General features: G+C 39.5%; 49 protein-coding genes (1 of these 49 running past the window's edge). 21 read left to right on the top strand and 28 right to left on the bottom strand.

Translation table 11 applies throughout. From position 1 onward, the window contains the following. On the top strand, nucleotides 1-232 hold the end of the coding sequence (locus F4694_RS14675) for a M15 family metallopeptidase (RefSeq protein ID WP_179599193.1). It extends 347 nt beyond the left edge of the window; only the last 232 of its 579 coding nucleotides appear in the window; its start codon lies beyond the left edge, outside the window; the stop codon is at nucleotides 230-232. A 70-nt stretch (nucleotides 233-302) separates the two neighbouring features. Here the strand turns inward: F4694_RS14675 and F4694_RS14670 are convergent, their stop codons facing one another. The 3 genes from F4694_RS14670 to gltB form a co-directional block, all read right to left on the bottom strand. Continuing rightward, nucleotides 303-1,550, bottom strand: coding sequence for an endo-1,4-beta-xylanase (locus tag F4694_RS14670; RefSeq protein ID WP_179599191.1), 1,248 nt, complete (start codon nucleotides 1,548-1,550; stop codon nucleotides 303-305). A 354-nt stretch (nucleotides 1,551-1,904) separates the two neighbouring features. Continuing rightward, the gene (gene gltD / locus F4694_RS14665; protein WP_179599189.1) at nucleotides 1,905-3,371 is read right to left on the bottom strand and encodes a glutamate synthase small subunit; all 1,467 of its coding nucleotides are present in this window, start codon (nucleotides 3,369-3,371) and stop codon (nucleotides 1,905-1,907) included. 17 nt (nucleotides 3,372-3,388) lie between these two features. After that, entirely contained in the window at nucleotides 3,389-7,936 is a 4,548-nt protein-coding gene (gltB, locus tag F4694_RS14660; RefSeq protein ID WP_179599187.1) for a glutamate synthase large subunit, read from the bottom strand. Between the two features lie 133 nt (nucleotides 7,937-8,069). Between gltB and F4694_RS14655 the strand changes: the two genes are divergently transcribed. The 4 genes from F4694_RS14655 to F4694_RS14640 all read left to right on the top strand — a co-directional run bounded on the left by F4694_RS14655 (nucleotide 8,070) and on the right by F4694_RS14640 (nucleotide 10,352). After that, entirely contained in the window at nucleotides 8,070-8,972 is a 903-nt protein-coding gene (locus tag F4694_RS14655) for a LysR family transcriptional regulator (RefSeq protein ID WP_179599185.1), read from the top strand. A gap of 142 nt (nucleotides 8,973-9,114) precedes the next feature. Then, entirely contained in the window at nucleotides 9,115-9,615 is a 501-nt protein-coding gene (locus tag F4694_RS14650) for a peroxiredoxin (protein WP_179599183.1), read from the top strand. A gap of 35 nt (nucleotides 9,616-9,650) precedes the next feature. After that, a complete protein-coding gene (locus F4694_RS14645; RefSeq protein ID WP_179599181.1) occupies nucleotides 9,651-10,085 on the top strand; it encodes a glycine/sarcosine/betaine reductase selenoprotein B family protein in 435 nt (144 codons plus the stop codon). Nucleotides 10,086-10,112: 27 nt separating this feature from the next. After that, nucleotides 10,113-10,352 carry a hypothetical protein gene (locus F4694_RS14640; protein WP_179599179.1) on the top strand — a complete coding sequence of 80 codons (240 nt, stop codon included), beginning with the start codon at nucleotides 10,113-10,115 and terminating at the stop codon, nucleotides 10,350-10,352. A 112-nt stretch (nucleotides 10,353-10,464) separates the two neighbouring features. On the opposite strand, the gene F4694_RS14635 is transcribed toward F4694_RS14640, so the two are convergent. The 7 genes from F4694_RS14635 to F4694_RS14605 all read right to left on the bottom strand — a co-directional run bounded on the left by F4694_RS14635 (nucleotide 10,465) and on the right by F4694_RS14605 (nucleotide 18,687). Next, on the bottom strand, nucleotides 10,465-11,997 hold the full coding sequence (locus tag F4694_RS14635; RefSeq protein WP_179599719.1) for an acyl-CoA carboxylase subunit beta: 1,533 nt from the start codon (nucleotides 11,995-11,997) through the stop codon (nucleotides 10,465-10,467). A gap of 38 nt (nucleotides 11,998-12,035) precedes the next feature. Beyond that, the gene (locus tag F4694_RS14630; protein WP_179599177.1) at nucleotides 12,036-12,818 is read right to left on the bottom strand and encodes an enoyl-CoA hydratase; all 783 of its coding nucleotides are present in this window, start codon (nucleotides 12,816-12,818) and stop codon (nucleotides 12,036-12,038) included. 14 nt (nucleotides 12,819-12,832) lie between these two features. Further along, nucleotides 12,833-13,759 (bottom strand): hydroxymethylglutaryl-CoA lyase, encoded by a 927-nt coding sequence (locus F4694_RS14625; RefSeq protein ID WP_179599175.1) that lies wholly within the window; start codon nucleotides 13,757-13,759, stop codon nucleotides 12,833-12,835. 30 nt (nucleotides 13,760-13,789) lie between these two features. Continuing rightward, complete coding sequence (locus F4694_RS14620) at nucleotides 13,790-14,002, bottom strand: acetyl-CoA carboxylase biotin carboxyl carrier protein subunit (RefSeq protein ID WP_179599173.1); 213 nt, start codon at nucleotides 14,000-14,002, stop codon at nucleotides 13,790-13,792. 11 nt (nucleotides 14,003-14,013) lie between these two features. Then, a complete protein-coding gene (locus tag F4694_RS14615; RefSeq protein WP_179599171.1) occupies nucleotides 14,014-15,375 on the bottom strand; it encodes an acetyl-CoA carboxylase biotin carboxylase subunit in 1,362 nt (453 codons plus the stop codon). Nucleotides 15,376-15,544: 169 nt separating this feature from the next. Then, on the bottom strand, nucleotides 15,545-17,515 hold the full coding sequence (locus F4694_RS14610) for an acetate--CoA ligase (protein ID WP_179599156.1): 1,971 nt from the start codon (nucleotides 17,513-17,515) through the stop codon (nucleotides 15,545-15,547). Between the two features lie 32 nt (nucleotides 17,516-17,547). Beyond that, the gene (locus tag F4694_RS14605) at nucleotides 17,548-18,687 is read right to left on the bottom strand and encodes an acyl-CoA dehydrogenase (protein WP_179599154.1); all 1,140 of its coding nucleotides are present in this window, start codon (nucleotides 18,685-18,687) and stop codon (nucleotides 17,548-17,550) included. 259 nt (nucleotides 18,688-18,946) lie between these two features. On the opposite strand from F4694_RS14605, the gene F4694_RS14600 reads away from it, so the two are divergent. Further along, a complete protein-coding gene (locus F4694_RS14600) occupies nucleotides 18,947-20,776 on the top strand; it encodes a helix-turn-helix domain-containing protein (RefSeq protein WP_179599152.1) in 1,830 nt (609 codons plus the stop codon). 223 nt (nucleotides 20,777-20,999) lie between these two features. Continuing rightward, a complete protein-coding gene (locus tag F4694_RS14595; protein WP_179599150.1) occupies nucleotides 21,000-22,307 on the top strand; it encodes a M14 family zinc carboxypeptidase in 1,308 nt (435 codons plus the stop codon). Nucleotides 22,308-22,370: 63 nt separating this feature from the next. On the opposite strand, the gene F4694_RS14590 is transcribed toward F4694_RS14595, so the two are convergent. Further along, nucleotides 22,371-22,712, bottom strand: coding sequence for a hypothetical protein (locus tag F4694_RS14590; protein ID WP_179599148.1), 342 nt, complete (start codon nucleotides 22,710-22,712; stop codon nucleotides 22,371-22,373). A gap of 184 nt (nucleotides 22,713-22,896) precedes the next feature. On the opposite strand from F4694_RS14590, the gene F4694_RS14585 reads away from it, so the two are divergent. Beyond that, nucleotides 22,897-23,097, top strand: coding sequence for a heavy-metal-associated domain-containing protein (locus tag F4694_RS14585; RefSeq protein ID WP_218895688.1), 201 nt, complete (start codon nucleotides 22,897-22,899; stop codon nucleotides 23,095-23,097). Between the two features lie 76 nt (nucleotides 23,098-23,173). Here the strand turns inward: F4694_RS14585 and F4694_RS14580 are convergent, their stop codons facing one another. From F4694_RS14580 to F4694_RS14560, 4 genes are all read right to left on the bottom strand, one after another. Continuing rightward, nucleotides 23,174-24,616: a glycoside hydrolase family 1 protein gene (locus tag F4694_RS14580; protein ID WP_179599144.1), complete on the bottom strand. Its 1,443-nt coding sequence runs from the start codon at nucleotides 24,614-24,616 to the stop codon at nucleotides 23,174-23,176. 488 nt (nucleotides 24,617-25,104) lie between these two features. Beyond that, nucleotides 25,105-26,079 carry a DMT family transporter gene (locus F4694_RS14575; protein ID WP_179599142.1) on the bottom strand — a complete coding sequence of 325 codons (975 nt, stop codon included), beginning with the start codon at nucleotides 26,077-26,079 and terminating at the stop codon, nucleotides 25,105-25,107. 467 nt (nucleotides 26,080-26,546) lie between these two features. Next, the gene (gene katG / locus F4694_RS14565; protein WP_179599138.1) at nucleotides 26,547-28,757 is read right to left on the bottom strand and encodes a catalase/peroxidase HPI; all 2,211 of its coding nucleotides are present in this window, start codon (nucleotides 28,755-28,757) and stop codon (nucleotides 26,547-26,549) included. 247 nt (nucleotides 28,758-29,004) lie between these two features. Further along, nucleotides 29,005-29,187 carry a Fur-regulated basic protein FbpA gene (locus F4694_RS14560; RefSeq protein WP_179599136.1) on the bottom strand — a complete coding sequence of 61 codons (183 nt, stop codon included), beginning with the start codon at nucleotides 29,185-29,187 and terminating at the stop codon, nucleotides 29,005-29,007. Between the two features lie 524 nt (nucleotides 29,188-29,711). Between F4694_RS14560 and F4694_RS14555 the strand changes: the two genes are divergently transcribed. Both F4694_RS14555 and F4694_RS14550 read left to right on the top strand, forming a co-directional pair. Next, the gene (locus tag F4694_RS14555) at nucleotides 29,712-30,899 is read left to right on the top strand and encodes an acetyl-CoA C-acetyltransferase (RefSeq protein ID WP_179599134.1); all 1,188 of its coding nucleotides are present in this window, start codon (nucleotides 29,712-29,714) and stop codon (nucleotides 30,897-30,899) included. A gap of 216 nt (nucleotides 30,900-31,115) precedes the next feature. Continuing rightward, on the top strand, nucleotides 31,116-31,772 hold the full coding sequence (locus tag F4694_RS14550; protein WP_179599132.1) for a tetratricopeptide repeat protein: 657 nt from the start codon (nucleotides 31,116-31,118) through the stop codon (nucleotides 31,770-31,772). Nucleotides 31,773-31,865: 93 nt separating this feature from the next. Here the strand turns inward: F4694_RS14550 and F4694_RS14545 are convergent, their stop codons facing one another. Then, complete coding sequence (locus F4694_RS14545; protein WP_179599130.1) at nucleotides 31,866-32,054, bottom strand: hypothetical protein; 189 nt, start codon at nucleotides 32,052-32,054, stop codon at nucleotides 31,866-31,868. Nucleotides 32,055-32,557: 503 nt separating this feature from the next. Here F4694_RS14545 and F4694_RS14540 point away from each other — a divergent pair. Beyond that, nucleotides 32,558-33,427: an SDR family oxidoreductase gene (locus tag F4694_RS14540; protein ID WP_179599128.1), complete on the top strand. Its 870-nt coding sequence runs from the start codon at nucleotides 32,558-32,560 to the stop codon at nucleotides 33,425-33,427. A 113-nt stretch (nucleotides 33,428-33,540) separates the two neighbouring features. Here the strand turns inward: F4694_RS14540 and F4694_RS14535 are convergent, their stop codons facing one another. Beyond that, entirely contained in the window at nucleotides 33,541-35,283 is a 1,743-nt protein-coding gene (locus F4694_RS14535; protein WP_179599126.1) for an SGNH/GDSL hydrolase family protein, read from the bottom strand. A gap of 548 nt (nucleotides 35,284-35,831) precedes the next feature. Between F4694_RS14535 and F4694_RS14530 the strand changes: the two genes are divergently transcribed. The 3 genes from F4694_RS14530 to F4694_RS14520 all read left to right on the top strand — a co-directional run bounded on the left by F4694_RS14530 (nucleotide 35,832) and on the right by F4694_RS14520 (nucleotide 39,615). Then, a complete protein-coding gene (locus F4694_RS14530) occupies nucleotides 35,832-36,683 on the top strand; it encodes an alpha/beta hydrolase (RefSeq protein WP_218895668.1) in 852 nt (283 codons plus the stop codon). Between the two features lie 401 nt (nucleotides 36,684-37,084). Next, nucleotides 37,085-38,362, top strand: a complete 1,278-nt coding sequence (locus F4694_RS14525; protein ID WP_179599121.1) for an endo-1,4-beta-xylanase — start codon at nucleotides 37,085-37,087, stop codon at nucleotides 38,360-38,362. Nucleotides 38,363-38,451: 89 nt separating this feature from the next. Continuing rightward, nucleotides 38,452-39,615, top strand: coding sequence for a serine hydrolase domain-containing protein (locus F4694_RS14520; RefSeq protein ID WP_179599119.1), 1,164 nt, complete (start codon nucleotides 38,452-38,454; stop codon nucleotides 39,613-39,615). A gap of 171 nt (nucleotides 39,616-39,786) precedes the next feature. On the opposite strand, the gene F4694_RS14515 is transcribed toward F4694_RS14520, so the two are convergent. After that, the gene (locus tag F4694_RS14515; RefSeq protein WP_218895667.1) at nucleotides 39,787-39,963 is read right to left on the bottom strand and encodes a hypothetical protein; all 177 of its coding nucleotides are present in this window, start codon (nucleotides 39,961-39,963) and stop codon (nucleotides 39,787-39,789) included. A gap of 656 nt (nucleotides 39,964-40,619) precedes the next feature. Here F4694_RS14515 and F4694_RS14510 point away from each other — a divergent pair. Further along, nucleotides 40,620-41,537 (top strand): bile acid:sodium symporter family protein, encoded by a 918-nt coding sequence (locus F4694_RS14510; protein ID WP_308806348.1) that lies wholly within the window; start codon nucleotides 40,620-40,622, stop codon nucleotides 41,535-41,537. A 301-nt stretch (nucleotides 41,538-41,838) separates the two neighbouring features. Here the strand turns inward: F4694_RS14510 and F4694_RS14505 are convergent, their stop codons facing one another. Then, a complete protein-coding gene (locus F4694_RS14505) occupies nucleotides 41,839-44,094 on the bottom strand; it encodes a rhamnogalacturonan lyase (RefSeq protein ID WP_257029248.1) in 2,256 nt (751 codons plus the stop codon). Beyond that, the gene (locus F4694_RS14500; protein ID WP_179599113.1) at nucleotides 44,069-45,160 is read right to left on the bottom strand and encodes a glycoside hydrolase family 88/105 protein; all 1,092 of its coding nucleotides are present in this window, start codon (nucleotides 45,158-45,160) and stop codon (nucleotides 44,069-44,071) included. Before F4694_RS14500 ends, F4694_RS14505 begins: the two co-directional genes overlap by 26 nt. Nucleotides 45,161-45,317: 157 nt before the next feature. On the opposite strand from F4694_RS14500, the gene F4694_RS14495 reads away from it, so the two are divergent. Further along, on the top strand, nucleotides 45,318-46,166 hold the full coding sequence (locus tag F4694_RS14495) for an AraC family transcriptional regulator (protein ID WP_179599111.1): 849 nt from the start codon (nucleotides 45,318-45,320) through the stop codon (nucleotides 46,164-46,166). 76 nt (nucleotides 46,167-46,242) lie between these two features. Beyond that, nucleotides 46,243-47,151: an oligogalacturonate lyase family protein gene (locus F4694_RS14490; protein WP_179599109.1), complete on the top strand. Its 909-nt coding sequence runs from the start codon at nucleotides 46,243-46,245 to the stop codon at nucleotides 47,149-47,151. 243 nt (nucleotides 47,152-47,394) lie between these two features. Here the strand turns inward: F4694_RS14490 and F4694_RS14485 are convergent, their stop codons facing one another. Together F4694_RS14485 and F4694_RS14480 are read right to left on the bottom strand one after the other, a co-directional pair. After that, a complete protein-coding gene (locus F4694_RS14485) occupies nucleotides 47,395-47,598 on the bottom strand; it encodes a cold-shock protein (protein ID WP_160723167.1) in 204 nt (67 codons plus the stop codon). A 228-nt stretch (nucleotides 47,599-47,826) separates the two neighbouring features. Beyond that, complete coding sequence (locus F4694_RS14480) at nucleotides 47,827-49,272, bottom strand: DEAD/DEAH box helicase (RefSeq protein WP_179599107.1); 1,446 nt, start codon at nucleotides 49,270-49,272, stop codon at nucleotides 47,827-47,829. Between the two features lie 615 nt (nucleotides 49,273-49,887). Here F4694_RS14480 and F4694_RS14475 point away from each other — a divergent pair. Beyond that, nucleotides 49,888-51,236, top strand: a protein-coding gene (locus tag F4694_RS14475) for an IS1182 family transposase (protein WP_179599105.1) whose coding sequence is annotated in 2 segments (ribosomal slippage) — nucleotides 49,888-50,452 and nucleotides 50,452-51,236 — 1,350 coding nt in all. Because the reading frame shifts where the segments join, the coding sequence is not laid out codon by codon here. Between the two features lie 138 nt (nucleotides 51,237-51,374). Here the strand turns inward: F4694_RS14475 and F4694_RS14470 are convergent. The 6 genes from F4694_RS14470 to F4694_RS14445 form a co-directional block, all read right to left on the bottom strand. Beyond that, nucleotides 51,375-51,575 carry a cold-shock protein gene (locus F4694_RS14470; RefSeq protein ID WP_179599103.1) on the bottom strand — a complete coding sequence of 67 codons (201 nt, stop codon included), beginning with the start codon at nucleotides 51,573-51,575 and terminating at the stop codon, nucleotides 51,375-51,377. Between the two features lie 687 nt (nucleotides 51,576-52,262). Then, nucleotides 52,263-52,826 carry a hypothetical protein gene (locus F4694_RS14465; protein WP_218895666.1) on the bottom strand — a complete coding sequence of 188 codons (564 nt, stop codon included), beginning with the start codon at nucleotides 52,824-52,826 and terminating at the stop codon, nucleotides 52,263-52,265. 99 nt (nucleotides 52,827-52,925) lie between these two features. Continuing rightward, a complete protein-coding gene (locus F4694_RS14460) occupies nucleotides 52,926-53,549 on the bottom strand; it encodes a hypothetical protein (protein ID WP_179599099.1) in 624 nt (207 codons plus the stop codon). Between the two features lie 387 nt (nucleotides 53,550-53,936). Further along, nucleotides 53,937-54,512: a hypothetical protein gene (locus F4694_RS14455; RefSeq protein ID WP_179599097.1), complete on the bottom strand. Its 576-nt coding sequence runs from the start codon at nucleotides 54,510-54,512 to the stop codon at nucleotides 53,937-53,939. A 251-nt stretch (nucleotides 54,513-54,763) separates the two neighbouring features. Then, nucleotides 54,764-55,816, bottom strand: a complete 1,053-nt coding sequence (locus F4694_RS14450) for a flavin-containing monooxygenase (RefSeq protein ID WP_179599095.1) — start codon at nucleotides 55,814-55,816, stop codon at nucleotides 54,764-54,766. A 147-nt stretch (nucleotides 55,817-55,963) separates the two neighbouring features. Then, nucleotides 55,964-56,410: an ArsI/CadI family heavy metal resistance metalloenzyme gene (locus F4694_RS14445; protein WP_308806353.1), complete on the bottom strand. Its 447-nt coding sequence runs from the start codon at nucleotides 56,408-56,410 to the stop codon at nucleotides 55,964-55,966. Nucleotides 56,411-56,692: 282 nt separating this feature from the next. On the opposite strand from F4694_RS14445, the gene F4694_RS14440 reads away from it, so the two are divergent. From F4694_RS14440 to F4694_RS14430, 3 genes are all read left to right on the top strand, one after another. Then, the gene (locus F4694_RS14440; protein WP_179599091.1) at nucleotides 56,693-57,019 is read left to right on the top strand and encodes an ArsR/SmtB family transcription factor; all 327 of its coding nucleotides are present in this window, start codon (nucleotides 56,693-56,695) and stop codon (nucleotides 57,017-57,019) included. Nucleotides 57,020-57,091: 72 nt separating this feature from the next. After that, entirely contained in the window at nucleotides 57,092-57,280 is a 189-nt protein-coding gene (locus F4694_RS14435) for a hypothetical protein (RefSeq protein ID WP_179599089.1), read from the top strand. A gap of 28 nt (nucleotides 57,281-57,308) precedes the next feature. Next, nucleotides 57,309-57,536 carry a hypothetical protein gene (locus F4694_RS14430; protein WP_179599087.1) on the top strand — a complete coding sequence of 76 codons (228 nt, stop codon included), beginning with the start codon at nucleotides 57,309-57,311 and terminating at the stop codon, nucleotides 57,534-57,536. The last annotated feature ends 135 nt before the right edge of the window (nucleotides 57,537-57,671 follow it).

Genomic DNA, 57,671 nt, shown 5'->3' with positions numbered 1-57,671 from the left:
AACTCCTTCAGGAGATGTTGTTTGGGATCGTCAATATGATCGGAATCAAAATGGAAAGTCCGATTGGTCCGAGGTGGTGAAAATAGCTAAGTCACTAGGATTCGAGTGGGGCGGAGATTGGAAAGATTTTAAAGATTATCCACATTTCCAAATGGATTTTGGACTGACAATTGCCGATTTGCAGAATGGGCAAAGACCCGACGAATCATCTAACGTGGCGGAAAGCAAGTGAAGACAAAGCACTACTGGGACGGCTTTCCCTGCCTTTTTGGCAGGGAGAACCGTCCCCGTGTGTTTTGATGTTATTTGTGGTCGATAATCGCCCAATAGGCTGGTTTTACATTGTATTCTGGATCAAATACAAATGGTGCATCTTTACCTGATCTAGCTTCCATTTTAGCATATGGTGCGTTTGCCAATGTTACAACGTTTCCATCTGCATCATAGTAAACATCTGCACGGTCATTTAACCATGTATGGTTATCGGCAATTCCCCAGAATGTCACATTGCTGATTTTATCGCCCAATTTCTCATATAATTTAAATAGACGATCATAACGGTCTGCTTGATCTATAAATTTCTGTGCTGGAATAGAATCATAGGTAGGATACGCCCTTACTGGCCAGCCATACATACTGACATCGAGCTCAGTAATTTGGTTGTCTAACCCTAGTTCAGCAAACATGTTAATTGTGTCTTCAATTTCTTTTTCAGACGGCCAGCCGATTTGAATGTGAGACTGATGCCCAACACCATCAATTGGAACGCCTTGCTCTTTTAAACTTTTTACTAGGTTGTATAAGTACGTTCTTTTTGGTGTTACTTCTGTATTGTAATCATTGATATAAAGCTTAGCGTCTGGAGCAGCGTATTGTCTTGCTGTCTTAAAAGCGACTTTAATATAGTCCGTTCCGGTAATTAGGAACCATGGAGATTGACGTAAACCTTCAGGATGTCCACCCCATTCGTCGATTACTTCATTGACAACGTCCCAAGATTTAATATCATCTTTATAACGAGAAACGACTGTTTTAACATGTGTTTCTAAACGGCTTAATAAAAGCTTTTTGTTAGCCTCAAGATTAGACGGATCTGCAACCACTTGCTTTCCATTCTGCCAAACAACCATTGAATTTCCATTTGCATCTTTGAAGAACCAATCTGGTACTTGGCTATGCCAGACAAGCGTATGGCCGCGCATGTCCATTCCATTTTCTTTCGCAAACTTAACAAGTTTATCTGCCGGTTCCCAGTTAAACTGCCCTTCTACTGGCTGTAAACTGCTAGGCTTCATGACATTTTCTGCTACAATGCTATTAAAATGGCGCTTTAACATTTGTGAGTCTTTTGCATCTAATAATTGATTTGGCTCAACCGCTGCACCTATGGTGAAAGAATCTTTATATCGTTGGTCCAATTGTGGTGCTGTTAACCCGCTAATACCTGGTTTATTTGAAATATTTGTTTCGGCACTAACTGTCGATCCTATAGGTAATAATAAGGCTAGAGCTAATCCAGAAACGATAGGTTTACGTAAAACTTTTAGCATGTTTTATTCTCCTTTTTAATAAATTTTAATAATAGTTTCTTGTTTAAGAACTTTCTATCTTTTCTGAATTCATTCTATCTTGAATAACTTTGTTTAAACACCCGACAAAGTAAAGGCTTTACTTTTATTACTAAAGGTGATACTTTCAATAAAATTGATGTTAGATGAGAGGTAAATAAAGGATACAACACAAAACAGGCATCATTTAATGAAAATGATGCCTGCAACTTTTCTCCCTTATCATTGACCATTCGAAAGAACATTGAGGGTATAGTGGTTAATGCATGCAATGTTATTGACCGCAATTTAGAAATCGCTATTCATTGCAAAATTAGACGGAAAGACCCATTTCGACTATGCCATCAAGTATTTTTCTACTTCCTGTGCAACTTCCCTGCCTTCGTTAATCGCCCAGACGATGAGGCTTTGGCCTCTTCTAGCATCCCCAGCAGCGAATACTCCTTCAACGTTGGTTTTGAACTCCCCATATCTGGCAGCAACCTTTTGGTTGACTTCCTTTACACCAAATTGGCGTAACAATGGCTGTTCAGTACCTTCAAAGCCAATTGCAATAAACACAAATTGAGCTGGCCAGACTTTTTCAGTGCCTGGGATTTCTTTAAAATAATACCGACCTTCTTCATCCTTTAGTTTCTCCATTTGGATGGTGTGAAGTTCTTTAAGATTCCCATTCTCATCAGCGACGATTTTCTTTGTTTGAATGGAATATTGCCGTGGATCTTCCCCAAATTTGGTTTCTGCTTCCTTATAAGCATAATCCATGGTAAAAACGTTGGGATACGCCGGCCATAAATTATCAGTAGTACGTTCACTAGGTAATTGCGGATGTTTTCCAAACTGAACGACACTCTTGGCTTTTTGACGAAGCGCAGTTGCCACACAGTCAGCACCTGTGTCCCCGCCGCCAATTACGATGACATCTTTATCTTCTACATTGATAAATTGACCATCCTCAAAGTTCGAGTCTAATAGACTTTTTGTCGTTAGCGTTAAATAATCCATCGCAAAGTGAATTCCCCTGGCTTCACGACCTTCAATCACTAAATCCCTCTGCCTTTGAGCACCTGTACAAAGGATGACCGCATCGAACTGAGTTTGGAGTTCTGCAGTTGTGATATCTTTACCCACTTCTGTATTCGTAACAAAGTCAATACCTTCCTGTGTCAATAAACGAATCCTGCGTTCTACAACTTCTTTTTCAAGCTTCATGTTAGGAATCCCATACATCAGCAAACCACCTGGACGGTCGGCTCGCTCATAAACCGTTACAGAGTGGCCGGCTTGATTAAGCTGATCCGCTGCTGCCAAACCAGCAGGACCGGAACCGATAATCGCCACTTTCTTACCAGTCCGTAACCTTGGAATCCTTGGTGTAATCCATCCGTTTTCAAAGCCTTTATCGATGATGGCTTGTTCAATATTTTTAATTGTAACCGCTGGGTCGGAAATGGCTAACGTACATGAACCTTCACATGGTGCCGGACAAACTCTTCCTGTAAACTCAGGAAAATTATTTGTCTTCAACAGCCGATCAAGCGCTTCTTTCCAACGGCCCCGATAGACCAGATCATTCCACTCCGGGATCAGGTTGTGAATCGGACACCCCGATGTTGCTCCTTGAATCTCCATTCCGGTATGGCAGAAGGGGATGGAGCAATCCATGCACCGCGCCCCCTGTGTACGTAACTTTTCATCAGAAAAAGGAACTGTATACTCTTTCCAATCATTTAAGCGTGTTAACGGATTTCTTTCTCCCACTTTTTCGCGGGAATATTCCATAAATCCAGTTGGTTTCCCCATTGTTCCTCTCCCCTTTCTTAGCGATTTGCAGCTTCCTGCTGTTTAGATGATTTTGGTTTTGCAGAGGAGTTCGCTAAAAAGGCGCTCATTACTGCTTCTTCTTCCGATAATCCTGCTAATTTTTGCTCTTCTATCAAATGAATCATCCGTTTATAATCCTTCGGAATGACTTTGACAAATTTTCTAACACACTTTTTCCAGTTTTCTAGAACACAGCTAGCCTTTACACTTTGCGTGTAACGGAAGTGGTTTTCGATTAACTGTTTTAGTTCTTCCTGCTCAGCAGCAGTTGATACCGATTCAAATTCAATCAATTCTTGATTACATAAATACTTAAATGCATCCTTGTCTTCTGCTAAAACATAGGCAATTCCGCCGGACATTCCAGCTGCAAAATTTTTGCCGACATCACCTAAAATAACAACTCGCCCGCCCGTCATATACTCACAGCCATGGTCGCCAACTCCTTCAACAACCACGTTGACGCCGCTATTCCGAACCGCAAAACGTTCACCCGCACGACCGTTAATATAAGCTTCACCGCTTGTTGCCCCGATAAATGCAACATTTCCTGCGATGACGTTTTCTCCAGAAGCGATCTTCATATGCTCATCTGCTCTGACGATAATTTTCCCGCCCGATAGACCTTTACCAACATAATCGTTCGCGTCCCCTGTAAGATCTAAAGTCATTCCTTTTGGTACAAAGGCACCAAAGCTTTGTCCAGCAGAACCAGTAAATCGTAAGGTAATGGTATCCTCTGGTAGACCTTCTTCTCCGTAGCGTTTGGAAATTTCACTTCCGACGATGGTCCCCGTCACGCGATTGATGTTTGAAATCGAGAAGTTTAGATCAACAGGTGTCCCCTGCTCTAAAGCTGGTTGAACAGCCGGAAGAATATGTTTAATATCAAGTGATTCGTTAATTCTATGATTTTGTGGATTTTTAAAAGTGCGGTGTCCTTCAGGCTTATGAAGTAACGATGTTAAATCCAAATGCTGCGCCTTCCAATGCGCTTTTGCACGCTCACTTACGGTTAATACATCTGCACGACCGACCATTTCCTCTACGCTTCTGAAACCAAGCTCTGCCATAAGCTCACGCACTTCCTGTGCAATGAAACGCATAAAGTTAACGATATAATCAGCTTCACCCGTGAACTTTCTGCGAAGCTCAGGGTTTTGAGTGGCAATCCCAACTGGACATGTATCCAAATGACAAACACGCATCATCACACAGCCAAGGACAACTAGTGGTGCGGTTGCAAAGCCAAATTCCTCCGCTCCAAGCAGCGCTGCCATCACAACATCTTTACCTGTCATTAATTTTCCGTCTGTTTCAAGCACAACCCGATCACGTAAACCATTCAGCATAAGCGTTTGGTGTGCCTCTGCTAATCCCAGTTCCCATGGCAATCCAGCGTGCTGAATGCTTGTTTTCGGCGATGCACCCGTTCCTCCATCGTAGCCGCTGATGACAATTACATCTGCTACTGCTTTCGCCACACCTGCAGCAATCGTTCCGACCCCGCCTTTTGAAACAAGCTTAACGCTGATACGGGCATCACGGTTGGCATTTTTCAAATCATGAATCAGCTGTGCCAAATCCTCAATGGAATAAATATCATGGTGCGGCGGCGGTGAAATTAAGCTAACTCCCGGTGTTGCACCTCGAACGTCAGCAACCCATGGATACACCTTCGTACCCATCAACTGGCCACCTTCACCAGGCTTTGCGCCTTGTGCCATTTTAATTTGCAGCTCCTCGGCATTGACTAGATAATGACTTTTCACACCAAAACGGCCGGAAGCAACCTGCTTGATCGCACTTCCTCTGTTGTCACCATTTTCATCGATTCCGAATCGGCTTGAATCTTCTCCGCCTTCACCTGAGTTACTTTTTCCACCTAAACGGTTCATGGCAATGGCTAATGTTTCATGTGCTTCCTTACTAATGGATCCAAACGACATTGCACCAGTCTTAAAGCGGCGGACAATTGAATCTACTGACTCTACTTCCTCAATCGGCACAGCTTGTCGTGTTCCACTAAAGGAAAATAGGTTGCGTAAGAAACCAAGCCTTTCCTCATTTGCCTGCGTCGAGTATTTTTTAAATAATTGATAATCCCCATTACGACAAGCCCATTGCAATGTATGAATGGTTCCAGGATTAAAAGCATGGTGTTCACCATCATGTCTCCATTGAAAATTACTGCCTGATTCTAAGGTCTGGTCTGTTGATACAGCAAAAGCTTCCGCGTGGCGCAGCTTCGCTTCCTGGGCGATAGTGTCTAACCCAATCCCACCAAGCTGGGACACTGTTCCTGTGAAGTAGGTGTCGATAACATCAGAACCGATCCCAACTGCTTCAAAAATTTGTGCACCACGGTAGCTTTGCACCGTAGAAATACCCATTTTTGACATGACCTTCACAACACCTTCAGTCATGGCATAGATATACTTTTTCACCGCCTCTTGATAGGTGAATGGTAATGCTCCTTCCGCAATAGCTTGCTGATAGGTAGCGAACGCAAGATAAGGGTTAATCGCATCAACACCATATCCGAGCAGCACCGCAAAATGATGAACTTCTCTTACTTCCCCTGTTTCAATAAGGATGCTCGCCTTCGTTCTTAATCCTTCACGAATCAAGTGTTGATGAAGGGTGCTCGCTGCCAATAAAGATGGAATAGCAACTTCTTTTTCATTGATTTTTCGATCAGACAGGATAATCAAGCTTGCTCCGCCTGCAATTGCTTTATCTGCTTGACGGCAAATTTCCTTAAGGCTATTTTCTAAATCCTCTGCGAACAGGATGTCGATTACTTTGCTTTTAAATAAATCATTCGTCTTTAAACCTTCCAACTGACTGTTGGTCAGGATCGGCGTCTCTAACTGAATCCGACGGCTATTTTCTTCCGAAGGGTGAAGTAAGTTCCCTTCAGCTCCTAAGTAGGAAATGGTTGAAGTGACGATTGCTTCACGAATGGAGTCAACCGGCGGATTGGTTACTTGGGCAAATAATTGCTTAAAGTAGTTAAACAATGTTTGAGGTCGGTCTGATAAAACAGCAAGCGGCATATCATTCCCCATTGCCCCTAGAGGATCCTTGCCTTCAGTCACAGCTGGAAGGATGTACTTTTGAATATCTTCATACGTATATCCAAAGGCTTTTTGAAGGGTCAGTAAATCAGACCGGCTTTCTCCCTCAACCTCTACTCTCTCTTCCAAGCGAACAAGCTGATCATTTAACCATTGCTGATACGGCTGTTGACTCGCCAACTGTGATTTAATTTCCTCATCCGAAATAATTCGACCTTCTTCTAAATCAATCAAAAGCATTTTTCCAGGGCGAAGACGCTCTTTGTATAATACCTTTTCCGGTTCAACATCGATGACTCCAACCTCTGATGAAAAAATAATGTAATCATCTTCTGTAACATAATAACGAGCCGGACGTAGTCCATTCCGATCCAAAATAGCACCAATTTGTTTACCGTCAGTAAAAGATATAGCAGACGGTCCATCCCAGGGCTCCATTAAAGTACTGTGAAATTCATAAAAAGCTCGTTTTTCCTCTGTGATATGAGGATTTTCAGACCATGGCTCTGGGACAAGCATCATCGCTGCATGTGCTGGCTTTCGGCCGGCAAGAACCAAAAATTCAAGCGCATTGTCTAAGATCGATGAATCACTTCCATCTGTATCAAGTATTGGCAGGACTTTTTCCAAATCCGTTCCAAAAGCCTCTGACACAAATTGACTTTCACGCGCCTTCATCCAGTGAATATTTCCCTGAAGTGTATTAATTTCGCCATTATGAATTAAATAACGGTTAGGATGTGCTCTTTCCCAGCTCGGAAATGTATTGGTACTAAAGCGTGAATGCACTAAAGCAAACGCAGAGACAAAATTCTCATTCTGCAAATCCAAATAGAACTGATCTACTTGTTCAGGCGTTAACAGACCTTTGTAAACGATCGTTCTGCTAGAAAGACTAGCAAAGTAAAAACGATATTCTGATTCCTTTGCCCATTTTTCTGAAAGTTTACGAATTACGTATAATTTCCGTTCAAACGCTAATGAGTCCGTACTTTTTTCGTTATCACCAACAAACAACTGGCGAATGACAGGACAGCTATCCTGTGCGGTTACCCCGATAGGTTCTGGATTGACTGGGACTGTTCTCCAGCCAAGAACTGTTTGACCCTCTTGTTCGACCATTTTATTGATATGGCTTTCAATTTCTTCCCGTTCACGATCATCCTTAGAGAAAAACAGCATCCCCACACCGTATTTCCCTTTCTCAGGTAAGTTTATTTCTGGACATTCCTGGCGGAAAAATTGATCTGGTATTTGAACCATAAGTCCTGCGCCATCGCCTGTAAGCGGGTCACTTCCCTGTCCGCCACGATGATCCAATTGACAAAGCATCTTAAGTCCTTTTGCCACAATATCATGTGTGGCGTTTCCTTTTATGTGAGCGTACAAGCCGATCCCGCAGGCATCATGTTCAAACTCTGGACGGTAGAGACCTTGTGCTTTTGGTAGTTGATGATACGTCATTTCAAATCTCTCCCTGTAAGTGTAATTGTCGAAATATTTATATCCACTATTCTAGGTTTTCTAATTTATACAAACAATATATAATTTATATCAAACCAATCTAATTCTTATATAAATGAAAGAAGGAATAACAATGGAGCTTCGTCAATTACGTTATTTAATCGAAGTGGCGGAACGGCAGCATGTTACAGAGGCAGCTGATCATCTTAACGTGGCACAATCAGCCGTTAGCTATCAAATTACCAAACTAGAAGAGGAGCTAGGGGTTAAGTTATTAGAAAGAGTGGGCAGGAACATTAAGATTACACCGATTGGCAAAATATTTCTGCAATTTGCGATTAATGCTTTAAAAATATTAGATGAAGGAAAGGAAAAAGTAGAAGAATATCTTAACCCACTAGGAGGAACCCTGCATATTGGATATCCTTCAAGTCTCTCCATTTATTGGCTACCAAATCTTATTTCGGCTTATAAGGAAGTGGCGCCTAATGTTAATTTCCATTTGCGGCATGGCTCCTATGCCTACTTAATTGATGCGGTTAAAAAAGGTGAAATCGATTTGGCCTTTCTCGGCCCTGTTCCTATGAAGGAACCTGATCTCGAGGCAAAAATTTTATTTATGGAAAACATCGTGGCATTGATTCCTGAGCGTCACCCATTGGCTGATAAAAGAAGTTTGAATTTAAGTGACTTGCGGACAGATCCATTCGTCTTGTTTCCTGGTGGATATGTCCTGCGAAAAATTGCTGTAGATGCCTGTCATGAGGCTGGCTTTGAACCGAACATTGTGTCGGAAGGGGAAGATATGGATGCACTTAAAGGACTGGTTTCCGCGGGAATCGGAGTTAGCCTTTTACCTGAGAGTACTTTTTATGACTCTGTTCCCAGGTTCACGGTTAAAGTACCGATTGAAACACCAAAAGCCATGCGAACAGTTGGGATTATTATCCCCAAACATAGGGACATTGGACCTTCCGAAAAGAATTTCTATCAGTTTCTAATCCAATTTTTCAACCGGTTGGACCAATACAAATAATATATGTTTAGTAAAAATAACTCTCTGCTAAGCTTAATTGGCAATAAAACAACCAATTTACTTATGCTCCGGTTAATCCATAATGTACATGGGAATAATAAACAGTGTTCGTGAATTTTTAATTTAGAAAGGAGATAATTACATGCCACAAGGAGCTACCGAAACAAGCACCTTAAAAGTTGGTGATCCGGCACCGGATTTCACGTTGGAAGCCCATGGCGGCCGCAGGGTGACGTTGAGTGAATTCCGCGGATCCAAAAATGTATTTCTTTGTTTTTATCCTCTAGATTGGACCCCAGTTTGAGGTGCGCAAATGCCTTCATACGAGGATGATCTCCCTCGTTTTGAAGATTTTGATACCCAGGTCCTGGGTATTTCAGTCGACAGTGTTCACAGTCATGATGCATGGGCAAAATCAATTGGTGGAATATCTTATCCGCTTTGTTCCGATTTCTATCCACATGGAGAAGTTTCGGAGAAATATGGCGTCCTTCGTAAAAATAAAAGCGAACCGGCATATGGAGCATCAGAGCGCGCACTCTTTATCATCGATAAAGATGGAATCGTTCAATGGATTGATGTTCATCCACTTGATAAACAGCCTGATAACGAAGAGTTGTTTGATGTTTTACGGAAACTCTAAATCGAATATTGTTAGCAGAATATAGGAGATTGTGTATGGAACTCTCAAGAAAAGCTATCCCTTATACACCCAGTACCAAACCACTGCATGAAATGACCATTATGATTGTTTCTACTTCTGGTGTTCATCTAAAGGATCAAGAGGCCTTTAACACGGATCCCTCTGTAGGAGATGCAACTTTCCGTATCATTCCGGGAGATGTGGATGCAAAGGATTTAACAGTCACTCATGCTGCTCCAAAGGAGCATTATAATACAGATGCCCCGAAAGAAGATATCAACTGCGTTTTTCCTATTGACCGATTGCGGGAAATGGTAGACGATGGAGACCTAGGCGGAGTGGCCGAGAAACATATGACCATGATGGGATATTCCATGAGATTAAATATAATTAACAAGGAAACCATTCCTGCGCTAGTAAAAGAAGTGGTTCGTTCCAAAGCGGACGCTGTCCTTTTAACAGCCGGCTGACCGCTCTGTCATCGCACTGTAGTTACAGTGCAGCGCGGCATTGAATCCCAGGGAATTCCAACAGTATTAATCACGTTGGATGTAGAGCAATCCAGTTTGATGAGGCCACCGCGAGCTATTCATCCAGTGGGGTTCGAATTCGGACACTCCCTAGGAAAACCTCATGATAAAGCTACACAAATGAAAGTACTAATGGCAGCACTGGCAGAACTTAATGAAAGACAAGAGCCTGGAAATATACATGATGTACATTTTCCATCTTACTAAGAATTAAGAAAGGGACGGCTTTACTGCCGTCCCTTTTTCTTCTGATTTTGGGCATTATAAACCCTCTATGATGCCCACTTCTATCATTTTTCTTTAATGATGGTCATCATCATTAAACCGGATAAACAGGATGTTTTCGTTCTGAGAAAATGAGGTATTTGGAGGAGTAAGCTTCAAAACGATTGACTAACTCTTTACGTAATGAGTTTGCCGGTATGATACCGTCAATGACCATTTCGGAAGCCAGATTATAAATATCAATATCCTCTTTATATTCCTCGCGTTTTTGTTCAATAAATGCAACACGCTCTTCTTCTGGCAGTGCAGCAATTTTATTCGCATACACGGCATTAACAGCTGCTTCTGGTCCCATAACGGCAATGGATGCAGAAGGTAAAGCAAGACAGGCATCCGGTTCAAAGGCAGGACCAGCCATCGCATAAAGACCAGCGCCATATGCTTTCCGTACGATAACAGAGATTTTTGGAACACTCGCTTCAGACATCGCAGAAATCATTTTCGCCCCATGGCGAATGATTCCTGCCCGCTCCACCTTTGTACCAATCATAAATCCAGGCACATCAACTAAAAACAATAGAGGTATATGGAAGGCATCGCAAAGATTAATAAATTTTGCGGCCTTATCGGCTGAATCGTGGAATAATACCCCGCCTTTAACTCGAGGCTGATTGGCAATGATTCCAACAGATTTCCCATCCATACGGGCAAGTCCTGTTATCAGTTCGCCAGCAAAGAGTTTCTTAATTTCAAAGAAGGAGCCTTCATCAATAATCCCATTGATTAAGTCTATCATATTAAAAGGGGAATTCTGATTAACCGGAATTAACTCTTCTAATGGTTTCTTCAATTCTTTAGGTGCCACTGCCTCACGAACTGGCGGTTTCTCTGAGAAATTGGCAGGAAAATAAGATAGATAATTTCTAGCCATAGAGATAGCTTCCTCTTCACTTTTTGCCAGAACATCACCGCAGCCTGAAACTGAACAATGCATGCGAGCGCCGCCCATTTCCTCCAAAGTTACATTTTCGCCAATAACCATTTCAGCCATCCTTGGTGAACCCAAGTACATGGATGCATTTTTATCAACCATAATAACAATGTCACAAAAAGCTGGAATGTACGCTCCGCCAGCAGCAGATGGTCCAAACAGAATACAAATCTGAGGAATTTTCCCTGAAAGCTTTACTTGATTGTAAAAAATTCTTCCTGCACCACGACGCCCCGGGAACATTTCCACCTGATCCGTTATCCGCGCTCCAGCTGAATCTACCAAGTATAATAATGGCACTCGCAGCTTTTCAGCTGTTTCTTGGATTCGAATGATTTTTTCAACCGTCCTTGCTCCCCAAGAACCAGCTTTGATGGTTGAATCGTTGGCCATTACACAGACCTGCTGGCCATTAATCTTGCCCATCCCTGTCACAACTCCGTCTGCAGGAAGATCTCCCGCCATACAGTTTGCAAATAGACCATCCTCTAGTTCAAGGCCAGAATCAAATAATAATGATAAACGATCGCGGACGAACAACTTTCCCTGTTCTTGGTTTTTCTCATGATATTTAGGAGGTCCACCCTTTTTTATTTGTTCGACTCTATCATTTAACGTTTGTTGGAGAGGTTTCATATCCACAGTCATTTTTCCTCCTCGATTCATCTATATTCTTATTCTCCAATATAATTTGGAGTACGTTTCTCTTTAAAAGCCTGTAATCCTTCAAAACGATCTTTAGTTGGGATTGTCACTTCATAGGCATTCTGCTCAATGGCAAGACCCGTGTTTAGGTCAACATCATAGCCTTTATCGATTGCGAACTTTGCCTGTGCTACGGCAATTGGGCCATTCCGAACAATTTGTCCGGCAATTTCTAATGCTTTATCTCGTAAACTGGCAGAAGTGACCGTATATTCTACTAATCCAATCTGAATGGCTTCAGCGGCATCAATTCTTCTAGCAGTGAAAATCAGCTCTTTGGCACGTCCCTTTCCTACTAATCTTGGTAACCGCTGGGTTCCGCCTGCACCAGGAATAATCCCTAATGATGTTTCCGTAAGACCAAGCTTCGCAGTTTCAGAGGCAATGCGTATATCACAAGCGAGCGCTAGTTCAGTACCCCCGCCAAAAGCAACACCGTTCACAGCGGCTATGACCGGTTGGGGTAATGATTCTAAAGAGTTGATATTATCGCGGATCAAGGAAACCGTCTTCCTTACCTGAACCGCATCCATTCCAGCTCTTTCTTTTAAATCAGCCCCAGCACAAAAAGCTTTCTCCCCTGCCCCTGTAATCACGATACAGCGGACTGATCGATCATATTTACATGTAAGAAGTGCGTCACGGAGACCCTCTAACATCTCTATTGATAAAGCATTTGCAGCTTCCGGCCTATTTAATGTAATCATCACAATTCCGTTATCCAGCTTGTTAACTAATATTGTTTTACTCAAGATTTCACCTTCCCTCAAACGGTCTTTCCAAGTTTTCCGCCCATTCCAGAGCTGGCTGCTTGAAAACTTTTACTAGGTAAAGTTCTGCCGATCTTTTCCTGAATAAATTGCGACGCATGAAGTAACTTATTCTGATCGACTCCAGTGTGAATGCCCATCCCGTGAAGCATATAGAGTAAATCATCTGTCGCTACGTTCCCGGCCGCTCCAGGCGCATACGGGCATCCACCTAAGCCGCCAAGAGAAGAATCAAAAATGGTAATCCCCATCTCTAATGAAACTAGGATATTGGCCAAAGCTGATCCCCTTGTATCGTGAAAATGCATGGCTAATTTATCTGCAGGAAATCTTTTCAATAAAACCTCCAAAACTTCTTGAACTTGCTTTGGATTTGCGACACCGATTGTATCTCCGAGAGACAGCTCTGCAATCCCCATTTCAAATAATCTATCGGAAACTCGTATGACACTGTCAATATCAACATGGCCTTCATAAGGGCAGCCAAAAACGGTCGAAACATAACCTCTGCTGATTTTCCCTGCTGAAATGGTTTCTCTGACCAAGTCTCGTAATACCGGGAAAGTCTGATCAATACTTTTATTGATATTTTTTAGATTATGAGTTTCACTAGCTGACATAAATACAGCTACTTCATCGATGTTCGCTTGAAAGGCACGTTCCAAACCATAAAGGTTTGGAACGAGTGCTGTATAGGTGACATCAGGCACTTTGGTAATGCCAGTTGCTACCGCAGTGGCATCTGAAAGTGCAGGAATCCATTTCGGATTAACAAAAGAGGTAATCTCAATATGTTTTAGTCCACTTTCTGACAATTGATTAATCCACGTGATTTTATCTTCCGTTGAGATAAAGGTCTTTTCATTTTGTAAACCATCACGAGGACCAACCTCTTTAATGGTTACACCTTTCGGCCACTTCATCGATCCATCTCCTTTCCACCTTGCCAAGGATTATTCGACAACTACAATGACGTCACCTTCATTTACAAATTCGCCCTCAGCCACTTTTACTTCTTTTACCGTTCCATCGAATTCAGCCTCAATTGGAATTTCCATTTTCATCGATTCCAAAATGACAACGTCCTGACCTTCTTCAACTTGATCTCCAACTTGAACTAAAACCTTCCATACACTTCCTGCCATACTTGCAATGATTTCACTCATGATTTTTCCTCCTATTTTACCTTGTTAGTTTTATTCGTTTTTAAGTACTTGCTGACAAAGTCTGTTGTCGTATCACCAGAATGGAATGCCGAATGCGCAACAACTTCTTGCAGCATAGGAATGTTTGTTTTAATTCCTTCAATATGATAATCTGCCAATGCAGTTTGCAGGCGATTGATTGCTTCTTCACGAGTACTGCCTTTTATAACAAGCTTTGCAATCATTGGATCATAAAAAGGGGTGACAACGGACTGACCGTGAATGGCTAATTCATGCCGAACTCCCGGTCCGTTCGGCAGCTCCAATTTGGTTATTTTTCCGGGTGAAGGAAAAAATGTTTTAGGGTCTTCTGCATAGATTCTAACCTCAATGGCATGGCCCTCACGCTTTACCTCTCCCTGAGAAAAATTCAATGGTTTACCTGCAGCAATTTGTAATTGTTGCTCGACTAAGTCTAATCCTGTAATTTCTTCTGTAACCGGGTGCTCCACTTGTAAACGAGTATTCATTTCAAGAAAGTAGAAGTTTTGTTCTTCATCCACTAAAAACTCGATCGTGCCTGCATTTTTATACCCAATAGATTTTGCCGCTTTGACTGCAGCCTCACCCATCTTGGTACGTGTTTCTTCAGTTATAAAGGATGACGGGGCTTCCTCCACAACTTTTTGATGACGACGCTGAATGGAACACTCACGTTCCCATAGGTAAACGGTATTTCCAAAACCGTCAGCTAAAATTTGAATCTCAATATGTCTTGGATTTGCAACAAATTTTTCAATATACATCGACCCATCGCCAAAGAAGTCAGTAGCACGTTTTTGGTTTCCGGCAAAAGCTTTTCGAATTTCATCACCATTCTGTACCACCTGCATTCCAATTCCCCCGCCTCCCGCGGAAGCTTTCAGCATCACAGGGTAACCGATGCGATCTGCCACTTCTACCGCTTCCTCTGCATCTGACAGCGGGTAGGTAATCCCTGGTACAACAGGAACACCTGCTTCCTCCATCACTTTGCGTGATTCAATCTTACTCCCCATTTTCGAAATAACCTTTGGAGAGGGTCCGATGAATATAAGACCAGCTTCTTCACAACGGCGGGCAAATTCAGCATTTTCGGAAAGCAGGCCATATCCAGGGTGGATTGCCTCCGCTCCCGTTCCTCGAGCGACCTCTAGTATCTTATTAATATTTAAATAGCTTTCTGCTACACGGGAACCGCCGATTAAATAGGCCTCATCCGCTAATTTCACATGTGGCGCGTCCGCATCAGCTTCTGAGTATACTCCAATCGTTGTTATACCTAAGGCTTTGCATGTACGGATTACACGAACAGCAATTTCGCCGCGATTAGCAATTAACACCTTTTTGAACATGCCTCTCCATCCTTTCTCGCGCTTCTATCAATATCAATACTCGTAAGCTTTATTACAAAGATATGTAAAAATTTAATGATTTATTTTTTCAACGATCTTAAACTCGTAATCTTGTAAATGGAACCAGTCATTTGCCGGGCCTGTTCCTGACAAATGACCAGCCTGCATATTACCTTTTAACGGACGCTCTTTCAGCAACAATTTTTTGTATTTGTGCAACCATTGCTGGATCTTCTAGTCCAGTAATATCACCTTGGACCTTTCCGGATATAACGATTTCCTTTAATAAACGACGCATGATTTTCCCGCTGACTGTTTTCGGCAGCATATCTGTAAAAATAATCGATTTGGGAGCTGCAATCTTACCAATTTGTTGAATGATTTGAGCATTTATTTGTTGTTTTAGTTCTTCTGTACCCTCATAGCCATCTGCGAGACGGACAAATACAAGTGGAACCTCACCTTTAATTTCATCAGGAATTCCAATAATGGCGGTTTCAGAAACACCTGAACATTCTAGTACAGCGCTCTCCATCTCCATTGTACTTAGACGATGTCCTGCGACATTAAACGCATCATCGGAACGGCCAACAACCCATAAGTAACCATCAGCATCGATTAATGCCAGGTCACTGGCATAATAACAGACGTCCACTTGGCTGAAATAAGATGCGTAATAACGCTCAGGTTCTTTCCAAAGTGTCCTGCAAAGCATAGGAAAGGGTTTTCGAATCACTAGATTTCCTAACCTTCCAGGCTGAACTGAATTGCCTTCTTCATCAACGACATCCATAACAGCACCTAAAAAGGCAGTACCTGCAGCACCCGGCTTCATCGGCGTCAGCCAAGCAGCTCCTGCAATTGGCGACCCCGCTGTTTCAGTTTGCCCCCACGTATTATTAATATAGACTTTCCTCTTTCCTAACACATCATATGTCCAGTTCCAACTTTCCGGATCGAATGGTTCTCCAACAAGGGAAATGACATCGAGACAAGATAAATTAAATTTCTCCAATACCTTATCTCCCATACTTTTTAACATTCTTAAAGCGGTTGGAGCAGTAAACAGTTTATTCACCCTGTATTTTTCAATAATTTGATAAAAACGGTCCTTTGTTGGATAATCAACAGACCCTTCATAGACAACGGTGGTTACACCATTTGCTAATGCCCCTGTAATTCCCCAAATATGCATGGTTAACCAGCCGATATCCGCGGTACACCAGAACACATCGTCATGACGGTGATCCATATGATACTTGGCATATATGTAGTTCTGAATGACAAAAGCCATGCCGGAATGCACAACACCTTTTGGTTTACCGGTAGTACCACTTGTATAGAATACAATACCACTCTCATTCGCTTCTAATCTCTCAGGTTCACAAACAATGCTTGCAGCTTTTGTCTGTTCATGCCACCAGTAATCTCGGCCTTCTTTCATTTGAACCTCTAATCCTAATCTATCTACGACAATGACCGCTTCAATAGAAGGAATAGATGGGACAACATGATCGACTTTTTCTTTCAAAGGAATCAAGTTACCCCGACGCTTTGTTGCGTCCGCCGTAATTAATACTTTCGGTTCAAAATTGATTAATCGGTCCGTCAAGGATTTTTCGGAATAACCTGAGAAAATCGTATTGTATATAGCGCCAATTCGAAAACAAGCCAAAACAGAAATAATGGCTTCCGCTAGATTTGGAAGAAAAATAGCGACACAATCACCTTTTTTTACCCCAAATGATTTAAGAACATTCGCAAATCGATTTACTTCTGCAAGAAGCATATTATACGTGTAAAATTTGCTGTCCCCGTTCTCACCCTCCCAAATAAGAGCAGTTCGGTTTCCAGCACCATTTTCGATATGCCGATCAAGTAAATTTACACTCGGATTACTAATGCCGCCGGTAAAAAAGCGAAAATCAGGAAGTTCTCCACTAATGGTTTCTTTCCATGGTTCATACCAAACAAGTTCGCGGGCTGTTTGATCCCAGAATGCCGCAGGATCGTCTTGGGATTGTTTAAGAAGTTCTTGAAAAGCTTCGGTACTTCCAATGGAGGTTGAACGCACTTTTTCTTCTGCTGGATAAATGAGTTTACTATTTGAAACGACTTGTAAAATTCCACTGATATCCATGTCAGGGCTCCTTTAACAATGATATTTATTATTTAACATCCAATTTGTTTAGCAATGACCATTCGTTGAACTTCAGATGTGCCTTCACCAATTTCCAAGAGTTTCGCATCACGGAAGAATCGCTCAACTTGATATTCCTTCATATATCCATATCCGCCATGAATTTGAACCGCTTGGTCACATGCACGCATGCAGATTTCCGAAGCAAATAACTTTGCAAATGCGGCTTCCTTTTTAAATACTCGTCCTTGATCCTTTAACCAGGCTGCTTTGAAAACCATATTCCGTGCTAATTCAATATTCATTGCCATGTCAGCAAGCTTAAATTGGATAGTCTGGAAGTTGGATAAACTTTTTCCGAACTGTTTTCTCTCTTTTGCATATTGAAGAGATTTTTCATACGCACCTTGAGCAATACCTACCGCCATGGCGCCAATTCCAATCCTTCCACCATCAAGAGTAGCTAAAAATTGTTTGTAACCGTTTCCAATTGTACCTAGCAAATTTTCCTTTGGAACTCTTACATTTTCCATGATTAGTTCTGTCGTATTCGAAGCATGCAGACCCATTTTTTCGTAGTTGTCAATTACATTGAATCCTGGAGCATTCGTAGGAACGATAAATGCGGTGATACCGTTAATCCCTTTTGAGCGGTCTGTTACCGCCGTTACTGCCAGATGCTTAGCGTAGCTTGCGTTTGTGATGAAACATTTAGAGCCGTTAATGACCCACTCATCTCCATCAAGAACTGCTGTTGTTTGCGTTCCCCCTGCATCGGAGCCTGCATTAGGTTCCGTCAATCCAAATGCTCCGAAGGATTCTCCAGTACAAATAGGTGTTAAGTATTTTTCCTTTTGCTCGTGGGTTCCGAATAAATTTAGCGGCGCCCCGCCTAATGAAATATGTGCTGAATATGTAATACCTGTGGATGCACACACGCGGCTAAGTTCTTCAACGACGATTGCAAAGCTAGTTGTATCTGCCTCTCCGCCCCCATATTGCTCAGGGAATGGGAGACCCATGATCCCTAGCTCCGATAATTTTGAAAAGATCTCCTTAGGGAAAGCCCCTGTTCGATCACGTTCATCTGCCCCGGGAGCAACCTCTGCATCGGCGAAATCTCGAATTAAATCGCGAATCATCTCTTGTTCTTTCGTTAAATCAAAATTCATTTATCTACAGCTCCTTTCAATTCCTGATTGTTTTTAGTAAAAAAATATAAAAACAAACTTATAAACTCACTATTCTATGTACAGCCCCCCTTTCAATACTGTCTAAATTTTCTTATAATCAGAATATAACGATTAGCATTATTATGCTATGTACGTTTTCATGAATATAGTTGTAATAAATTTGTGACTTTTACACAAAAAACATGAAATGGACCGAAATGTAATAGAATTCAACTTTATAGAGGAAGAGTGATGAACGATGCAAGATACATTAACTCATCGGCAGCTAAAGTCCCTAATCCATGTGTCCAACGTTATAAATTCAAAATTAGATATTAATACCATTTTTGAATCCATCATGAGTGAAACAATATCCGTGGTTGAAGCTGCTGGGGGCGGCTCGATATGGATTTTTGACAAAAACCAGAATCGACTGATTGCGAAATCAGCGCAAGGATTATTCTATCCACATATTTTTAGGCAAATTAAACTTGTTAGCGGTGAATCCATGACAGGGATGGCTTTTGCAGCAAAAAAATGTCTCATTTTTTGGGATGAGGGGGAAGTTAAACAGGCACTGTCTACATTAACCCCATATAATAGAGATTTATTAGATCAGGCGATTCCGAGTAATTTCCACTTTACCTCTGTCATTTCATCTCCTATATTGCAAAAGGGTAAATGTATTGGGGTCATTACATTAGACTCGTTTGAACAGTCTTTGCAGTTTAAACAAGAGGATATTCATTTATTAGAAGCGATTGGTCACCAAGCCGCTGTGGCCTTGGAAAGATCCAAATTATTTTTTGAAAAAGAAAAAATGGTTAACACGCTTTCCCATTCCATTGAAATACATAGAAACTTAGCGAATCTTGTTGTGAATGGAGAAGGTATTCAATCCATTTTGAATTATATACATAATACAATTGGACAGCACCTGTTTCTCTTTGATGAAATAGGAGAGCTAAGGGCTTCCGCATGTCATTCCTCATTTTCTGTTGAAATGACCGAATATATGAAAGCGTATGCAAAACAAATTATCCTAACACTAGAAAACTCACATACTGTTTCCGAGATAACATTAATAGACGAAACATATCAATTAGTTGTTTTACCGCTTGGATCTAAGCAAAAGTCTCTTGGTGGTCTAATCATCCTTTCTCATCAAAAAGTTAGTAATGTGGATATCGCCGCTCTTGAACATGCTTGTACTGTCATTTCCCTTGAACTTGTAAAAGAGCAAGCCGTATTTGATACACAGCAGCGTTTAAGAGGTGAATTCGTGACCAGGCTTTTTTCAGGACAGATTGATGAGCTGCTGATTCAGAAAGCAAAAAACTTAAATTTTGATCCTAACTGGAACTACGTGGCGATTATTATTAATTTTAAGGATAAGTCTAATGAGGAAAAAGTTTTTGGAGATCCCGTTATCAGAAATTTACTTCATATGACCAATAGGACTTTACTTGGGAGGAACCTTCAAGTAACCGCGGTAAGGGATAAAAATCAAATTGTTGCTCTTATTTCCTTGCATTCAAAAGTTTCGTCTAGCAATATTGTTGCTGAAATAAAGGAACTCTCAAAAAAGTTACAGCTGGAGATTAATCATAAATATAGTGAGATAGACACATCCATAGGTATTGGAAGAATGAAGCAAGGGCTTACTCTTATCCATGAGTCATTTGTAGAAGCAACCAAATGCATAAAATTCCTCAAAAACTATTCTTTTGAAGATAGAGTCATAAGTTATACAGATCTTGGGGTCCAGAGGTTTATTTTACAAAATTCAAAGGAAGAATTGATCGATTTTATCCAAGAAGTATTAGGTCCTCTTATTCAATACGAACAAACTAGAAAAGGAGAATTGTTAAGCACGCTTGTAGTTTATTTAGACCAGAATCAAAACATCCGGAAAACGGTAGATTGTTTGCATATTCATACTAATACTCTAAACTATCGTTTAAAGCGCATTGAGGAGATTCTAGTAACGAATTTGAATGATAGTCATTCCTTATTTAATATTCATTTAGCCATCAATATTTATCAGTTTATAAAAGATAAAGATCCTTTACAGAAAAACAAAAGTTAAATTACTAGAATCAGGATTAAAAGCCCATCTGTCTAAAAGGTAAATTTAGGTAAAATGGTCCGAAATAACATGATAGACAAGTTCTATTGATTCATTTTTCTAAATATAGTGATTTTTCAGTGTAATCAATAGTCTTTCCTTGGTAATATACTAAATAACTACCATTTATTTCTACATCCGAAATAATAAAATGGCAGCTATTACATATTAGGGGGAAAATTCTATGAAAAAGTTTTCAAAGGCTGTTATCCCAGCCGCCATGGCATTAACCATGACACTTTCAAGCACCGCCTTTGCTGGACCTCAATCAAATCCAAACGGACCCTATATTGAGGGAGAACAAAATATCTCTTTATCAAGCTACATGTCCAATGAGGAACTAACCAATACGCTGCAGAAACTAGAGGCCTCTTCTAAAGGGAAAATGAAGTTAGAAGTTGTCGGATATTCTAACCATACATTAGATGGTTATAAAACCGAAGCAGATAAAGGAGATCCCCTGTATGTTGTTAAATTCGGTGATGCGGATCCAAACAAAAAAAGAATCTTAATCACAACACAAATCCATGGAAACGAACAAATTGGAACAGAAGCTGCCATTGATATTATTCAAAAGCTATCAAGCGGCGGACAGGAAATTGATGAAATATTAGATAAAGTTTCGATTTGGATTATGCCTAGAATTAATCCAGAAGGCTCAGATAATACAATTGAAGGAAAATGGTACCCTACTCGTTATACACACCAGACCTGGCTTCCAGAAAATATAGCCCTGCCTACAGGTACTGTAGCGCCTTGGTACTATAACGCAGATGGCAGTGAAAGAGGTCAAGCAAATGAAGGCCGTGTGGTGTATGGAATCCCTGGTTACGACCAGAACAGAGACTACAATCCGAATTTGGATTTTAGGGTAGAAAAAGAAGACAAAAATAAAGTTGCAGCATTTTTAAATAACAAAGCAACAAATAACAGCAATTATGGTGGTTTCTATGTAACAGCCGAAGCACGTACGGTGACAAAGGTTTTTCAAGAATTTAAACCGGATGTTTTTGTTGATGTACACCACCGTGGATTTAATACACTTTCTGATGAGGACAACAGATCCGTTCCAGTCCAAGTGGCAGCAGTTGTAGCCGATCCATACACCGATCCTTTCTCAGGTAAACAATATGAAGTGGACCAAGAGGTATTAAAGCTTGGCAAACAGGTTAATGCACTAGCCAATCTTGCTCTTCAAAGAGGAAACTCACATTATGGCGCAGTGCAAAAATATCCTGACGTTAACCTTCCAGGTACAGCACTTGGAGCGTTTGCTTTAAATGATGCAGCCATCATGCTGATTGAAATTAAAGGACAAAGCCAGACACTTGGGCAAAAACAGGCAGGCATGCTGAAGGAAACAGTTAAAGTTCCATTATTTGAGGTATTCAAAGGGCTTGCGGACGGATCCATTCATGATGTGGATACAGCAATTTATGATGCGATTCCAGAATCAACGAACAGAATTGAAGACCCATCAACTAGGGATTAATAGATTTTGATAATAAGAATATAGTCTGAGGCTGACCCATTGGGTCAGCCTTTTTCCCTTACATTACCTTCCAAATGTGCTAATATAATCCGTTTCCTCTAATATATTTAAACTTTCTATCTCTTTAATCACTTGAACATTTCTTGGGAGAAGTATGAGCCCACTATTTACAACAGTAATCTCATATTCGATTTCACAGACTGCTGGTACTTGCCCAATAATCTTTTGAGCAAGGTCAAAAGGAACTTCAATTTGTGCGATTTTGTGACCGTTGGAAACACCATCTTCGTTAGACAGAGCTTGTTTTTTACATAGAATATGAATTTCTCCAACTTGAACAACTTTTCCCTCATCATTCTTGGAATCATATGTACGAGCAAAAATAACAACTTCCTGCCGTTTCATGAATACAATCACCTCCATTATTTAACAATTCATTATTATTATATGTTCTTAATTAAGAACATTCAAGCGAAACGTCCCCTTTTAATTTGAATTAAAACTCTCTCGTATGCAAGTGAATAGTAATAGGGAATGATACTAAGGTTGAAAAAAATCAATACAGGAAGGAAGATCTTAAGTGGCAGATATGACTCTTTTTATTAAAGAAGCAACAAGTATGCTACCCATTCAAACATTAGAAACGGTCCTTATGCAAATGGATGGAGTCGAAAGAGCCTTGGTTGATACAGAGGATGGTGAGGTGAAAATAACTTACAATGAAAATCAGGTTGCTCAGGAGAAAATTATCAATAGGATCCAAGAGCATGGATTACACCTACTAGAATAGATGGTTTATTCTTAAAAAGGCAAAACCGTCACATTATAAGTAAACGGTTTTGCCTGTTATAACAACTCCTATATTCTTATAGAACCTCACCATTACTTTCAATCACTTTTTTATACCAATGGAATGATTCTTTTCGGTTTCTTTCCAGTGTTCCACTGCCATCATCGTTCTTGTCGACGTAGATAAATCCATAGCGCTTGGACATTTCTCCAGTAGACATACTCACTAAGTCTATACAACCCCAGGCAGTATAACCCATGAGTTCCACACCATCTTCGATTGCCTCCCCCATTGCCCGCACATGTTCACGGAGGTAATCAATTCGGTAGTCATCATTGATGGAGCCGTCCTCCTCCATTTGATCATACGCCCCTAAGCCATTTTCAACGACAAATAGCGGTATCTGATATCTTCCATAAAGCTTGTTTAAGCTGATCCGCAAACCAGCAGGATCAATCTCCCAGCCCCAGTCACTAGCCTTAAGGAATGGGTTTTTCACTCCGCCAACAATATTTCCTTGTGCCTTTTCCTCGTCAGACTTTTCCTTTTTATCTGTACGGGACATATAATAACTCAATCCAATATAATCAACTGTTCCTTCTTTTATTACATCCAAATCACCATCATGAATTTCCAGTTCGATATTTTTCTCTTTAAAGAAGCGCTTAATGAAAGCTGGATATTCGCCGCGCACATGGACATCAGCACAGAAATAGTTAAACAATTCCTCTTCTTTTAAGGCATACATAACGTTTTTCGGATTGCAATCATAAGAATAAACAGGTGCAAAAAGAATCATGCAGCCAATTTTTGCACCAGGATTAATTTGCTTACAGGCTCTTACAGCTATCCCACTAGCAACAAATTGATGATGAAAGGCCTGGAATGTCTCCTGGTAACGATTTTCTTCATTCTGAGGAGAAAAGCCCATACTCATAATTGGCATCTTCAAGGCACCATTAATTTCATTGAAGGTCATCCAGTATTTAACTTTATCTTTATAACGTTTAAGAATGACATTTGCATATTTCTCAAAGAAGGTAACAACCTGGCGATTTCTCCAGCCCCCATATTCTTTTACTAAGTGCAACGGCATTTCATAGTGAGAAATCGTAACTACAGGTTCAATCCCATGCTTCAATAATTCATCAAAAACCTGGTCGTAAAATGCCAAGCCCTCCTCATTTGGTTCGGGCTCATCACCATTCGGGAAAATTCTTGTCCAAGCTATGGACATCCGAAACACTTTAAAACCCATTTCGGCAAATAGGGCGATATCTTCTTTGTAACGATGATAAAAATCTATAGCTTCATGATTTGGATACGCATATTTCTCGTGATTGATTTCAAAGTTAAAACCAGCAGACATTAAAATGTTAAGGCGCTCTTTTCCTCCTGGTAGAACATCGGCAATATTTAATCCCTTATTCCCTTCTTTAAATCCACCTTCTATCTGGTTTGCTGCCGTTGCACCGCCCCATAAAAAACCATCTGGAAATTTTTTTAGTTTAGAAGTCAATCCACTAATCCTCCAATCGATTTACTGTAGTAAAGTATCCTTTTCGGGAAGTTTAAATAAACCACAATTACCCACTTTTTAACTTGCGCTGTTTTTCCTTATTTATGATAAAGTTGTAAAATACTCAAACCCGAGGTTGTTGCTTGTAAGTGCGGATTTACAACCAGCAAAAGTGTATAATAGGCGGAGATTTTCCGGTTAAATTCAGAATGGAGCTCGATTCGGGGTTAATAAGCGGAGGTTTTCCGCTTAATCAAAGTAAAATCCCCCCTTTTCACGGTTTTCAAGTCAATAGACGGAATCTCTCCGTCTATTAAGCTGTTTTTAAAAGTATTTACTTTTTAAGCGGAATTCTTCCGTCTATTTACCAGCTCTGCTCGGCAGCTTAACGTGATCCCTCAACATAAAAAAGACGTATGCCAATTCATACGTCAATTCTTGTGTCTTTTAATAAGACAGCAACCGAAAACGGAACCTTTTACTATACTTTAATTTATGTTTACTGACTGATTTAAATAACTTTCCACTTTTTTATTTGAAACATAACTATGCAGAATCATACCAGAGATGACGATTAAAATACCTACCCATGATAATGGAGTTGGTAGAGGTATTGATAAAAAGAGTATTTCCCCAACTAATGCAAAAACCACTTCCATTGATTGCGTTGCTTCAACAGCTGCTAACTTTTGCATATTCCCTCTTACCATATCTGTAGCCATAAAAAATAAGACAGTAGCAATAATGCCTGAAGAAAGTGCCACCAATAAGGATTGAAAACTTTGCCCACCACTAGGTAAACCAACCGTAAACAAGCCATAGAAAGAAAGTAATAACCAGAATGGAAGGCTTGCTAAAGTCATTCCTAACACCCGTTGATAAGCATCTAAACGCCCTTCACATACATCCATCATTTTGCGATTTCCTAGAGGATAGGCAAATGAGGCGATTAGAATAGGGACCACTCCTAATAATACATTCTCAAAAGAAAGTTGCTTTGCGTGTTCCATTTGCATGAGGACTATACCTAGCAGAATAATCATTGACATAATTAGACCTCTAAAGGGTACTTTCCCTCGTACCTGTAGTGGCCCATTCTTTGTATGGATTGTCTCATAAAATAACGGAGCCAACAGTGCGCCCGAAATAATCGTAATTTGCCATGTTCCCGCAATCAGCCAGCCCGGTGAGTATGCAGAGGCAAAACATAATGGGGCATAAAATAACCCGAAACCAACAAAGCTCCAGAGCAGCCATTTTCCAGGATTTTCTCTCATTTCTTTTAATAGTGGCCGCAGGTTTTTCCTCATGATTACAATACCCATTAGAAATGGGACCATGAAGATATACCGCAGCGAGGCACTCCAAATCCAACTTCCTCCCGACAACTCCATGGAAGCGTTAAGAACAAATGTAAAAGCAAAAAAGAAGGCTGCACAAATCCCTATTACGATTGATTTCACTAAATCCACCTCAACCCAAGCTGCAAGAATTTTCTTAAAACAATATATCGCATATTAGTATTTATTACAATCCATTATATTAGAATTTAGGGGCACAAAAAAAAGACCAAGTGGTCTCTGGTCTAAAACGAACTACATGTGATGGATTAAAAGCACAACAATAAACCATCCCCTACTGTTCACTCACGGCTAACACTTCATAAATTTCTGCTCCCTTTAAGTGAAAAAGATCCTCCATTTCAAATAAAGAAAATACCTTTGCTAATTTTACTGCCATTTTTTCAAAGATCGGACCTTGTTCAACAGTGTTTAAATATTTTAATTCGAGATTCCAATTCCTTAACGTCTCAGGAGTATGAATAATTATCGAAAAATAAATAGTACCTGGCACAGCCCGCATGTTGTCGAGAATAATTAACAATTGCGGGTAGTGAACCAGGTACATACTTTATCTGCGCAGTCCTAAGTTATATGCTTAATGTATGAGCTTTGTTCAACTTAAGGTCAAAGCGATCTGCATTCATTACCTTGACCCACGCTTCAATAAAGTCACGTACAAACTTCTCTTTGTTATCTTCCTGAGCATAAACTTCTGCTAGGGCACGGAGAACAGAGTTTGAACCAAACACGAGGTCGACTCTTGTTGCTGTACGCACCACTTTACCAGTTTTACGATCACGACCAACATATACGTTTTCTTCTACAGGCTTCCACTCAACTCCCATGTCTAGCAAGTTAACAAAGAAGTCGTTAGTGAGTGTTCCTACACGATTAGTGAATACACCGTGTTCTGTTCCACCGTGGTTCGTCCCAAGAACACGCATACCGCCAATAAGTACTGTCATTTCTGGTGCAGTAAGGTTTAGAAGTTGTGCCTTGTCCACTAGGAGCTCCTCTGGACTAACTCGATACTGTGCCTTCTGATAATTGCGGAAACCATCTGCGATAGGCTCCAATACTGCAAATCCTTCAATATCTGTTTGCTCTTGAGTGGCGTCTCCTCGTCCAGAAGCAAATGGAACGGTTACATCAAAGCCTGCATCACGTGCAGCTTTTTCTACCGCAGCACTTCCACCTAGTACAATTAAATCGGCAAGGCTAACTTGCTTATTTAATTTACCTTGTAGGTCTTCGAGTACATCAAGGACTTTTGCTAGCTGCTCCGGCTGATTCACTTCCCAATCCTTTTGTGGAGCAAGACGGATGCGGGCACCATTCGCGCCGCCACGCATATCTGAGCCACGGAAGGTACTTGCTGAAGCCCAAGCAGTTGTTACTAGTTCGCTAACTGTAAGTCCTGAGTTAAGGATCTTTGCTTTTAGCTCTGCTACTTCTGCCTCAGTTAATTCATAATCAACAGCTGGTACAGGATCTTGCCAGATAAGATCTTCTTTAGGAACCTCTGGACCTAGATATCTTGCTTTAGGTCCCATGTCACGGTGAAGAAGTTTGAACCATGCACGGGCAAAAACTTCAGCAAATTCTTCGGGATTCTGATGGAAACGACGAGATATCTTTTCATATTCTGGATCATAACGCAATGCCATATCGGCCGTGGTCATCATAGTTGGAACTTTTACTGATGGATCTTCTGCATCCGGTGCGAGATCCTTCTCATCCGGATTTACAGCCAGCCACTGGAAGGCACCTGCAGGACTCTTTGTAAGCCACCATTGATAGCCAAACAATAAATCAAAATAACCATTGTCCCACTGTGTTGGATTCGCGGTCCAAGCACCTTCAATACCGCTAGTGATAGTGTCATGACCCTTACCGCTGCCGTGGGTGCTTAACCAGCCTAGACCCATTGCTTCAATTGGTGCAGCTTCCGGTTCTGGACCGACATGAGCAGCATCTCCTGCACCGTGTGCCTTACCAAAAGTATGACCGCCGGCTATGAGTGCCACCGTTTCTTCATCGTTCATTCCCATACGTGCAAAGGTTTCACGAATATCACGTGCACTCGCAACAGGATCTGGTTTGCCGTTTGGACCTTCAGGGTTAACATAAATAAGCCCCATCTGAACAGCTGCAAGTGGATTTTCTAGCTCACGATCTCCTGTGTAACGGTTATCACCTAGCCAATCTGTTTCAGTTCCCCAGTAGATCTCCTCTTCTGGATGCCAAATGTCTTCGCGTCCACCTCCGAAACCAAACGTCTTACCGCCCATGGATTCAATCGCCACATTACCTGCTAGAACAAGCAAGTCAGCCCAAGAAATCTTATTTCCATACTTTTGCTTAATCGGCCATAGCAGCCTGCGAGCTTTATCAAGGTTTCCGTTATCAGGCCAGCTGTTAAGAGGAGCAAAACGCTGTGCACCAGCTCCACCGCCACCTCGGCCGTCGGTTGTACGATAAGTACCAGCAGCATGCCAAGACATACGGATAAATAATGGACCGTAATGTCCATAGTCAGCAGGCCACCAATCTTGACTGGTTGTCATTAGTTCCTGAAGATCCTGCTTAAGAGCATAGTAGTCTAGTTTTTTAAATTCTTCTGCATAATCAAAGTCTTCTCCCATAGGGTTAGTTTTTCTGTCATGCTGATGAAGAATATTCAAGTTTAACTGGTTGGGCCACCAGTCTCGATTTGACGTACCGCTAGATTTTTTACTAGTTGCGCCTCCGTGATGGAACGGGCACCCTTCTGCATTCCCATTGTTTTTAACGTCCATGTTTTTTTCCCCTCTCTTTGTAAACTATGTAACAAATAATTATTCTTCTAGTGGTAGAAAAATAAACTGGCTGATAATAACTATTATATTTATATTCTACTAAGCTATTACTAAAAATTGAAAAAATAACCAACATAATCACAAATTTGTAACATTTAGGAGATTATTTAATGCCATTTATATCAAACAAAAAAGACTGCAGGTGAAAGACACCATTACAGTCTAATGATACGAAACCATAATTATTTTATACCCACTGGATAGACCCAAACTCACCATGAGGATGGTTTTGTAATTTATATCTTCTAAACTCGAATTGTAATTTTGATAGTGGCAACTTATAAAGCTGTTGATCTTCTTTAGTATATACGTTTAAAAAAATTAATTTATTGATAAGTTTTTGGCGTTTTTTTTCATCATTATTTCTCATCAGAAACACTCCTTAATTTTCATAAAGTCTTTACCTAATACAACAACTTTTACGATTTATTTGATTAACTTCATTATAAACCCACAATACCTACCTGTAAAGTAGGAATTAAAATAAATTAACAAAATCTTTTTGAAAAAAAGAAAAATATCATTATTATATTAACAAACTGTTAAACAACAGGTTCTCAAAAAAAGTGTCAGATAAATAATTCAACAAGATAGCTTTCTCAGATTTTTTTCTACAAAATCTGCTAACATTCAACTATATTTTAAGCCTTTATAGAGTAAATGTTACTTAGTTTATAATTCTAAAAATCGTTCTTTAATTCCCTTTGACCAGTTGCAGTTTCTAGCTCCTCTTCCCTTCCTGGTGCCAATAAAATCCTCTTCATTCGGGTACTTCGTGCATTAACTAAGAATCTAAATTTGTCGATGAATTAATGATTTCACTTCCCATCATATGTAGTAACATATGGTTGAAATCAGACATAGTATAATAAATTCACTATAGGAGAGATTCAAATGACTAAGAACGAAGTTGTAATTGTAAGTGCTGTTAGGACACCAATTGGAAGTTTTCTAGGAAGTCTACAAAATGTTTCCGTAAAGGAGCTTGGGGCGACAGTAATAAAAGAGGCCATTCTAAAAGCTGGGATAACACATGATAGTGTTGATCAAGTTATTATGGGGAATGTTTTACAAGCAGGATCTGGCCAAAATCCGGCAAGACAAGCTTCACTTGCTGCCGGTGTACCTCAAGAAACACCAGCGATCACAATTAACATGGTTTGTGGATCAGGCTTGAGAGCCGTCCATTTGGCAACACAGGCAATTCTTTCGGGAGATGCTGAGATTGTCGTTGCGGGCGGAATGGAAAATATGAGTCAAGCACCATATTTGGTAAAAGGCGGACGGAATGGGTTTAAGATGGGAGATCAAAAATTGTTGGACAGCATGATCCAAGACGGATTGTGGTGTGCCGAGAATAACTATCATATGGGAATCACAGCCGAAAACCTTGCAGAAAAATATGAAATTACCCGGAACGAGCAAGATGAGTTTGCGGTATGGAGTCAACAAAAGGCTCAAGCAGCAATTGAATCGCACCGATTTATGGATGAAATTGTCCCTGTTGAAGTACCTGGTCGAAAAGGACAAGTAACACTATTCAGTCAGGATGAGTTCCCTAGATTTGGAACAACAGCAGAAAGTCTAGGAAAACTTCGTCCTTCATTTAATAAGAATGGGACTGTTACCGCTGGAAATGCTTCAGGAATTAACGATGGTGCTGCCGCTTTTGTTGTGATGAGCCGTAAAAAGGCAGAGGAATTACAACTTACACCTATGGTAGTGATTAAAGCAAATGCTATAGCAGGTGTTGACCCAAGTATTATGGGAATTGGTCCCGTCCCAGCAGTAAAAAAAGCTTTACAAACCGCTTTTTTATCACTAGAAGACATTGATTTAATTGAAGCAAATGAAGCATTTGCTGCCCAATCGATCGCAGTAGACAGAGAACTGCATTTCAATAAAGAAAAGCTAAATGTAAATGGCGGGGCAATTGCATTAGGTCACCCGATCGGTGCGAGCGGCGCAAGGATTTTAGTGACATTAATTCATGAAATGAAAAAAAGAGAAAACCGCTTTGGTTTAGCGACGTTATGTGTCGGCGGAGGTCAAGGTGTAGCTACGATCATTGAAAATGCTTAAACTGCAAGTGAGATTACTAGTTGATGGATCTGAAAAAAAAATCAACGTGAAAACAGAGAAAAACTCCTTATCTAACTATTCCGTTGTGAAGAATAGGTAAATTGACTAATTCAGCATTTTATAAACGTTTAGACTTCCCTTGTATATTCATGGATAGAAAATACAAGGGAAGCTCATTTATCCAATTTCAATAATCAAACGTTTGGAGGGGAAAATTTGAAAGTTGGTGAATCAGAATTTAATGTAAATAGAATGCTAGATATAAATAGTAGTCTTTTTAATAAGGATAATGATTTGAAAGATAATCCTCAGTTTCTGTTTAGTGAATATAAAAGATTCTTTAGAGCTGAACGCTTTTTGGAATCATTAGAGTTTTTTACTAAATCTCTAGGAAAAGGATTTCCTAGTGCGGAGTACGAAATGGGATACCACTGCTATTATGGGAGTGAACAGTTAAAAATCTCCAAGAACTACATTAAAGCTTTCAATTACTTTTCTGTTGCTGCAGCACAGGGACATGCGGATGCTCTCTATTACCAAGGGCTTATGTATCTTAAGGGTATTGGGGTTGCGATGGATATAAATCAAGCTCTTCTCTCCCTTAGTAGTGCTGCAAATCAAAATGAAAACAAAGCATTAGATACAATAGGCAGGATATATCACTTCGGATGCTGTGATATTTCATCAGATCCTAAAAAAGCCGAAGGCTACTATAAAATTGCAGTCAACCAGGATTATCCCCCTTCAATGTTCCATCTTGCCTTATTATTTGAAAATCAACACAGGTTTGAAGAGGCTTATGAATTAATGATCCAGTCGGCGAATAAGGGGTATATGGAAGCAATTAATTATACTATTAGTACATACAAGTAAAAAATTTATTTCAATAAAAAAAGCCCAAATTTCTCCATTTTTTAATAAAAAGAAATTGGGCTTTTTGAATATACATTTTTAATCTAGAAATCTCTAAGAAACACGAATTTTACCAATTCTTCTACTTCGATTACGATCTTTACTATTCAGTTCTCTTTGTGATTTTGGATTACCTGGAAATGATATGAGGCCGGCCTTATACAGGGCATATCCGATAAAGGTTGCAAAGATGGTACTTCTGATTAGATACCAGATGAATCTTCTGCCAACATTTTGTAACATGTTTTCACCTCTTTAACCTCTCATTGCTGATAAATATGTTGGAATCATCTTATTTATGTCGTCTTATTCAGCTCCATCATTACCCCTTTAGACTGGTGTGAAAGTGTGCACTATTTTCATTTTGCTTATGAACGTGATAAGTATCTGTTCTGGTTCTCCAATATCGCTAAACGAATTAGCTTCAGTTTTATTTCTTTGCTTAATGAAAGCCATTCCGGTTTAAAGATTTTCATTATTCATTCCCCCATTAGAGTATTGTTCGGTTTTGCATATAGTTAATAACCACTTAATTTGCAACAATAGTTCCGCTGAGATGTATTTGATTTTAATCATTCCCGTTTCCTCGAACTCTTTAACATTTTTCGTTTTCCATTTTAATTTAAATTTCTACATTTTTTTCAGGTTTTAAAAGATTGGAAGATAATCAATAAGGGGAATTTGGTTTATTCTCCTTATCTAAAGGGTACTGAATTAACATCCCAAATTTAGGAGGTAATATCAAAATGAACAATGAACAGTACCCAAGCAAATTACCTGCACAAGAACAAAACCAGCAGCCTGGAATGGAGAAGGATATGAGGCCACTTCCAGAAAGTGAAAATCCGACCTATAAAGGAAGTAACAAGCTGCAAGGAAAGAATGCAATCATTACCGGAGGAGACAGTGGAATAGGACGTTCAGTAGCAATCGCTTTTGCGAAGGAAGGAGCAAATGTTGCGATTATTTATTTAAATGAAAGCAATGATGCTGAAGAAACGAAACAGCTGGTTGAGGAGCATGGTGGCAGATGCCTATTAATCGCTGGAGATATCGGCGATGAACCTTTCTGTAAAAAAGCTGTAGAGCAAACAATAGATGAGCTCGGCGGTCTTGATATCCTTGTGAACAATGCCGCTGAACAGCATCCCCAGGAAAGTATAATGAACATTGATTCAGAACAACTGGAAAAAACATTCCGAACAAACGTTTTTGCAATGTTCCATTTAACAAAATCCGCACTACCTCACCTAAAGAAAGGGAGTGCCATTATTAATACAACATCCATCACTGCCTATAAAGGGCATCCTAAGCTGCTTGATTATTCTTCTACAAAAGGTGCGATTACATCCTTTACAAGGTCACTTGCCCTTCAGCTGGCCGAGAAAGGAATCAGGGTAAACGGAGTAGCTCCCGGACCTATCTGGACACCACTTATTCCTTCTACTTTTACTGCGGAAAAAGTAAGTAAACATGGTCAGGATACACCGATGAAGCGACCAGGACAGCCGGAGGAGGTTGCTCCCGCATTTGTCTACCTCGCATCACATTCAGATTCATCCTATGTTTCTGGACAAATTCTGCATATTAATGGTGGACAAGTCGTTAATGGGTAGATAGATTACTTATATACCAGTGGGGACGGTTCCTGTTGGCAGTACTACTATGGAACCATGAACCGTCCCCAGATTCTCTGCTTACTGTTTCCCTACATAATAAGTCTCCGTAGTTATAAGGTATATCCGAATCCCAAAATGGTAAAACATTTGTCTTCATGATTGGAAGCCATTTTAATTTCTACCTGGTGTTCCCGGCAGGCATTCTCTTGATACAAAATTACAGCATTGCAATGAGTCCAGTTAACTTCATGAGGGTCGGCCGTTATTATCTGTTGACCATCCACAAATATATCCGCTATTCCAAACTCACTATTTCCTGAATCCTTAAAAACAAGAATGAGACTTCTGCTGTTGATCTTCATTTTGAAACTTTCATTTCCCGATGAAGTTGTATGCATCCAGTTGTTTGGAAATTGCGGAGTGCCAAAAGGGTTCGCATCTATCTCTACCATCTGCAATTCGTCATCTGTTTCCAAAAAACCGCCCATATTTATCTTTGCATCTATTCGGTTATCTTTCCTATCAAGTAACTGAACATCCTTAAAACAATTACCGATAACCGGCGATTTATCTATCTGAATATCCTCTTGATCGCTAATGGATTTCTTTGTTTCTGAAAATAGATATGTAAGGCAATCCGCCATTACCGTATGACCGTCATTTGTTGGATGATAGATGTCATAGAAAAATTGCCTCTTAGTTATGATGTTTCCCGCGTCCTTTGTAAGCCTAAACTGCTCTACCACTGCATCCTTTACACTTACCATTGGAAGATCATAATGCCTTCCTACGGGAGATAGCCTATCTTGCAGATTCCAGTCATTTTCAAACACGCTGAATAATAAAATAACAGCGGGTTTGTTTTTCGAAGCTAGTATTTTTAAACATAAGCTCTCATAACAAATTCCGTTTGTTTCGTCTCCTGCATCATTTACGGCAAACTCAACAATCACGACATCTGGCTCTACTTTTCCATCTCTTAAAATATCGCGTTCATAGCGAATCATGCCGAGCTCTGATGGTGTACCTCCCACTCCGGCCTTGACGAAATGAACATTCTTCCCATTATCTTTCCCGAACATTTCTCTGAATTTCAAATAAGATTGATAGGCATAACTATGAGTATGGATTGGTTTTGCTCCAGCACCCTGAGTAATGGAGCCCCCTATGTAGGCGATGGTAATATCCTCGCCTCTTTCTGCTTTTTCAATGGCTGCTTTTAATCTTTGATTGTTTCCTTTACTTAAAAGGGATTTTCTAATCATAGCTTGGTAACCTTCAGAACTGAATGCGACCGGCTGTTCCGGCGATATCTCAGGCACCTTATAAGCATCATTCAGATAAAATTTGACACTTACTGTAGCTAGTTCACCCGGATGGTCAAATTCAAAGGCAAATTTACCTGGAACATCATCATCCTTGGACCATTGGAAATCCCCAAGTTTTACTATCATTTCTGTTCCATCTGTTGGACATGCTATTCTTAGTAGTGTTCCAGTTTCATATTTTTTTTGCTTTCCATAATGATGTAATACAAAATCGACTTTTCCTGTATTTCCATTTCCTGTTTTTATTACTACACCGATACTGTGAACCAGCTTATGAAATCCCTGACAATCATCAAGGAGAGTTAAAATTTCCTCATCACTCACGCCACCTACAAGTCTTGCATTACTTTTTAATCGTTCTTCACCTAAATAAATTTCCTGTGAAGGCTTACCTTCTTTACGGGGAGTTGCCTCAATCACTTTCTCATATATAACGAAAAAGCTGCCCCGTTTTGCCTCTGGATCTTTTGGTGCCTTGAAAACATCATTACTATCGTCATTTTTTATTAATCTACTTTCTGTCATCGTTACCTATCTCTCCTATGAATGATCAATTTTTTATTACACATAACTAGTGAATCTTCATAATTGACACATGTTGCCGATCCAATGGGAGCATATTGGTTATAATTAAAGATAATTACAATGTTTATTCAATGAACAAACAAAGTGTTTATGTAATCATTTTATTATTATTTTCAGAAAGGTCAATGTATTTTTAAAATCGCTTTATATTATTCTTTTTGCACCCAGGACAATAAAAACCGTATGTAATTTACTTTTATCCGTCGTATATTAACTTTGAGTTCAATTAAAGCATTTACACTTTATTTAACTAATTTTAAGATTTTTACTAATTCTCTCATTGACTTTTTCCTATATGTTATTGAAATATTCTGAGGTGCTGGTGCAAAAATCATTTCCATGATCTTTAGCACTATTCGTTAGAATACTATATAGACCCATCAATGATTTTGATGTTCTATACTATGAATCTGGTGATGGCAATGAAGGAGTTTAAAGAGATACATAGAATAAAAGGTTATACAAAAAATAATAGAGGAGGAATCGCTTTGGCATATCCAGAAATTAAGAAAATAAATTACAATCCATCTTTGAAAGGCTTGGCAGAGATATATCCAGATATCGTCTTTTCACTCGCACAACGGAACGGTACGAAAATGACAATTATTTCTCCGCAGATTCCTGAGGACTCGCAGGAAAAATACCCATGTATCGTCTTCGTGCAGGGAAGTGGTTGGACTTTTCCAAATATTTATTATCAAATTCCTCAGCTCTCACAGCTTGCTGCAAAAGGCTATGTAATTGCAACCATTACTCACCGTAACAGTTTGGAAGGATACCAGTGGCCTGCATGCTTACAGGATGTGAAAACAGCTATCCGATTCATGAGAGCAAAGAGTGCAGAATATCATATAGACTCTGATAGGATTGGTATCTGGGGTACTTCCTCTGGAGGAAATCTGGCTTTACTAACAGGGCTTACCAGTGATGATCCAAAGTATCGAACAGAGGAATATGCCGATTTTTCTGACCGGGTTAATCTGGTGGTAGATTGTTTTGGGCCAACAGATTTACTAAAGCGGAAAGCTCGTCTGGATAATCCGACTCCAGCCGATATTGCTCTGGCAGGTGGAAATCCAAGAGAAAATATGGATGTGTTTATCGATATGAGTCCATTTTATAATGTAAAAGAAGGTCTTACATATCCGTCATTTTTACTGGTGCAAGGAAATAAAGATGAGTTAGTGCCATATGAACAGAGTATTAATATGTTCCATAAATTGTGTGACTGTGGAGCAGACGCCCATATGATTGAGGTTAATAATGGACCGCACGAGGGCACTTTCTGGAGTCAGGAATTATTGGATATGATTTTTGGCTTCATAATGAAACGTTTATAAAAAAAGGAATAGAACTTTGAGTCAAAAGTACTGCAGCATGCACGTTATTAGGGGGAGGCTTGCCTTCCCTATTCCTGTTTTTATAGATTTTTCGTAATCAGAAATAAATTTTGGCTCCTCGAGCACGAATCTACTTCTTTCGTAACCACTACCTGAATTTTCACGCTTTCTCGGGCACGAACCTCCCTCTTTAATTAAGAATCTAAAGCTATTGTTATGCTTTAATAGCTCTGAATACAAAATCTATTAATATTTATAGGTAAAGTTTAAAAAATTAAATATATACAATAAAGTTAGTTTACTGCATAGATTAAGTTTAGTAATATTTAAACAAGAAATACGAAAACGTTTTCTTTTAATAAACTATGGAAACAGTGTTGAGAATGGGGGTAATTTATTTCATGGTACAGAAAAATGAATTGGCACACCGTTTGGCACAAAAGACTATCAAACTTTTGGATGCATCAGGAAATCCTGTTAAAGGAAAGGAAGTTTTACTAAGACAGACAAACCATAAGTTTTTATTTGGCTGCGGTATTTTTGATACGATCGACGTAGCAAATAAAAGTGTACCAGCAGACAGACTTGCATTTTTGGAAGAAAAAATGGATAAGTTCTTAGATGTTTTTAACTTTGCGACACTGCCATTCTATTGGGGAGTATTTCCTGACTACCGGGAAGGTTTTGAGCCTGAAAAAGGGAAACCACGAACAAAAGAATTAAAGGCTGCTGCAGAATGGTTAAAGAAGCGAAACGTAGAAGTAAAAGGACATCCTCTTGTCTGGCACACAGCAACAGCCCCATGGCTTTTGGATATGAGCAAAGAAGAAATCCTGAAAGCACAGTTTGCTAGAATTGAACGTGAAGTATCTGACTTCAAAGGATTAATCGATATGTGGGATGTAATCAATGAAGTGGTGATCATGCCAATCTATGATAAATATGACAACGGTATTACAAGAATTTGTAAAGAACTTGGCCGTGTTGGCATGATTAAAGAAATGTTTGCGAAAACACGTGAATTCAATCCAGGTGCGACTCTACTATTAAATGACTTTAATACATCCATTAACTATGAAATCTTAATTGAAGGATGTTTACATGCAGGTGTCAAAATTGATGCGATTGGTATTCAGTCCCATCAGTATCAGGGTTATTGGGGACGTGAGAAATTGGAAGAAGTATTGGACCGTTTCTCCCACTTTGGTCTTCCGATTCATTTTACAGAAAACTCTTTGGTATCCGGACACCTTATGCCGCCTGAAATTAACGATCTGAATGACTATCAGATTCCAGATTGGCCGTCTACACCAGAAGACGAAGAACGCCAGGCAAAAGAAGTAGAAGAAATGTATTCTATTCTGTTTAAACATCCTCAGGTAGAAGCCATTTCATCCTGGCAGTTCAGTGATGACGGTGCTTGGATTGGTGCTCCTTCCGGATTTATCAGAAAAGATAATAGTTTAAAACCATCCTATAAAGTATTACAGAAACTGATCAAAGGTGACTGGAATACCAATGTCACTTGTAAAACAGATGACAACGGAATAGTTTCATTTGCAGGATTCCTTGGTGATTATGATCTTGTTTGTGAAGATAAGAATGTAAGCTTCAAATTAGAAAAAGATGGTGAAACAAAACAGATAGTAAATCTAGCCAAAACAGATGTACTAGTCTAAACTTAAGGCAAATTTTTGGCTGACAGTGTTAAATGGAAGTATCATCTACTTTTCTGTATGTAGATGCTTAATAAGGGAGGGAAAACTGTTTGAAATCATTTGAAAAACTACATCCATTATTAAAAAGCTTTGTCGAAAAAGGTCCGGCTGGATGTGCCAGTGCAGTTACCTATCAAGGGAAAACTGTTTTTGAAGATTACATTGGCTATGCCGACCTTGAAACCGAAAAACCAATTTTATCGGATACCATTTATCGAATTTATTCAAACACCAAAGTGGTAACGTGTGTTGCCGCCCTTATTTTATATGAACGGGGATTGTTTTTGCTAAATGACCCTCTTGAAGAGTATCTTCCGGAATTCAAAGAACCAAAAGTTTACCATAGAAATAAAAAAGGAGAGTTGTCGATTTTACCTTCTTCAAAATCAATCAGGGTCAAAGATCTCTTCATGATGACCTCCGGATTAACCTATGGAGGGGACGGAAATGAAACGGAACGTCAGGTTAAACTGGCGCTTAATAACTTTAATAACGACAAGGGTTCTGTGAATTTAGATGTAAGAGCACTCTCTCAAATGCTCAGCGAGATTCCACTTGCCTTTGAACCAGGGACACAATGGCAATATGGCTACAGTCATGACATCTTGGGAGCACTGATTGAAGTCCTGTCAGGTAAATCCTTTGGACAATTTTTAAAAGATGAAATTTTTGATCCTTTAGAAATGAAGGATACATTTTTCAAGATTCCCGAGGAGAAAAAAGAGCGTCTTTGCAGCCTTTACAATCGTAGTGAAAACGGGGAGTTAACCAAAAATTCATTAATGGATGAGAATTATCAGCTTGGAGCCAAGTTTGAAAGTGGAGGCGGAGGGCTGCTGTCTACGTTGGGCGACTATAGTCGATTTGCCCACATGTTGGCAAACGGCGGAGAGCTTAATGGTGTCAATATTTTAGGAAGAAAGACGATTGAACTAATGTCCACCAATCATCTTCAGCCGGACGTGCTGCCATACTATAACTGGGACTATCTGAAGGGCTATGGCTATGGATTGGGTGTAAGAGTCATGATGAATTCGCCTTTAGCTGGCAGTAACAGTGCAATTGGAGAATTCGGTTGGTGTGGTTTAGCGGGCACGTGGGTATTAATCGACCCAAAAGAAAAGCTTTCCGCTGTGTATATGCAGCAAATGCTGCCTAACTTTGAGGCTTACCATCATCCACGGCTTCGCTCGGTTATTTATAGTTCGCTTTAAGAACACGCATAAATACTGAATTATTTAGGGAGGACGGAGTAATCGAAAATTAATTTGTAATCTTTTGTATCACTGTTTTTACTCTAAAAGCAATCGCTCAGACCAATGCTGAGTTGATTGCTTTTATTTATGCAAGCTCCTTTATAACCTGGTTTTTACAATTCAGAATGCTTATTCTTTTTCTGTTATGTACCATCCATCAGGCTTTTTCTCTATATGGAATATATCTTCATCGAATTTTTTTCGGAGCATTCTATATTCTTCATTTTCTATTTTAATTTTGGCTACTATGACTTTTTTTAACGTTATTTCAGGTTTCTTGACTTCGATAACCAAATCGTTAATCATAAAAAACGTTCGTTGATATCTCATACTCCACTTCCTCTCCTGTTTCTATTATTTACGTATAGAATTTGCCAAAAATCATTAAATTCCTTGTAAATTTTTCGTAAAAGTCGTCCTCGCCTCAAATCTTCAAAAACAAACCGAATCAAATGAATCAGACTTGCACAGTTAAAGTGTACAATATGGCTGACTTACAAACAATTGAACTACCGCCATAAAAGCAACCGTATCCATAACCGCCACATCCACCGCCATATTCGGAACAACAATGTTTCGCCACCACCCGTACTATCTGTGTGCTATCTCCTCTTATGTTATTTTAAAAAGCAAGGATGGATTGGACTATCATCATAAATTGGGATAAATCCGCGTTTTGACTATTCTATAACTCTATTATATTTTCAAACTGATTATCTCACCAGTGTGGAAGCCAATCTTGTTTAAACGCACATTTTGGCTGTCTTCTTTATTCGTTCTATCGGTTCAAACATTTAGGCATTTTATCCCTGGTTTATGTTAATCCAATATTCTAACTATTGTCTCTATTCAAAAAGTATTCTATAATACTTTTCATTACATAAATTCAAAAGTCAGAGGTGTACAAAATGTAAGTTTTAGAGAAAGTAAGCCAATTCGCCGGCAGTACCTTTGCCGTCTGGGTGCTATTATTTGCAGCCTTATCGTTTTTTTGGCCATCCGCATTTACGTGGATAGCGCCACATATTTCCCTCATCTTAGGAATCATTATGTTTGGAATGGGACTAACATTGTCTGCAGGAGATTTTAAGGAAGTTTTCAGACGTCCAAAGGATGTGGCAATCGGAGTTATTGGTCAATTTTTAATTATGCCTGGTCTTGCCTTTTTACTAGCAAAAGGATTACAATTACCTCCTGAAATTGCTGTAGGAGTCATTTTAGTAGGTTGCTGTCCGGGAGGGACTTCCTCTAATGTTATGACTTTCTTGGCGAAAGGCGATGTGCCCCTGAGTGTAACCATTACCTCAGTGACAACACTACTAGCACCTGTGGTAACACCAGCACTTATATTATTACTTGCAAGCGAATGGATTCCAGTAGATCCAGCTGGCCTATTTGTTTCCATTGTGAAAATAGTAATTATACCTATTGTCCTAGGGTTAATCGTTAAGAAATTATTTAATCGTCAAGCACAGGCAAGTGTAAATGTCCTACCGCTTGTATCCATTATAGGAATTGTTTCGATTGTAGCCGTAGTAGTATCTGTTAACCAACAAAATATTGCTAAAACAGGATTAATCATTTTTGCTGTTGTTATCCTACATAATGTCCTTGGCTATTTATTGGGCTTTTTCTTTGGAAAGTTATTCAAGATGGATTTATCGAAGAAAAAAGCAGTTGCAATTGAAGTGGGAATGCAAAACTCCGGCTTAAGTGTTGCTATTGCTTCCGCACATTTCTCACCATTATCTGCTGTACCAAATGCTATTTTCAGTGTTTGGCATAATATATCTGGTCCAATATTAGCGACCCTATTTAATCGGATGGATAACAATAAACCGCTCGATACGGATTCAAAAAATTCACAATTAACAAGCTAGATAACCACACCTTCATTGTTGGAAATCACCGACTATATAAAGGTGTGTTTTATTTAATTATATCCCCAACTAAACCGAGAACAAAATAAGGGAATTCCATTCTATTTTTCTATTAAAATGGCTCTAGTCCAGTTACATTTAGAAACTTCACATATAAAACGGACACCCGTATATGGATGGTCCGTTTTTTGTTAATGTAGGTTCTTGGTTTTCCAGTCATTACGTCTGTGAAAAGAATCTATCGACGAGTACGTAGAATCTTCCGCATGCATTGGTTGAAGCCTACTCTTATTGCGGAGCCTTACTTATCTATGCGCGGTGTATGAAAGTTTGATATCGGGACGGCCGACCAATCGATATCGGATGCAAAATAAAAGCTTGTGTAGCCTGGCTGGTTGTATACGACATTTTGCCTTGCGATCTCGCTTCTGTATTGAGTATCGTGCATCAGCGTATACAATTTTCGGTCGGTTACCTCGGTGCTCATATAAATTCGAATCGCCGAACTGTCAGTCGTTCGAACGAGAAGTTCTTCCCGCCAGTCCCCGAATATGTCCGCAACAAGGCATGGATTGCCCTTCGTATGATTGTTGGAGGTTGTCCCTTCCGCCGTAAGCAAAGTGCCCCTTTTCCAATCGCCGATTGTGACAGGCTGTCCCATAGCACCGCTGATGATTTGCGTTGTCATGTCAGCAGACCACTTAATATTCATATTGGTACCCGGTACCTTTTGATCAATCTGTTCTCCTTTTGCCGTCATTAAGCCGAAGGTCTCTTGACTTGAAGGATCTTCCAATGTCCACGTCTGAAGTCCTCGATAATCCGGGTCAACCTGACCAATCATCCCACGACCTATATCGTCTGCCGCGAATGCCCCATACAGCACTTCCCCTGTCGCAGCGTCACGCAGCGTATATCCATAAGGTCCACGTACACCGCTCTCATGAACCATGAAAATCTCTAAACCAGGGCGATCCGGATCAATATTCGTTACGTGAAGAGCATCCCCGTGGCCTAGTTTGGCAATTGCACCCGGCGCCGCGCTCCCTTCAGGAAGAATACCTTTCGAGCTGTATAGAATGGTTCCATCATGGTCGATCGTAGCCGAGCCGTAGATGATTTCATGACAGCCGTCACCGTCAACATCGGCTACACTCAAAGAATGTGCCCCTTGCTTCGCAAGACTGCCAAACTTCTCGCTTCGACCGTCGGCCAAATGAAGTTTGTCGGCAAACGGATTATCCATCGTGATCCAACCGCTATCGGTAAACCAAATCTCTTTCAGATGAGTCCCATCCCAAGAGTAGGAAACGACAGCGGCTCTCGTGTAATAGCCCCGCGCAAAGACAGCATATGGCTTTTGCCCATCTAGATAGGCTACACCGGCAAGGAAACGATCCACCCGGTTGCCAGGTTCAATGCGGTTCCAAGCATAATCACCCCACATGAGGCCGTCGTCATGCCGCCCAGGCTTATAGTGGATTGTTTCGAGTTCTTCTCCGGTCAGCCCATTAAAAACTGTTAAATATTCCGGGCCATGTAAAATAAAACCTTCGAATGCTCGCAGGTTATTACGAGCGCTCCTCTCCTTTGCATAAACATCAATAAAATACTCGACCAGCTTTTCTGCATCTGTCTGGTTTAACGGATAGGAGTACAGGTTATCAATCCCAAAACATTGCTCAAGAGTTGAAGGCCAGTGACCAGCAACTACCTCTTCATGTTCGTGCCAACTCAAGAACATGTCCACGAGATGCTCGTAATAATCGGTACTGCTCATCCGGTAATCGTCATTATGGCTGTAACCGGCCGCCACATCCTCTTGAAGCATCGTGATATAAGTTTCGGAGACCGCATTTCCTTCCTGATTGTATCGAATGACCTTCGTTCCAGGTGCAGTCTTAAAAATCAATTCCGCTTTGCCATCCCCATCAAAATCGTACACTAGGAACTGAGTATAGTGTGCACCTGCCCGAATGTTAACACCTAAATCGATCCGATAAAGCAGTGTCCCGTCCAATTTATAGCAGTCGATATAAACCGGGCCAGTATAGCCGGAATGCGACACATCCTTGGAATTGGAAGGATCCCATTTGACAAAATATTCGTACTGGCCATCACCGTCCACATCCCCGATACTCATATCGTTCGCGGAATAAGTATATGTCTCACCAGTTGGTGTAACGCCGTCGTTCGGCTTTTGTAAAGGTAGTTCATAGTATGTACTCTCCCAAGGGGTAACCTCCGCGCTGCGGGCAAACTCTTTTCCTTCCACGATTGCGCAAACATAATAGGATGAGGAACCTGTCCCATCACGATCTAAAAAGTTGGTGCTATCATGAATCGTTGCGATGAGGACCCCATCGCGATAAAGGTTAAAATCAGGTCCAATAAGCCCTTTATCGGTAAAACCAGTCACTTCATTCCCCAGCAATCTCCAGCTAAGAAATATCCCTTCTGATGTTGAGGCAGCGGCTAATCCCCGATCCAGATACTCTAGCTGCACTGCAGAACCAACTTCTGACGCTAGCTTATTTTTCACCTGTTCTGATTTCAATTGATTCACTCCCATTCTCTTTCGCTATCTTCGTTTTTTGACTTAATTCTTGTTTTTTTAGCAACGCAGCTAGGAATGCAAGAACAAGCCCTTGACCCCATCCCTGTACCCTTTTTTTGGGAACCAAATTGTAATCTTGTGCAGTGTACATTACAGCCGTTCCTGCAGAAACATTTCTAACCGAGCCGTCTTCATCAATGTTTGATATTATTCCCTCATAAGCTTTTGCGACATATTTCTGATGCAATGGATGTGCGTTTACTGTCAATGCAGCGGAAATACCGGCTGTTGCCGAAGTTTCTAGGTAGGAGGTATCATCGTTTAAGATGGTATGCCACATACCCTCTTCTGACTGTAGTCTTACCAATGCACTCAATTGGTCACCAAGAGCTCCGTCAATCTGCATCCACATTGGCATAAAGGGATTGAGCATTCTGAAAGCCTGTGCCATCGTGTAAGCTGCCCATGCATTTGCCCTTGCCCAATAAATGGCGGATAGATGATCCTTTCTGACATTATCCCATGCGTGATAGAACAAGTTTGTCTTGTTGTCTTGCAGGTACTCCTCATGCCAATAGAACTGTTTCAATGCATCATCGATATACTCCTTGTTATCAAGCTTAAATCCAATACGAAGCAGGAAGTATGCTGCCATGAACAAAGTATCTGCCCATGCCTGTTCAGGAAAGTCATTCTTTGATGAAACTGTATGCTGGAATACTCCATCTCCGAAACGGATTGCATCCTTTCTCAGATACTCAGCTTTCATCAGTGCAAGATCAAGGTATTTTGCATCCCCTGTGGCTTCATGCAGTGTCAACATGGTATGTCCCATAGCACAAGCGTTAACATTCATTGGGGGAAGCCCTAAATCAAGGTATTCGTCTACCCATTTGACCATGAAATCAATATATTCCTGGTTTCCGGTAACCTCCCAGGCTTTTCCGATACCGTAAAAAGCTACCCCGCATGACCAGCTCCATGTAAAATCTATATTCATTGTTCTTCGGACTACGGTGTCAATCATTTCCTTTAATTTGTTTTCATCATATTCAAACCTTGGCATTTTCGTCTTCCTCTCTTCTTTGTTCCTGCATTTTTGGGATTTAAAGTGCTCAGGCACCTTGTGTCAGATTGTATCCTCTTAATCAGTGTAAAAACAATACTTTAAAGGCATTCATTTATGGTATAATGTCAGTATTTTACCGAGGAGGGACCCCAAAATGAGAACCTATTATTATAATCCGGAAACACCGTACCGTGTGAACCCGGATTTGCATCTGCTTTTCTGGGGAAGGGAGGAGTGTGCTCCGGGACATGCCGTAGGCCCGATGGTTCGGGACATCTACGTCATTCATTTTATTCATAATGGCTCTGGAATCGTCCAAGTTGGGAAGCATACCATTTCACTTGAAGCGGGGCAAGCCTTTCTCATTTATCCGGATGTTTTGACCTTTTATAAGGCGGACATGCAATCACCCTGGGTTTATACGTGGTTGGCCTTTTCTGGTGAGCAGGTAGAACCTATTTTAGCGCGTACACGACTGACCCCGGAGCAGCCGGTGTTTCCTATGGACATTAAGATCATGCCTGATATGTATAATCAATTAACGTTGGTTTCCGATAAAGAACCTGGCTCCGATCTAAAGGTCAAAGCACTTATGTATGAATTTTTATCCGTGCTCACAGAAACTGTCCCGCTTTCTGTCCCAGCGAGTTCAAGCCCAAATAGACGGGACACCTATATCGTGCAAGGCATGGAATATATTCATGCTCACTATCATGAACAGGTTTCCATTGAACAACTAGCTTCATTCGTTCGGTTGGACCGCAAATATTTCTCCGCCATATTTAAGGAATCGGTAGGAATGACTCCTCAGCAATATCTGCTGCAATACCGGATGAATAAAGCTTGCGAACTACTTAGGAAAGGGCAGTTTAACGTTGGAGAGGTCGCCCAATCCGTGGGATATTCCGACGCCCTATTGTTTTCAAGGATGTTTAAAAAAATAATAGGAACCGCTCCGAAGCATTATCGCCAACAAACCAGACATTCTGACATAAATCCATAAACCACATCCTTGCTGATATAGGCTTGTCCCGCCAAATCCTCTAAAATGGGTTTAATTCACATGGGAGGGAATTTTTATGCGAAATTTCACAACTTATATGGATTCGGTTACAGGATATGAGATACGTCAGTATACTCAGGGACAAGAACGCAATACTAAGCTGTATTTCACAACCGAGAATTTTACTACAGATGACCGTTATTTCTTCTTCAACCAGCAGATTCCCTCGGGTTTGAAAAATGAGGTCTACCAAGGAACAGGGGATCTTTACAAAGCTGAGGTCGAATCTGGCGAGCTGAAGCTGGTAGCAGGAAGTGAATACAGTGGTTTTGCCATGGACAGGTTTGAAAACTACGGGGTGATGACAAAGGGGAATGTCGTTTGCCGCTATGAATGCGACAGCGATAAAATCATTGAACTGGGTGCGCTCCCCGCTGGCGGTCATATTACGGGGCATTTAACTACCAGCAAAAGCGGGAAGATCGTTTGCAGTTATAAACAAAAAAACTGCATTTACGCCTTGGTTACATTGGATCCTCAAACCGGAAAAAGTGAAGTAGTCTATCAAAGTGATTATAATTTGGGGCATGCTCAGGTTTGTCCCACCGATGAAAATACGATTTTCTTCATTCATGAAACTGGTGGCGATGCTTTGCAGCGGATGTGGCTTTTTGATGTCACCACTTCTACCGCACGGCCGTACTACGTCGAGTCCGAGGGCGATTGGATTACCCATGAGGTCTGGACTGCTGATGGTGAAAATATAGTGTTCATGAAGCTGCCGTCATATCTCATGATGGGGACAAAAGACGGTCAGAATTTCCGTATTGTAACCAAGGAAGATCAGCTGCTCCACCCCGGAATTTCACGTGACTCGAAATGGTTTTGTGCGGACCGCATCGGTTACCTTGGCGTAGAAAGCCCTAATTTGGTTTATCTTGTAAATGGCGAAAAAAACGGGCTCTTTCATATTGTCTTGGCTTAATCTTTCTTTAACTATCCTGCACCGTTAGCTTAAGTACAAAACTTCACAGTTTTAGCCACTTCTACAATAGCACTTTTAAATTGTAATTAGGAGAATTCGTCATTATGTGATACACTGTGTTTACCATTTGATTTACTTGTTTACATGTGCCCTACTCATTCGTGAGTGGGGCTCCTTGTTTTTAAAAGAATAATAATAAAAAAACAGACTCTATAAAGAGTCTGCTTTATTTTATTATTATTATTATGAAGCTTTACGCACGTTAGCTGCTTGAGCTCCACGTTGACCTTGCTCAACGTCAAAAGTAACTGCTTGACCTTCGTCTAAAGATTTGAAACCTTCGCCTTGGATCGCTGAGAAATGAACGAAAACGTCTTCTCCACCTTCACGTTCGATGAATCCGAAACCTTTTTCTGCGTTAAACCATTTTACTTTACCTTGTTCCATTTTGTTTCCTCCTGCTGTGTGCTTTGCACACAATGTGTTACTATCCTTGCACTCAGTGATCATCAAGACGAATAGTTAATCTTATATTATCCTTTACACCGAACAAAAATAATTCTTCTAAATTTTAACACTTTTGAAAAGTATTTGCAAGAACATTATCTTTAATTTTCTTTTAAAATCGGTAGCTTAATAATGGATCCGTCAACACTTTTAGTCTGAGGTCAATCGTTACTTTTTCTGTAAGGTCATGGAAGTTTTTTTTCGTTTACCATTTCCCGCTTTTCCCCCAAACCCCCTATTCCCTCTATAGTTTTTCCTTGATTTCTCTTGTACCTTTATTTTAGGTTTACTCGCATATCGCGGTGTCTCGGAAGTTAACTGAACAGGAACATCCCTCTGTTCCTTCGACAACAATTTCAAGGCAATTGAAACTAACGCTATCGAATCGTACTGATCGAGTAATTCGCTTGCTGCATGCTTAAACTGTGAGTATTCCTCCTCTTCAACCAATTGAATCATCTTTTCTACTGCGTCTTTCTGTATAGACTCCCTTGCCTCCGCTACCGTTGGTATTGACTTGCGCTGAATCTTTACTTTCGAGGCTTGTTCAATACTGTGGATATGTCTGGTTTCCCTCGGTGTAGCAAATGTAATTGCTAACCCTGACTTACCTGCTCTCCCCGTTCTGCCGATTCGGTGAACATAACTTTCCGGGTCTTGAGGAATGTCAAAATTGTAGACGTGGGTAACCCCTGAAACATCAATTCCCCTCGCGGCTACATCGGTCGCAACTAAAATATCAATGTTCCCCTCACGAAATTTATTCATCACAACATCTCGCTGTCGTTGATTTAAATCTCCGTGCAATCCATCAGCAAGATACCCTCTTTTATTCAATGCATCACTTAATTCATCCACGCGTCTTTTTGTTCTTCCAAAAATCACCGCTAATTCTGGGTTATCCACGTCTAGCAGACGGCAAAGCACTTCAAATTTATCCCGTTCATTAACCTCATAATAAATTTGCTTTACAGTTGGAGAGGTGACTTCCTTCGCTTTCATCTTTACTAACTCTGGATCGTTCATAAACCTTTCGGCAAGATTTTGAATCGGTTTAGGCATGGTTGCGGAGAACAGCAAGGTTTGTTTTTCGTCAGGGGTCTCTTTTAGGATTCGTTCGATATCTTCCAGAAAGCCCATATCTAACATTTCATCAGCTTCATCCAAAACCACCAATGAGATGCGGTCTAATTTTAGCGTTTTACGTTTAATGTGGTCCAAAAGTCTTCCGGGTGTTCCCGTAATAATATGAGGTCCCTTTTTTAATGCCTTAATTTGGCGATCTATCGACTGCCCTCCATATATAGGGAGAGAGGTTATGCCCATGTATTTCGCCAGTCGATTGATCTCTTCTGAAACCTGAATAGCTAATTCTCTCGTAGGTGCGATTGCAATCGCCTGAACATATTTTTTGCTCGTATCCACTTTCTCCAAGATCGGTATGGCGAAGGCAGCCGTCTTTCCCGTACCTGTTTGTGCTTGACCAATAATGTCCTTCCCCGACAAAGCTATGGGAATGGCTTTCTCTTGTATAGGAGATGCTTCTTCAAATCCCATATCCGTAATCGCTCTTTTAATGGGCTCACTAATGCCCATTTCCTGAAATGTTGTCATACTCAAAAACCCCCTCTATGCGTTTACTATTTTTTATATTAGACAAAACTCCTTGATTGAATGCACATCTGTACTGATTTTTACAAGCTAATTAGGTAAGTAAGCATCCACCCCTCGGGTGCAAGGGAAATACAGACAATAGGCATCACGGTGATATAAGTGTCGACTCATCCCACTGTAAGTGACCTGCCAAAAAAGAATTTTGTTTTCAGGACATACGTATTTTTAATTATGATTTCCAATCATCTTCTACCAAACAAGAAGTAAAGAAAAAACAAGCAATTTTACAATTATAATCTGGGGGTACCCTGATTTTGTTAGTTTCATTTGGTTCGATAAAAGCAGTAAATAAAACGAGTAAACATTTCAGCCTCCCTCATTCAAAATAGGACATTTCGTTATTGTATGATACACTGAGCGTACCATTCGATTTATCGTTCATGTACCTAACTCATAGTGGGTTTTTTTGTTTAAAATAAAAAACAGACTCTTAAATAAGAGTCTGTCCAGGCTGTCGAGAAACTCTCGATAGCCTTTTATTTTCCCTCGAATATTTAACGATTCACCGCGTTAATCTGATATAATATAATTAATAATTATAGGACGGTGGATTGAATGTATAAGCCAAAAAAAGAGATACAAAATGAAGCAGAATTTGTTTTTATTGACGATTTGGTACCACAGGATCATCTTCTTAGAAAAGTTGATAAATACATAGACTTTTCTTTTATTGGTGAAAAGGTCCGTCCATATTACTCAGAAAAAAACGGGCGTCCTTCGGACCCTATACAACTTTTCAAGATGATGTTTATAGGATATTTTTATGGAATTCGTTCTGAACGCCAATTAGAACGAGAAATCCAGACAAACGTAGCTTATCGATGGTTCCTAGGATTAAAACTAAATGATCCAGTACCGGATCATTCAACTATAAGTTGGAATAGACGTACTCGTTTTAAAGAAACAAATATTTTTCAGGAGATTTTTGATCAGATCGTTTTTCAGGCCATTAACCACAAAATGGTTGGCGGAAGAGTTTTGTTTTCTGATTCTACCCATCTAAAAGCAAACGCAAATAAACATAAATTTACTAGGGTAGAAGTTGAAGTTGAAACACGTGAATACATAGAAGATTTAAACAAAGCAGTGGAAGAAGACCGAGTGAATCACGGAAAAAAGCTCTAAAGGATAAGGAGGAGGTGAGGGAAACTAAAGAAATACGAAAGAGCACAACTGACCCAGAATGTGGATTCATGTCTCGCGATAATAAGCAGGAAATGTTCTGTTACCTTGACCATCGTACCACGGATATGAAATTTAATATCATTACTGATGTCTTTGTTACGCCTGGAAATGTCCATGATTCTGTTCCTTATTTATCCCGCCTCGATCGTCAAATCGAAAGATTTGGTTTTGACGTAGAAGCAGTGGCACTTGACTCTGGTTATTTAACAAATCCAATTTGTAAAGGTCTTAGTGATCGTAATATATTTGGAGTAATTGCTCATAGAAGATATCAACCCACAAAAGGGCTCTTTCCAAAATGGAAATTTCATTTCGATAATGAACTTGATATCTATATATGTCCTAATGGAGAAGAATTGTCTTATAGTACCACAACAAGAGAAGGATATAGAGAGTATAAATCTGACTCTAAGAAATGTGCCAACTGCCCACTCCTGCAGGAGTGTACTAAATCGAAAAATACGCAAAAAGTAGTTACTCGACATGTATGGGAGGAACACAAAGAAAAAGTCCGCCTCAACAGGCTTTCTAAATCGGGTAAAATGCTTTATAAATTTAGAAAAGAAAAAGTACAGCGAAGCTTCGCAGATTCAAAAGAACTGCATGGGCTTCGCTATTGCCGGTTACGGGGATTGCAAAATGCTAGTGAGCAGGTTTTACTTACAGCAGCCTGCCAAAACATGAAAAAGATCGCCACACACCTAGCTAAGCTAGCATAGGCGTGGCGATCTTTATGATTACTCAACTTTTTATTAAGCATTTAAGGAAAAGAAGACTTTTGGTTAAGAAAAAATACTACTTTCTCAACAATCTGAACAGACTCTTAAATAAGAGTCTGTCCTTATTCGTTCTTATAATTATGCTTTATGAACGTTTGAAGCTTGGGGTCCGCGTTGACCTTGCTCTACGTCAAAAGTAACCTCTTGACCTTCTTCAAGTGATTTATAGCCATCGCCTTGGATCGCTGAGAAATGAACGAAAACGTCTTCTCCACCTTCACGTTCGATGAATCCGAAACCTTTTTCGCTGTTAAACCATTTTACTTTACCTTTTTCCACTTTTAGTTGCCTCCTATTGTGTAAATTGCACACAATTGTTGATGGATTGTAACATGACCAAGATGTTTAAGGAATCTTGGTATGGTCATATTATTACCTTGATGAATGAAAGTTTATTCAGTTTATTTATCTAATACGAAACCATCCAAGAATGGTGGTTAAAAATATGGACTTGTTTTACTGCTTTTAATCCCCTAAAAAAGGCATATAATAAAATAGGAGCTAATTAATACTTTGATGTAGAGTAGACCCTGCATCTAGTAATAAGGTTGGCTTTCTTTTACTTAATTCAGTATAAGGAAAATTTATATAACCCATAATAAAGTACCGAGACGCCAAAAGCTTGGAACTTTTAACTGTCAACTGCCATCCTGTCCCCATAAGATGGTAGTTTTATTCTTTTTATTCCCTAAAAAAAACACCTATTTTTCATGAGCGCTTCTTCCGGATTTCCTACAGCAGTTTTTCTTCTTCGATGAATTCTTCCATCCATTTTGACTTATACTTACCCCAAGGCAAACGATGGGTTAGAACCTGTTCATGATTTCCAAATGTTGACGTCAGCTTTTTTTCTAAACCTTGTGAAAGGTTGTACTTAATCTAACCTGCTCCGTTAGCTTAACAAGGATTTCAACAAAGAGGTGCGTTAATCCTTTTCGGATCGACGCACCTCTTAAAATTGTATTTTTATTGTAGATTAAAAAAAACGTGTCCATCTAACATATCTCGATAACGTAGTTGGGCTTTTTCGCCAGTCTTCACTAAACCTCCAATATAACCTTCTTGCTCACTACCTACATATAATTCAAAACTAAAGTCTGGTTCAGTTGTTGGTACGATATCACCACTATAAATATCTCCACTTTCACTTACCATATTAAAATTCATAATACCATCAATCATAAAAGATAGATCTTGTGTCTCAGATTCAATAAATTTCACTTTAGTTTTTGCTAATACCCACTCATAACCTTCAGGAGCTGCCTCATTAAATTCATTCATAGTCTTTAATTGATTGAAAGCCTCTTCCCCACGAATAACCTCAGAAACAGTTAAATCAAATTTGATTGCAAACTCATCACCATCGTTGTTATATAATTTATCTTCGACTGTAGCTGTTTGTTGGAATAAGACAGGATTAGAACGAGATCCTAATTTAGACTCGGCCACTTCTTTTTCTTCGATATCCGTTGATTTACTTTCGTTATCTGTTTCCTCTGTTTTTACATTATCACTTCTTTTCACAGTCACTTCTTTGGTTGACTGACAAGCTCCAGAATTGAAATCAGTAGTACTAATATTAGTAAACCAACAGTTTTCTTTGCGTTCATTGTAACTTTTCCCCCAAAATTATTCTGCTTCTGTTTCCGTTTCCTCAAGAGCGTCCGGATATACTACTTCACCAATGACTTCTTGTGTTTCTTGGTCTTTAGTAATAACTTTAACCTTTACATCATCAGCATTTGTTCCGTTGTAGTATTGATACATCATTCCAGATATCCCTAACCCCAGTAAAGCGAATCCATCAAAGCTATTCTCGTATGCCGCCTTATCAACTAAAACCGTAAATTCTGAAAAAGAATCGTTATACGTAATCTCTTGAAGGGATACAAACTCCTCACCATTAACCATCTCTTCTAGGGATTCTTTAATGCCCTTTTCCATCTCTTCCATCATCTTCTTGTGTTGAGATTTAGATATCTTGTATTTAAGTGATCCATCTTCGTTTTTAGTAACATCAATACCCTCAGCTTTTGCTTCAGAAATTACTGTATCGACATTCTCTCCTTCAAACATAGACGCAGGGATTGTTAATTCCACGTTTAACAGCCCTTTATCGACCTCTACACCCTGTTCCTTTTTTTTCTCTTCTTTCTTTGTTTCATTTTCCTCTTTGCTAGTTGTTTCATTTGATGAACAAGCTGCAAGGAAAACTAATAAAAACGCCATAAATAGGTAGGTTAATTTCTTCATAAATTGTCCCCTTTTTGTAAAAATTTGTAGAAATATCAATACTATTATACTACTAAAATACGTCAACAAGCGGATAAATTTATATAATTTAAAAAGGATTCCAAACTAAAGCTGAAATCCTTCTTATCTTAACTCCTACAAATTCAAATTCCCCATGTGATAATCCTTAATGTTATTAACCTAGTTATTGTAAAACTCCTTATTCCATTAAATTCACCCGTTAATAAAAAAGAAAAGCCGCCAAGACTGTCAGCTGGATCTAAAGCTCTTGCCCCTGTTAGTTCAACAAAGACGATATCCTAAAAGTGATTTGTGATCTAATGTGTTCTTTATATATAAAAAGCCAGTCGATTAGGACAGGCTTTTTCAAACAGATATTTCGAATTATTATTCGTCAGGTAGGTTATCCGTTATTAATTTTTCCATTTCTGCTTCTGTCAGTTTTCCTCTTTTTTCTTCCTTCAATTGAATTACTTTTTCTGAAAAAGCTTCAATCCTATATTTTGTATTTTCATCTCCAACACTATATTGATGTTCTAATAAGTTAATAACTAATCTTATAAAATTGTCCTTTTCAGTATTGTTTTTCATTAAATTAAAGACATTTGCACAAAGAATAGTATTTCCAGGTACATAAGGTTTATCACTATCGTAGCGTTCTACACTAAACTTAAATAAATCATAAATCCATTGTTCTATAGGTAAGGTTCCGTCGATGTTGAGTTTATAGAGCATAAATCCACTGTACTTACACGTTTTATCCTTGTCATAAAGTTCTTTGATATGTCTAGCAAAATGAACACGATGAATAAAGAATACGTCTGCTCTTCTTTTATTACTCCAAATGGAGTCTGCACGGTTCCAATAAGGTAAGCACTCATTGCAACTGAAACTGGGTTTTGTAATGTATTCAACATCATTTGCATTACAAATACGGCATTTCGCTATTTTTATTTTACTCATAAATTCCCCCGTTATTTTTCTGTGTTTACATACCTTAGTAAAAGGATAACTATCTCCGTGTTGCATATTTTAGGCTCTTTCTTTGTTTTCGTTATTGCATAAAAGCACCCATTAGTTTAAGTGAATTTCTTCACAATTACTTTGTTGTTCTGAACAAAAATATTATGCTTTGTTACTAATAATGTTCTTTAAAGTACCTCTATTATTTCAATTCCCCTTGGACAATACCAAGAGGAATTAAACTAATCAAATTAAACTTTAATGTATTTTATTAAATGCTTAACAACATATTTTGCATCCGATCCGACACCACGGATAGTTGCTGAAGAGAGCGAACGTTGTCCTGAAAGCCCCACATAGTATAGCCCATCAACCGTGGTACTAATTCCTTTAGTTTGCACTGGATAAGCTGATTGATTTATCGCATCCTTTAGTGGGGTTAGATAACTTACATTGGGCTTATAACCAGTAGCATATATCACTGAATCCACTTTTTCTTCTCTCCCATCAACCCACACTACACCCTCTTCTGTATAGTTAGCGAACATAAGCCTACTATCTGGCCTATTATTTAATATAGCTGTTTTATAGATTCCTGTATCCATAACTGAAGTATTCATGGAGAACCTTCTACCATAAGGAAGTGTATCTATACCGGTTACTTTCAACCAAAAGTGGATGTCTTTTCCCAAGACTCGTTGTGGAATATATGAAATTGGTTTTCGGATTGCAAGGGACACGATTGAAACCTTAGCTAATTCATAAGCAATCTGAATCGCAGAGTTCCCGCCTCCAACCACAATAACTCTTTGATTATTGAATTCTTCTACGTTTTTGTATGCACTAGAGTGAATAATCTTACCTTTAAAATCCTCACTTCCATCTATTGCAGGTATGTTTGGGTATGAGAAAGCACCCGTACCTGCTATGATAGCCTTTGAATTAAATACGCTCCCTTTTTCTGTGACAATCACAAAATCTTTTCCATTTTTACTTACTTTCGTTACCTTTTCTCCTGTACGAACGTTAAGTTTATGATATTTGGTATATTCATTAAAGTAAGATATAACCTCATCTTTTGTGGGATAATGGTTTGGGTCACCAGGAAATTGCAATCCTGGGAGTGATGAATATTTTGCTGGGGAAAACAATGTTAAACTCTCATAATATTTGGGCCAAGATCCCGTTGCTTGGTCACTAGCTTCAAGAATGATATACTTCAATCCATTCTTTGTCAGGTAATAAGCAGAAGCTAATCCAGCCTGCCCTCCTCCAATTACAATACAATCAAATGTGTTCTCCATAACTTCTTCTCCTTATATATCGTTATTAAGGATATGTTTTTTAGAAATAAAGACCATACAGCCATTCCCTATATGGTCATTCATTCTTTTATAACTATTAATTTTTATGCAGAGTAAAAAGGAGAGCAAAAATGCTCTCCATCGTTATTAACAACAAGAGGAAGAGGTTTTGATTTCTACTTTTACTGGTTGGGATGCACAGCATGTTGATTCAGTTTTCATAGTTTCAACATCACCTTTAGTATAAAAGAACTCCCACTCGTTCCCGTCTGGATCGGTTACCCAAAATTTATCTTGAGTAGCATAGCAGCAATTAACGTCCATCTCTTCCCTTGCAAAGAAACCTAATTTTTCTAAACGTTCTTTATGTTGCAGAACTCCCTCTTGATTTTCAACTTGAAAGCCGAAATGTCCAACCTGGTTCCCTGAAACTGAGTCTATCAAGTTTAAAGTAAAATTAAGGGCTGGGTCATCAAGTAAAAATTTTGCATAGTCTGGCTTTACTTTTACAGGCTCCGAATTAAAAACCTTCTTATAAAATTGAATTGATTTCTCTAGATCAGTAACATTCACTCCAACATGCATTTTCATTATTAACACTCCCTCAAGTATATTTTATAAATCAAATATTTTTGATTTATAATCAATAAATCAACTTTTTTTGATTTATGATTACAGTATATTAGCAATTTTTTCTAATTACAACCCTTTTATCAAAAAAAATTGATTATTTATTTGTACCATTTTAACTGTTCAGAAATACAATACAATATATGGTTAAATCAATTTTTTTTGATTAAAAAAATTGACACATGAAAATATTGGATATAATATTGATGTATCAAGTTTATTTGATTAAAGAAATGGGTGATTAAGGTGAAAGAAGAAATTCAATTACAAGATATATCATTAGATAAAGTGTTTGAAAAATATGAACAAAAATTTAAAGCCATTGCTGATAAAAAGAGACTCCAAATCATGAATATTTTAACTCAAAACGGTTCTATGTGTGTGTGCGATCTGGCTCCCCTGATGGATATGGCTCAATCGAAATTATCATATCATTTAAAGATTTTATTAGATGCTAATATTATTAAAAAAGAAACAAGGGGCACCTGGAGTTATTATGAACTGAATCAAGATGAACTTAATCATTTATTGTCACATGAGCTTTGCTGTATCTTTAAACCAACTTGTTGCTAATTTTTTTTAAGTATTAAATCAGTTTTTTTTGATTAATAAATCAATATTATTTGATTAAGAGGAGGGGCCAACATGATTAATGAGTATGAAGTATATCAATTGATGAAATTACGACAAGAGGAAGTTGAAAAAAAGGCTGCAATTGTTTGGAAGATGGAAAAATTACAAAAGGAATCTTTTTTGCAAAAGATTATTTCGAGATTTAAAACCAGAAGGAATACCACTATCGTAAAAAACAATTGTGAATGTGTGTGTTGTTAAAACTCAAATCAATAAGGAGGTGGTCAGATTGACCATTAACCATGCCAGTACGTTAAAAAAGGAGTATTTTATCTTTTATATAAATTTAGTCATGATCTCTCGGAATTGCACGTTAGAACAGGCAAAAGAAATAACCTTAGAACTGTTTTTTCACAATGAGCCATTTCGCTACGGTAGCCAGTCATACGAACGTTTTTTGGAAGCCTATCATCAATTATCGATAAGTGTTGAAGAGAACAGAACGTGCTGTGCTTAGCTATCGCTAAAGAATAAAGCAAAAGGACCTGTAAAGGTCCTCAGATTGTCGAGAAAGGTATCTCTCTCGGCAATTTTTATTTTTCTGCCTGCCCAAAGGCCTGTTGATTTCCGCTCCAGGTGCTTCGCTTTCCGC

The sequence above is a fragment of the Neobacillus driksii genome (assembly GCF_013409995.1).
GTDB lineage: Bacteria > Bacillota > Bacilli > Bacillales > Cytobacillaceae > Neobacillus > Neobacillus driksii.
The sequence above is the reverse complement of the archived record's forward strand: the minus strand, read 5'-3'. Positions and strand labels throughout refer to the sequence as shown.

Coding starts and splice junctions, on each gene's coding strand:
- F4694_RS14670 (WP_179599191.1), bottom strand. CDS start 1,550: ATGCTAAAAGTTTTACGTAAACCTATCGTTTCTGGATTAGCTCTAGCC.
- gltD (WP_179599189.1), bottom strand. CDS start 3,371: ATGGGGAAACCAACTGGATTTATGGAATATTCCCGCGAAAAAGTGGGA.
- gltB (WP_179599187.1), bottom strand. CDS start 7,936: ATGACGTATCATCAACTACCAAAAGCACAAGGTCTCTACCGTCCAGAG.
- F4694_RS14655 (WP_179599185.1), top strand. CDS start 8,070: ATGGAGCTTCGTCAATTACGTTATTTAATCGAAGTGGCGGAACGGCAG.
- F4694_RS14645 (WP_179599181.1), top strand. CDS start 9,651: ATGGAACTCTCAAGAAAAGCTATCCCTTATACACCCAGTACCAAACCA.
- F4694_RS14635 (WP_179599719.1), bottom strand. CDS start 11,997: ATGAAACCTCTCCAACAAACGTTAAATGATAGAGTCGAACAAATAAAA.
- F4694_RS14625 (WP_179599175.1), bottom strand. CDS start 13,759: ATGAAGTGGCCGAAAGGTGTAACCATTAAAGAGGTTGGTCCTCGTGAT.
- F4694_RS14620 (WP_179599173.1), bottom strand. CDS start 14,002: ATGAGTGAAATCATTGCAAGTATGGCAGGAAGTGTATGGAAGGTTTTA.
- F4694_RS14615 (WP_179599171.1), bottom strand. CDS start 15,375: ATGTTCAAAAAGGTGTTAATTGCTAATCGCGGCGAAATTGCTGTTCGT.
- F4694_RS14610 (WP_179599156.1), bottom strand. CDS start 17,515: ATGGATATCAGTGGAATTTTACAAGTCGTTTCAAATAGTAAACTCATT.
- F4694_RS14605 (WP_179599154.1), bottom strand. CDS start 18,687: ATGAATTTTGATTTAACGAAAGAACAAGAGATGATTCGCGATTTAATT.
- F4694_RS14600 (WP_179599152.1), top strand. CDS start 18,947: ATGCAAGATACATTAACTCATCGGCAGCTAAAGTCCCTAATCCATGTG.
- F4694_RS14595 (WP_179599150.1), top strand. CDS start 21,000: ATGAAAAAGTTTTCAAAGGCTGTTATCCCAGCCGCCATGGCATTAACC.
- F4694_RS14590 (WP_179599148.1), bottom strand. CDS start 22,712: ATGAAACGGCAGGAAGTTGTTATTTTTGCTCGTACATATGATTCCAAG.
- F4694_RS14585 (WP_218895688.1), top strand. CDS start 22,897: ATGACTCTTTTTATTAAAGAAGCAACAAGTATGCTACCCATTCAAACA.
- katG (WP_179599138.1), bottom strand. CDS start 28,757: ATGGACGTTAAAAACAATGGGAATGCAGAAGGGTGCCCGTTCCATCAC.
- F4694_RS14560 (WP_179599136.1), bottom strand. CDS start 29,187: ATGAGAAATAATGATGAAAAAAAACGCCAAAAACTTATCAATAAATTA.
- F4694_RS14555 (WP_179599134.1), top strand. CDS start 29,712: ATGACTAAGAACGAAGTTGTAATTGTAAGTGCTGTTAGGACACCAATT.
- F4694_RS14545 (WP_179599130.1), bottom strand. CDS start 32,054: ATGTTACAAAATGTTGGCAGAAGATTCATCTGGTATCTAATCAGAAGT.
- F4694_RS14540 (WP_179599128.1), top strand. CDS start 32,558: ATGAACAATGAACAGTACCCAAGCAAATTACCTGCACAAGAACAAAAC.
- F4694_RS14535 (WP_179599126.1), bottom strand. CDS start 35,283: ATGACAGAAAGTAGATTAATAAAAAATGACGATAGTAATGATGTTTTC.
- F4694_RS14525 (WP_179599121.1), top strand. CDS start 37,085: ATGGTACAGAAAAATGAATTGGCACACCGTTTGGCACAAAAGACTATC.
- F4694_RS14515 (WP_218895667.1), bottom strand. CDS start 39,963: ATGATTAACGATTTGGTTATCGAAGTCAAGAAACCTGAAATAACGTTA.
- F4694_RS14500 (WP_179599113.1), bottom strand. CDS start 45,160: ATGCCAAGGTTTGAATATGATGAAAACAAATTAAAGGAAATGATTGAC.
- F4694_RS14495 (WP_179599111.1), top strand. CDS start 45,318: ATGAGAACCTATTATTATAATCCGGAAACACCGTACCGTGTGAACCCG.
- F4694_RS14490 (WP_179599109.1), top strand. CDS start 46,243: ATGCGAAATTTCACAACTTATATGGATTCGGTTACAGGATATGAGATA.
- F4694_RS14485 (WP_160723167.1), bottom strand. CDS start 47,598: ATGGAACAAGGTAAAGTAAAATGGTTTAACGCAGAAAAAGGTTTCGGA.
- F4694_RS14480 (WP_179599107.1), bottom strand. CDS start 49,272: ATGACAACATTTCAGGAAATGGGCATTAGTGAGCCCATTAAAAGAGCG.
- F4694_RS14460 (WP_179599099.1), bottom strand. CDS start 53,549: ATGAAGAAATTAACCTACCTATTTATGGCGTTTTTATTAGTTTTCCTT.
- F4694_RS14455 (WP_179599097.1), bottom strand. CDS start 54,512: ATGAGTAAAATAAAAATAGCGAAATGCCGTATTTGTAATGCAAATGAT.
- F4694_RS14450 (WP_179599095.1), bottom strand. CDS start 55,816: ATGGAGAACACATTTGATTGTATTGTAATTGGAGGAGGGCAGGCTGGA.
- F4694_RS14435 (WP_179599089.1), top strand. CDS start 57,092: ATGATTAATGAGTATGAAGTATATCAATTGATGAAATTACGACAAGAG.